The organism is Cellulomonas endophytica (assembly GCF_004123805.1).
In the GTDB taxonomy this organism is placed as follows: Bacteria; Actinomycetota; Actinomycetes; order Actinomycetales; family Cellulomonadaceae; genus Cellulomonas; species Cellulomonas endophytica.
In genome coordinates this window covers 1-55,173 of sequence record NZ_RWJX01000009.1, presented here as the reverse complement: position 1 = coordinate 55,173, position 55,173 = coordinate 1, and the positions used below count along the sequence as shown (strand labels likewise).

Below are 55,173 nucleotides of genomic sequence, written 5' to 3'. Positions count from 1 at the left end.
CTCCAGGTCCGGCCCGACCTCGTCCCACAGCCGCGGCGCCGCCACGCGCGGGACGTCGCGGCCGCGCAGGGAGTACGGGGTGATGGTCGTCTTCGACGGGTGGTTCTGCGACCAGTCGATGAGGACCTTGCCCGTGCGCACGTCCTTGCGCATGACCGCGGTGACGAGGTCGGGGTGCGCGGCCGACAGCTCCTGCGCCACGCGCCGCGCGTAGGCGTGGACCGCCATGACGGACCGGTGCCGCGGCAGGGGCGCGTAGAGCTGCAGCCCCTTGCTCCCGGAGGTGACGGGGACGCACGCGAGCCCGTCCTGGCGCAGGCGGTCCGCGACGAGGTGCGCCACCCGGGCGCACTCCGCCAGTCCCGCGGGCGCGCCGGGGTCAAGGTCGACGACGAGCCGGTCCGGCGGCCGGACGCCGCCGCGCGGGCCGACGCGCCACTGCGGCGTGTGGAGCTCGAGGGCGCCGCCGTTGGCGGCCCACACGAGGCCGGCCGCGTCGTCGAGGAAGGGCAGCTCGAGCACCGTCCCCTCGTCGCGGCCCGTCGGCCGGCCGCTCTCGTCCTCCGCCGAGCCGGGGGCGGCGGGCAGGCGCCGGCGGCGGACCCAGTCCGGCGCACCGCGCGGCACGTTCTTCTCGAAGAACCGCTCCCCGGCCACGCCGTCCGGCCAGCGCACGCGGGTCACGGGCCGCTCGTGCAGCTGGGGCAGGAGCGCGGCGGCGGCGTGCACGACGTACGCCAGGACGTCGGCCTTCGTCGTGCCCGTCGCGGGGAACAGGACCTTGTCCAGGTGCGTGACGCGCACGTCCCGCCCGGCGACCCGCAGGGCCCCCGCCTCCGCGCCCGGGCTCACGCCGTCTCCCAGGGGTCGGCGGCCGCGTCGTCGCGGCGGCCGCGGACGACGGGGTGGCGCAGGCGACCCGTCGGGGTGCGCGCGAGGTAGACGAGGTCGACGAGGACCGTCGCCTCGCACCAGTGCGCGTCGCGCCGGTCGAGGGCGGGGACGGCGTCCGTGAACGGCGGCCCCGTCCGCGCGAGGGGCTCCAGCGCGCGGCGCAGGTCCGCGGCGACGGCGCCGGTGAGCCCGCTGCCGGCGCGGCCGAGGTAGCGCAGGGCGCCGTCGGCGTCGGGCGCCCCCAGGAGCACCGCGCCGAGGCGTCCGGAGCCGGTGGTCTCCTCCCGCCAGCCGCCGACCACCGCGGTGCGGGTGCGCCGGTGGGCGGCCTTGACCCACTCCGTCGACCGGCGCCCGGGCAGGTAGCGCGACGACCGGCGCTTGGCGACGACCCCCTCGAGCCCGTGCTGCCGCGTGACGGCCCACAGCTCGTCGGCGTCGGGGTAGACGGGGGAGAGGGCCACGTGGGCGGGGAGGTCGAGGGTCTCCAGGAGCCGGCGCCGCTCGTCGAAGGGCTCCTCGAGCAGGCTCCTGCCCCCGAGCGCCAGGGCGTCGAAGAGGAGGTAGGTCACGGGCCGCGCCGCCGCGAGCTCCGCGGCCCGGCGCGGGTCGCGCACGTGCATGCGCTCCGCGAGGGCGGTGAAGGACGGGACGCCGGCGTCCATGAGCACCACCTCGCCGTCGAGGACCGCCCCGGGGAGCGCGGCCAGGCCGGCGAGCTCGGGGTAGGCCGCCGAGACCTCGCGGTCGTTGCGGCTGCGCAGGCTCAGGGGCCGGTCCGGGGCGCCCCGGGTGTCCGCCAGCACCCGCACGCCGTCCCACTTGACCTCGAAGGCCCACCCCGGGCCACGGGGGAAGCCGGGCACGAGGTCGCCCACGCCGCGCAGGGCCCCGTCCGGGCTGGTCGCCGGGGTGGCGAGCATGGGCTCCACGGGTCCATCCTGCCCACAGCGGGTCCGTGCGGCGCGCCGTCGGTGCGCGCGCGCACGCCCCCGGCACGATGACGCACGTCCGCGCCGCGGGCGGCGAGCGACGGAGGGGACCGATGCGACCGATCTGGAAGGGCGCGGTGGCCTTCGGGCTGGTCAACGTCCCCGTCAAGCTCTACGCCGCCACCGGCCAGCACGAGGTGTCCCTGCACCAGGTGCACCGCGCCGACGGCGGCCGCATCCGCTACAAGAAGGTCTGCAGCGTCGACGGCGAGCCCGTCGAGATGGCGCAGATCGCCAAGGGCTACGAGACGGCCGACGGCGAGCTCGTCGTCCTCACCGACGAGGACTTCGCGAACCTGCCGCTGACGACGAGCCGCGAGATCGAGGTCCTCGAGTTCGTGCCCGCGGAGCAGGTGGACCCGATCCTGCTCGACCGCACCTACTACCTCGAGCCCGACAAGACCGCCGCCAAGCCCTACGCCCTGCTGCGCGGGGCGCTGGAGGCCTCCGACCGGATGGCCGTCGTCAAGGTGGCGCTGCGCCAGCGCGAGTCCATGGCCGTGCTGCGCGTCCGCGGCAAGGTCATCGTGCTCCAGACGCTGCTCTGGCCCGACGAGGTGCGCGAGGCCGACTTCCCCGTGCTCGACGCGGACGTCAACGTCCGCCCCCAGGAGCTGACGATGGCGTCCTCCCTGGTGGAGTCCCTCGCGGGCGACTTCGACACCTCCGAGTTCCACGACCGCTACGAGGCCGCGCTCACCGCGCTCATCGAGCAGAAGGTCACCGAGGGCCGCACCCAGCCCGTGCCGGCGGCCGCGGGGGAGGCGGCCCCGTCCGACGGCGGCGGCGAGGTCGTCGACCTGCTGGCCGCGCTGCAGCGCAGCGTCGAGAAGGCGCGGGCCGGCGGCAAGGCGGGCGCCGCGTCCTCCGCGGGCACCGCGACGGCCACCGAGGCGCGGGCCGACGACGACGCCGAGAAGGCGACGACGCCCGCGCGGACCCGCCGCCGGGGCGCCGCGGGTGCGGAGGACGACGCCGACGGGGCCCCGGCGCCGAAGGCGCGGTCGTCGCGGTCGAAGGCCGCCGCGAAGCCCGCGGACGACGCGGCGAAGGACGCGAAGGACGACGACGAGGCGCCCAAGGCCGCGCCCCGCCGCACCCGGAAGAAGGCGTCCTGACGCCCCGTGGCACGCGCTGAGCCCACCGGCGACCCGGACGACGCCCGCGACGCCGCGGCCGCCGCGCTGCGTCGCATCGCCTTCCTCCTCGAGCAGGGGCGCGCCTCGTCGTACCGGCCCAAGGCGTACCGGGCCGCCGCGACGACGGTGGAGCGGCAGCCGGGGGAGGAGCTGCGGGCCCTCGCCGCGCGCGACGGGCTCGAGGAGCTGCCCGGTGTCGGCGCGCGCACCGCCGGGGTGGTCGCGCTCGTGCTGCGCGGCGAGCCGGTGCCGACCCTCGAGGAGCTCGAGGCGCAGGCGGAGGCGCTGCCGCCGTCCCAGGTGGACGGGGCGCCCGAGCCCGACGCGGCGACGGTCGCCCGCGCCCGGGAGCTGCGCGCGGCTCTGCGCGGCGACCTGCACAGCCACACGGAGGAGAGCGACGGCAGCGTCCCCGTCCAGGAGATGGTCCTGGCCGCGATGGGCCTCGGGCACGACTACCTCGCGGTCACGGACCACTCGCCGCGGCTGACCGTCGCCCGGGGCCTGTCCCCCGAGCGCCTGCGGGCGCAGATGGCACGGCTGGAGGCCCTGGACCGGGCGGTCGCGCCGTTCCGGGTGCTGCGCGGCATCGAGGTCGACGTCCTCGAGGACGGCGGGCTGGACCAGGAGCCGGAGCTGCTCGAGCGGCTCGACGTCGTGGTCGCCTCCGTCCACAGCAAGCTGCGCATGGACGCGCCGGCGATGACCCGGCGGATGGTCCGGGCGGTGAGCGACCCGCACACCGACGTCCTCGGCCACTGCACCGGGCGGCAGGTCAACGGCCGGTCCCGCCCCGAGAGCACCTTCGACGCCCGTGCCGTGTTCGAGGCGTGCGCCGAGCACGGGGTCGCGGTGGAGATCAGCTGCCGGCCCGACCGCCTCGACCCGCCGCACGCGCTGCTCGACGTGGCGCTGGAGGCGGGCTGCGTGTTCAGCATCGACACGGACGCGCACGCCCCGGGCCAGCTCGGCTGGCTCCTGGCCGGCTGCATCCGGGCGGTGCAGCACGGCATCGGGCCGGAGCGCGTGGTGACGGCGCTCGGCCCCGAGGAATTGCTCGCGCGCCGCGGGCGCTGAAGGATCTGGTCCCGCCCGCCCCGCCCGTCCCGCCCCCGGAGGTCCCCCGCATGGCCGTCGTCGCCCGGCAGACCCGGCAGCGCGCCGAGATCGTCGGGCTGCTCGACGAGCTCGACGAGTTCCGCTCCGCCCAGCAGCTGCACGAGCTGCTCCGCGTGCGCGGCTCGGGCGTGGGCCTGGCGACCGTGTACCGCGCGATGCAGCACCTGGCCGACGCCGGCGAGGTCGACGTCCTGCGCTCCGCCGACGGGGAGGCCGTCTACCGCCGGTGCGAGCGGCGCGGCAGCCACCACCACCACCTCGTCTGCCGGCGCTGCGGCCGCACGGTGGAGATCGACGGGCCGGCGGCGGAGTCCTGGGCGGCCCAGGTCGCCGCGGCGCACGGGTTCGCCGACGTGGACCACACCATGGAGCTCGTCGGGACGTGCGAGAGCTGCCGGGCCGAGGAGACGGCCGAGCACCCCGCCTGACCGGGCCTCGCCCGACGGGACCGCGCGCCGGGCCCGTCAGGGCGTCGGGTCGCCCCGCCGGAGGAGGCCGGTCGGCAGCGCCCACCAGACGGCGAGGAGCAGCACGGCGAGCGCGCCGGCGACCCACCGCCCCGCCTCCCGCGACACCACGATGTCGAACAGGAACATCGGCACGCCGACCAGCACGGTCCCGATGACGACGAGCCCGCACCGCGCGAAGACGTTCGCCCAGCGCACGAGCTCGGGCTTGCGCCCCTTGCGGAAGAGCGCCCGGTGCATCGCGACCGGCGCGATGATGAGCGAGGTGCCGGTGACGGCCAGCACCACGAGCACGAGGTAGAGCGTGCGCTGGTAGTCGTCGAGGTCCGCGAACGTCTGCTGGAACGGGATCGTCAGCAGGAACCCGACGAGGATCTGCGCGCCCGTCTGCGTGACGCGCAGCTCCTGCATGAGCTCGTCCCAGTTGCGGTCCATGCGCTCGACGTACGTCTCCGAGCGCCCCTTGGGGTCCCAGCCCTCGGGGGTGGGGTAGGTCTCGCGGGCGGCGTGCGTCATGGCTGGGATGGTGCCGCGCGACGGCGGCCGCCGCACGTCGTCGCCCGTCCCGAGCCCTCCGACGGGCCGGGTGCACCGGGCACGGCCCGCGCCCGGTGATGATGGGGGCGTGAACCCGCTCCACGACACGGACCACCGCGACTTCGCCTCCGACAACTACGCCGGTGCCCACGCCGAGGTCCTCGCCGCGGTGGCCGCGGCGGACGGCGGCCACCAGCCCGCCTACGGCGCCGACGTGTACACCGCCCGCCTGCAGGAGGTGCTGCGGCACCACTTCGGGCCCGCGGCGCTCGCCTTCCCCGTCTTCAACGGCACCGGCGCGAACGTCCTGTCGCTGCAGGCGATGCTGCCGCGGTGGGGCGCGGTCATCTGCGCCGAGACGGCGCACGTGAACACGGACGAGAACGCCGCGCCCGAGCGGGTCGGCGGCCTCAAGCTCCTCACCGTGCCGACCCCGGACGGCAAGCTCACGCCCGAGCTCGTCGACCGGCAGGCGTGGGGCTTCGGGGACCAGCACCGCGCGCAGCCGGGCGTCGTGACGATCACGCAGACGACGGAGCTCGGCACGGCCTACTCCGTCGACGAGGTGCGCGCCCTCGCCGACCACGCCCACGCCCTCGGCCTGGCCGTCCACCTCGACGGCGCGCGCATCTCCAACGCGGCCGCCTCCCTCGACGTGCCGCTGGCGGCCTTCACGACGGACGCCGGTGTCGACGTGCTGAGCCTCGGCGGCACGAAGAACGGGCTGCTGTTCGGGGAGGCGGTCGTGGTGCTGCGTCCCGACGCGGCCCCCGGCCTGGACTTCCTGCGCAAGATGAACATGCAGCTGCTGTCGAAGATGCGGTTCGTCTCGGCGCAGCTCGTCGCGCTCTACGAGGGCGACCTGTGGCTCGCCTCCGCCCGGCACGCGAACGCCATGGCGCAGCGCCTCCTCTCCGGCGTGGCGGGCCTGCCCGGCGTCCGGGTCACCCAGGCCGTGCAGTCCAACGCGGTCTTCGCGGTGCTCCCGGCGGGCGTCGCCGACCGCCTGCGCGAGCACGTCCGGTTCTACGACTGGAATCCCGCCACGGGGGAGGTGCGCTGGATGTGCTCCTTCGACACCCGCCCCGAGGACGTGGACCGCTTCGTCGCGCTCGTCGCGTCCGCCGTGGGGGAGTCCGCGGCGGCCTGAGGAGCGCCGGCAGCGGCCGGGCGCGTCACGGGGCTACCGTCGTGGCATGGACCGCGACGCCGCGCAGGCCTGGCTCGACCGGTACGTGGCCGCCTGGCTCTCCTACGACCGCGACGGCATCGGCGCACTCTTCGCGCCCGACGTCCTCTACCGCTACCACCCGCACGAGGACCCGGTGGTCGGGCGCGAGGCGGTCGTGCAGGACTGGCTCGGCGAGGCCCGCCCCGACGGCTCCACCGACCGGGACGCGCCGGGCACGTACGAGGCGTCGTACGCGCCGGTCGCCGTGGACGGGGACGTCGTCGTCGCGACCGGCACGTCGAGCTACCGCGACACCGCGGACGGCCCGGTCGTCCGCGTCTACGACAACTGCTTCGTGATGCGCTTCGACGACGGCGGACGCTGCCGGGAATTCACCGAGTACTACGTCCAGCGTCCCTGACGTCGTACGCGAGGTGCGTGGCCGTCGAGGTCGCCACCACGGAGCGGGGGACGAGCGTGCGCCGCACGCCCGGCGGGAAGAGCGGGGTGCCGCCGCCCAGCAGGACGGGCGCGAGGTGCAGCAGGAGCCCGTCCACGAGCCCGGCGCGCAGGGCCGACCCGATGGTCGCCCCGCCGCCCATGAGCACGACGTCGAGGTCAGTAGCCCGTTCGGCCGACGCCTGCTCGGACCGCGTGCGGGCGGCGGCCACGGCATCGGCCAGGCCCGTCGTGACGAAGGTCCAGTCCAGGTCCGTCGTGCGCACCGACGCCGGCCGCGAACGCGTCACCACGACGAAGGCGGGGCGGGCCGCCAGCCCGGCGCCGTAGCCCGTCCTGTCGTCCCACCCGCCGGGCGCGTCCACCTGGTCGAACAGCCGCCGCCCGAGGACCACCGCGCCGGAGCGCCCCGTGGCCTCGCGCAGCACCCGCCGGTCGTCGGGGTCGTCGGAGAAGGCCCAGATGTGCAGCGCCTCGCCGCCGGTTCCCAGGCCGGCGTCCGGCCCGGGGTCCGGCCCCGTGACGAAGCCGTCGAGCGAGACGGAGATGTCGGCGACGACGCGGGTCATGGCGGTGCAGACCCGCGGGCGGCGCCGCACTCATCGGCGCGGGTCCGCCGGCGCCCCACGGCCCGCCCCTCGCCGAGCGCGTCCTGCCGGTCGGTCAGCGCCGTCCGCTCGAGGTCGCCCGGCGCGAGCGCCGCGGCCCGTCCGTACTCCTCGCGGGCGTCGTCGGGCCGGCCCGCCGCCTCCAGCAGGTCGGCGCGGGCCGCGTGGAACAGGTACGTGCGCGCGCCCTCGGGGACGCCGTCGAGGGTCTCGAGGCCTCGTCGGGGGCCGTGCGCCCGGCCGTCCGCGACGGCCCGGGCGAGCCGTTGCGCCGGCCCGTCGTCGAGCCGGGCCAGCAGGGCGTGCAGCTGCGCGATGCGGGGCCAGTCGGTGGCGTCGGCGGTCGCGGGGCGGACGTGCTCGAGGGCGATGGCGGCCTGCAGCGTGTACCGCCCCACGGGCTGCCGGCGGTGGGCCGCGAGCTGCAGGACCTCGTCGACGAGCCGCTCCGCCTCCGCGATCGCGCCGTGGTCCCAGCGGCTGCGGTCCTGCCGGTCGAGGAGCACGACCGCGCCGTGCTCGTCGAGGCGTGCGTCCTGCCGGGCCCTCTGCGCCAGCAGGAGGGCGAGCAGGCCCGAGGCCTCCAGGCGCTCGGGCAGGGCCGGGTCGAGCAGGTCCCGCACGAGCCGGGCCAGCCGGACCGCCTCCGTCATGAGGCCGGCGTCCCCCGTGCCGGCGTAGCCCGCCGTGAACACCACGTAGACCACGCCGAGCACGCCGTCCACCCGGTCGGGCAGCTCCTCCGGCGGCGGGACGCGGTACGGGATCCCGGCGTGCGCGATCTTCGCCCGGGCCCGCACGAGCCGCTTCTGCACGGCGGCCTCGGTGGCGAGGAACGCGGCCGCGATCTCGGCGGGGGTCCACCCGAGCACCGTCCGCAGGGTGAGCGCGACCCGGGCCTCGAGGGGGAGGGCCGGGTGGGCGCACGTGAGCACGAGCCGCAGCCGGTCGTCGCCGACCTCCGGCTCCGGGTCGGTGTCGAGCATCCCGCGCTCGACCGACGTGCCGTACCGCTGCAGGGTCGCCGCCCGTCCCTGCCCGCGCCGCAGCAGGTCGATGCCCCGCCGGCGGGCCGCGGTGACGAGCCACCCCGCCGGGCTGGTGGGGACACCGCCCCGCGACCAGGCCTCCAGGGCGCGTTCGCACGCGTCCTGGAGCGCGTCCTCGGCGAGCTGCCAGTCCGGGACGGTCGCCAGGACGGCGGCCATGATCCGGGCGTGGTCGGTGGCGACCGCCCTGCCGAGGGCGGCCGCCACCGGGTCCGTCGCCCCGGTCGGGGTGCGGGGTGCGGGCTCCACGGGGTCAGAGCGGCCAGACCGGACGGACCTCGATGCGCCCGAACCGCGCCATCGGGTGGGCCGCCGCGACCTCGAGCGCCTCGTCGAGGTCGGCGACCTCGATGACGTCGAACCCGGCGATCCACTCCCGCGTCTCGGCGAAGGGCCCGTCGGTCACCAGGCGCTCCCCGCCCCGCACGCGGACGGTCGTGGCGTCCTCGACGGGGCGCAGCCGGTCCCCGGCCAGGTGCGTGCCGCGCTCCTGCAGGGCCGTGAACCACGCCCCGACGTCGTCCGCGGTCTCGTCGTAGGGCTCCCCGGTCGGGTCGGTGCAGATGAACAGCACGAACTGCATGGTCGTTCCTCCTCGGCGTGGCCCGAGCGGCCACTCCCACCATGACGCACCGCGGCACCCCGGGGAGGACACCCCGCTCCGAGGAGTCCCGACGGCGGTCGGCTGCGGCGGCCGCCCGAGGACGGCGACCGCCCGCCGGAGGTGGCCGCGGGGCGGGAGACGGGGTCGCGGTCCGCCCGACCGGTGACCCGACAGGGCCGCCGCGCGCTCAGGGCGTGCGGACGACGCGCAGCCCCCACCCGACGGCCGCCGCGACGAGGGCGACCACCAGGCACGCGAGACCCCGGGCGAGGGCGTCGTGGGCCCCGGCGTAGAACGGCGCCGCCATCGACCCGCCGTCGGCGCCCTCGGAGAGCTGGACCGCCAGGTACCAGCGGTTGCCCCACCGGAACCCGTCCGCGACCGCGAGCACGGCGGCGACCACGGCGACCCTGCGGGCCACGGACCGCGCGGCGGACGTCCGCCGCCGCGGGGGCACGACGTGCTCCAGGGCCATCTCCGCAGCATGGCAGACCCGCTGGGGCACGATGCCGTCATGACGCCTCCTGAGCAGGGTGCACCCAACGTCGGGCGACGGCCGTACGGCCCGGACGTGGGCGAGCCCCCGCCGTTCGTGGACCCGCGCCGCGGGGGGAGCCTCGTCGGGCTGCTCGGCGGGATGGTGTTCGTCGGGAGCTACGCGCCGGCGCTGGGGCCGGTCGCGACGGCCGTCGCCTGGACCGCCGGGCTGGCGGGGGTGCTCCTGGCCCTCGTCGCCCACTACGTCCGTCCCGTCCGGCTGGGCCCCCTCGTCCGGCCGAGCCGGGTGGCGCTGGCGACCTACCTCGCGTGCGTCGTCGCCGAGGTCGTGCTCATCGCCGTCGGCTCGGCGGCGCTCGCCGACGCGGGCCGGACCGCCCTGCGCCCCGCGCTCGTCGCGACCGTCGTCGGCCTGCACTTCCTCCCCTTCGCCTGGGCGTTCCGGGAGCGGATGTTCCACCTCCTCGGCGGTGCCGTGGCGGGCCTCGGCCTGGCCGGCCTGCTGCTCGGGGCGGCCGGGGTCCGCCGTGCGGCCGAGGTCGCGGCCGTGCTCTCCGGGCTCGTGATGATCGCGCTGGTCCTGCGGTACGCGCGGGGCGGCTTCGCGCCGGCGTCCCCGTCGACGCCCTGACGAGCTGCCGGGGGGAGCGCCGCGCGCGCGGTGCGCGGTCCGTCGGACCCGGGCGAGCCCGGGGACCTCACGCCGGCGCCACCCGCGCGTCGCAGCGCCGGCGGTACTCGGAGGGCGACGTGCCGGACGTGGACGCGAAGCGCTGCCGGAGGGTGACCGCGCTGCCGAACCCGCACCGGGCGGCGACCCCGTCCACGGGGAGATCGGTGGGGGCGGCCGTGGCCGGCACCGCGGCCTGGGTCGAGGCGGTGCGGACCGGGACCGCCCTCCCGAAGAGCGACCTCGCCTCCTCCGCCCTCGGCGGCGCGCAGGGGGCGTCGCCGGCAGCCCCAGGAGGGGAGCCGGGGACGACGAGGGGCGGGGCACCCGTGGTGGGTGCCCCGCCCCTCGTCGCGCGGTCGTGCGCGGCCGTGCCGGGTCGTGCCGGGTCGTCCGGTGTCAGACGCGCGGGCGGCGGTGGTGGCCCGGGCCGGCCGGGCGGGAGGCGCCCTGCGCGGAGCGGGGACCCGCGTCCGGGCGCAGCTGCAGCGGGCGGCCGGCGACGCGGGTGCGCGCCAGGCGCTCGATGCCCTCGGGCGTCAGGTTGTCGATGTCGACGAGCGCGAAGGCGCCGAAGATGTCAATCTTGCCGACGTCCTTGCCCGTGAGGCCGCCCTCTCCGGTCAGGGCGCCGACGAGCGCCCCGGGCTGCAGGCCGTCCCGGTGGCCCACCGCGACGCGGTACCGCGTGGCCGTCGCGGACGGGTGGCGGCGCTCGGGGCGCCCCGCGACCGTGCCGTGCTCGCGGCGCGGGCGGTCGCCCTCGTGGCGCGGGCGGCCCTCGGTGCGCGTGCGCTCGGGCGTCATGTGGACGCGGGCGAGCGCGTCGTCGAGGTCGTCGCCCTCGGCCGGGCGGGCCTCGGGGCCCTCGTCGCCGACCGCCAGCGCGGCGACCACGGCGAGCAGCTCGACGGGGTCGGCCTCGGGGTGCTCGGCCAGGAACGCCTCGACGGCCCCGCGGGCGGCGTCGAGACGGCCGCGCTCCCGGCGCTCGTCGACCCGGGCCAGGAGGGCGCCGGCGCGGTACGCCGAGACCTCGGCGGGCGTCGGGATCGTCATCGGGGTCAGCGGGACGCGCGTGGTGCGCTCGATGTTCCGCAGGCGGGACTGCTCGGCCGGCGTGACGAAGGTCAGCGCCTTGCCCGAGCGTCCGGCGCGACCCGTGCGGCCGATGCGGTGGACGTAGGTCTCCGCCTCCCGGGGCACGTCGAGGTTCACGACGAGGCCGATGCGCTCCACGTCGAGCCCGCGGGCGGCCACGTCCGTGGCGACGAGGACGTCGAGGGCGCCCGAGCGCAGGCGCTCGACGAGCTTCTCGCGGTCGGCCTGGGCGACGTCGCCCGAGATGTGGGCGGCCTTGATGCCGCGCGAGACCAGCGCCGTGCCGATCTCCTCGGCGGCGTCGCGGGTGCGGACGAAGACGATCGCCGCGTCGGCGTCGCTCACGGCGAGGACGCGGGCCAGGGCCCCGGCCTTGTGGCGGTGGGGGACCACGGCGAAGGCCTGCTCGACCGACGTCACCGTGGAGGACTGCCGGGCGACCGTGATCTCCAGCGGGTCGCGCAGGTGCTCGTTGGCGACGCGGCGGATGGCCGGCGGCATCGTGGCGGAGAAGAGCGCCACCTGGCGCTCGCGCGGGGTGGAGCCGAGCACGCGCTCGACGTCCTCCGCGAAGCCCATCCGCAGCATCTCGTCGGCCTCGTCGAGGACGAGGTACCGGACGCCGGAGAGGTCGAGCGAGCGGCGGTCGAGGTGGTCCAGCACGCGGCCGGGCGTGCCGACGACGACCTGCGCGCCGCGCTCGAGGGCGCGCTTCTGGGGCAGGAACGGCGCCCCGCCGTAGACGGCGACGACGTCGAGGCCGCTGACCTTGGCGGCGAAGGTCGTGATGGCGTCGGCGACCTGGAGCGCGAGCTCGCGGGTCGGCGTCAGCACGATGGCCTGGACGGCCTTGACCTCGGGGTCGACCGCGGCGAGCAGCGGCAGGCCGAACGCGGCGGTCTTGCCCGTGCCGGTCTGGGCGACGCCGACGACGTCGCGGCCGGCGAGCAGCGCGGGCAGCGCCTGCGCCTGGATGAGGGAGGGGGTGACGAAGCCGAGGTCGAGCACGGCGTCGAGCAGCTCGGGCGGCAGGCCGAGGGCGTCGAAGCCGCCGGCGACGGGCTCGACGGGTGCGGGCAGGACGGCCGGGGCGGCGGCGCGGGGCGCGTCGGCCGTGCGGGGCTCGTCGGCCGGGGCCGCCGGGGCGTCGGCGACCCCGGGGGCGTCGAGGGGCAGGGGGGCGTCGGGCAGCAGGGTGCTCAAATCACGGACCTGTTCATCGGTGCGGAGCCCCGACCGTGCACCACGGCGGTGGACGGTGGTCGCGGCCCCGACTCCCAGAGGTCCTCCTGCACGGCGGCAGGGCCTCGAACGATGACGCTGGCGCCGTCCGGGCGGGTGTCCCCGACCGGTCACGGCGCACCCGGGGGGATGGCGACGAGCTCCAGATCGTGAAGGAGTCTAGCGGACAGGACGGCGGCGGGCAGGGCGGCGTGCGTCACGGCGCCCGGCGGAATACGGGCAGGACCCGGCGCAGGACGGGCGGCGGGTCCGTCCTCGCGACCCCCGTGCCCGCATAGGATCGGGCGCGGTGCGGCCGTCGGCCCGCGGGGGAGGGTGCGTGGAGACGCAGGAGGTGGCGACCGGCCGCGTGCTCACGGTGCCGAACCTCATCTCGGCGCTCCGGCTCGCGCTCGTCCCCGTCTTCGCGGTGCTGATCGCGCGCGGGGAGGACGGCTGGGCCGTCCTCGTCCTGGCCGTCTCCGGCGCGAGCGACTGGCTCGACGGGGTGCTCGCCCGCTCCATGGGACAGGTCACGCGGCTCGGGCAGATGCTCGACCCCGCGGCCGACCGCCTCTTCATCCTCGTGACGCTCGTCGGGCTGACCTGGCGCGGCGTCGTGCCCACCTGGCTCCTCGTCGTCCTCGTGGCCCGGGACGTGGCGCTGTTCGTCGTGCTGCTGCTCCTGGCCCGACGCGGCCACGCGCCGCTGCCGGTGCACGTGGCGGGCAAGGCCGGTACGTTCGCGCTGCTCTACGCGTTCCCGCTGCTGCTGCTGTCGGAGTGGTCCTCCGGCATCGGGCACGCCGCCACGGTCGTCGGCTGGGCCTTCGCGCTCTGGGGCGTCGCGCTCTACTGGTTCGCCGGCGCCGCCTACGTCCACCAGGCGGTGCACGTGCTGCGCGCCTCCCGCACGGCGCCGTGACGGCGTCGTGACGGCCTCGGCCGACGCCCTCCGCACCGCCCGGCGGCGCGACGCCTCCATGACGCTGCTCGTCGAGGCGCAGGAACGCCCGCTCGACCCCGGCTACGCCGAGGCGGCGGCCCGGCGGCGGGCGCTCGAGGAGCGCGGCGTCCGGCCGGAGCGGGGCGGGCGGGCGGCCGTCCTGCTCACCGTGACCGCGCTCGTCCTCGGCCTCGTCACCACCGCGGGCGTCGCCGTCCTGCGCCGGCCCGCGGGCGCCGCCACCCAGGCGCGCGCGCTCCTGGAGCGGCAGATCGAGACGCGCTCGGCGGAGGTCACGGCGCGCAGCGCGCGCGTCGCCGAGCTCGGCGGCGAGATCCAGGGCCTGCAGGGCGAGCTACTCGCGTCCCAGGACCCCGCCCTCGCCCAGGTCGTCACGGCCGACGCCGTCGCCGCGGCGGCCGTGCCGGTCGCCGGGCCGGGGCTGCGCGTCGTGCTCACGGACGGCGCGGGGGCCGCGGACGGCTCCGACCCGGAGGCCGCCGTCCAGGACGACGACCTGCAGCTCGTCGTCAACGGGCTGTGGGCGGCGGGGGCGGAGGCGGTGGCCGTCAACGGGCAGCGCCTCACCGGCACCGCGGCCGTCCGCAGCGCCGGGAGCGCGATCCTCGTCGACCTCGTGCCCCTCGTCGGGCCCTACCGCGTCGAGGCCGTCGGCGCGGCCGGGTCGCTCGAGGTCGAGCTCGCCCGGTCCGGGGCGGGGGACCACCTCGCCGCGCTGCGCAGCCTCTGGGGCATCGGGGTCGACGTGGCGCAGGTCGACCGCCTGGAGCTGCCCGCCGGCGGCGGCACCCGCCTCCGGGTCGCCGACCTGCCGGAGGGGATCGACCCGGTGACGGGGCAGGCTGTGGCAGCCTCCTCGACGGGAGCGCCCCGGGAGCCGGGGGCACCGGGGGACGGGGACGGCACGCCGGACGGCGGGGCCGACGAGGGGGGCGGGGACGGATGATCGCGGCCATCGGACTGGTCATCGGCGTGGTGCTCGGGCTCGTGCTGCGCCCCGAGGTCCCGGTGGAGCTGCAGCCCTACCTGCCCATCTCGGTCGTCGCGGCGCTCGACGCGCTGTTCGGCGGCCTGCGCGCGCTCCTCGACGGCATCTTCGACGACAAGGTCTTCCTCGTCTCGTTCCTGTCGAACGTCGTCGTCGCCGCGCTCATCGTCTTCCTCGGCGACCAGCTCGGCGTCGGCTCGCAGCTGTCCACGGCGGTCGTCGTCGTGCTCGGGATCCGGATCTTCTCCAACGCCGCCTCGATCCGCCGGCACCTCTTCCACGCATGACGGGCGGCCACCGGGCGGGCCCGGGCGGCGGGCCCGGCGGCGGGAGCGGCGTCAGGGGCGGCGTCGGGAGCGGCCCTGCCGCCCCCGACGCCCGTCCGGCGGGACCCGCCGACGGCGCGGGCGCCGGTCGTCCGCCGGCCCCCCCGACGGGCTGGGCGGTCCTGCGCGAGGCGCTGCGCCCGCGCGTCTCGCGCACCCAGGTCGTCATCGGCGTGCTGTGCGCGCTGCTGGGGTTCGCGGCGGTCGCGCAGGTGCGCCAGGCCGGGACGGCCTCGCTGGGGTCCCTGCGCCAGGACGACCTCGTCCGGCTCCTCGACGAGACGACCACCCGCAGCGACGAGCTCGCCTCCGAGGTCGCGCGGCTGGCGGCGGAGCGGGACGAGCTGCTGTCCGACGAGGGCTCGCGCCAGGCCGCCGAGGAGGCGGCACGCCGCTCCGCCGAGACGCAGGGCATCCTCACGGGGCGGCTGCCGGCCGTCGGCCCGGGCGTCGTCGTGACGGTCACGGACCCCGACGGCACCGTCGAGCCCGAGACGCTCCTCAACCTCCTCGAGGAGCTGCGCAACGCCGGGGCCGAGGTCCTCCAGCTCGGCGACGTCCGCGTCGTGGCCTCGAGCGCGTTCACGGGGTCGCCGGGCGCGGTCGTGCTCGACGGCGTCACGCTCCGGCCGCCCTACCGGTGGCTGGTCATCGGCGACCCCGACACGATCTCCACCGCGCTGGAGATCCCCGGCGGCGCGCTGGCGGCCGTCCGCCGCGACGGGGGCGACGGCACCGTCTCCCGCCGCGACGAGGTGGAGGTGACGGCGCTGGCGACGCCGGTCCCCCCCGTCTTCGCGACGCCCGTCCCGGCGGGCGGGGGCTGACCCCGACGACGGCGCGCGGGCGTCCCGGCGCAGGTCGTCGCGGTGGCGGCCGCAGGTGCGTAGGGTGTGCCAGGTCCGTCGGTGGGCTTCGGTGGGAGGCGTGCAGTGAGCGAGCAGGGGGACCGTCCGGAGGACGCACCGGGGGCGGAGCAGCGTCCGTCGCTGCCCGAGACGACGATGCAGTTCGGCGCCGTCGACCTGGGCGCGGACGCCGAGGCGCTCGCGCCGGTCGGCCTCGGGCCCGCGGACGTCGCCGCGGTCGGCGCGCTGCCGGCCACCTCCGCGCTGCTCGTCGTCCAGCGCGGCCCCTCCGCCGGCGCGCGCTTCCTCCTGGACGCCGACCGCACCCTCGCGGGCCGCTCGACGCACGCCGACATCTTCCTCGACGACGTGACGGTCTCCCGCAAGCACGCGGAGTTCGTGCGCGAGGGCACCCGGTTCAGCGTCCGGGACGTCGGCTCGCTCAACGGCACCTACGTCAACCGCACGCGCATCGACGACACGGTGCTGCGCGCGGGCGACGAGGTGCAAATCGGCAAGTACCGCCTGACCTTCCACCCGAGCCCGGCCCGCGGCCAGGGCCAGGGGTGACGGCGGCGCACGGGGCCGCACGCGCCACCCGCCCGGCCGACGGCGGACCGGCCGGTGCCGCGGACGACGCGTCCGCCGACGCCCGGGGGGCCGCCGCCCTCGCCGAGGACGAGCAGGGGGCGGCCGAGCCCTGGCCGCGCGGGATCTCCCGCCAGGCCTCCATGCGGATCTCCGACGTGCTCGCCGCGCTCGGCGTGGAGTTCCCGGCCGTGACGACCTCCAAGCTCCGCTTCTGGGAGGAGCAGGGCCTCGTCACGCCGGTGCGCACGCCGGCCGGCTACCGGCAGTACTCCCCGGCCGACGTCGAGCGCCTGCGGTACGTCCTGCGGCAGCAGCGGGACCGCTACCTGCCGCTCAAGGTCATCGCCGAGCGGCTCGCGGCCCTGGACGCGGGCGCCGAGGACGGGCCGGCGCCCCGGGCCCGGCTCGCGACCCGCGACGGCTCGCCCGTCGCCGCCCCGGACCGCTGGGACGCGGCCGGCCTCGCGCAGGAGTGCGCGGTGGCGGCCGACGCGGTGGTCGAGCTCGTCGACCAGGGCGTGCTGCGGCCGCGCGTCGACGGCACCTTCGGCCCGGCGGAGCGCGACCTCGTCCGCGCCGCGGCGGCCCTGGCCGAGCACGGCATCGGCGCCCGCCACCTGCGGGCCTTCCGCGCGGCCGCGGACCGGCAGGTCGAGCTCGTGGAGACCGCGGTGGCCCCCGTGCGGGGCCAGCGCAGCGCGTCCGCCCGTGCCCGCGCCGCCGGTCTCGCCGCCGAGCTCGGGGAGCTGTGCGGGCAGGCCCACACCGCCCTCCTGCGGTCCGCGCTGGGGGACACCGGCCGCTGACGGGCCGACGTCGGACCGCGCCGATCGCGCCGATTGCTCCGACCGTGCCGACCGGGCGCACCCTCGCCGATCCGGACCGCCCGCTCCGGCGTACCGTGGGGGCATGGCCGAGGACCTCGTCACCGTCGAGGTGGTCGGCGTGCGGCAGCAGGAGGACGAGCCCGGCGTCCTGGTGCTCCTGCTGGAGCCCGGCACCGACCTCGTCGTCCCCATCGTGGTGGGGGAGACCGAGGGGGCCGCGATCGTCGCCGCCCTCACCGACCGCGTGCCCCCGCGGCCCCTCACGCACGACCTCCTGCACGCCGCGCTCGTCGCCGCCGGGTCGCGGGTGGAGCGCGTCGCCGTCACGTCGCTCGAGCGCGGCGTCTTCCACGCCGAGCTCGTCCTGTCCGGCGGGGCCCACGTGGACTCGCGCGCCTCGGACGCGATCGCGGTCGCGCTCCGGTTCGGCTGCCCCGTCCTGTGCGCCCGCAGCGTCGTGGACCGCGCGGGTGTGGAGGTGCGCCGGACGGCCCCCGAGGACGAGCTGGAGGAGTTCCGGGCGTTCCTCGACGAGGTCTCCGCCGACGACTTCAAGGCCGAGGACCCGCCCGCCTGACCACGGGCCGCGGTGCGACGTGCCGGCCGACGCGCCGGGCGACACGCAGGGCGACGCTCGTTGCGCCAGGTGGCACCCGCCCCTAGCGTGGCCGATGACGGCGGGACGACCCGTCCGCACCCCAGGAGGATCCCGTGGTCAGCACCGAGAACGCCGAGCAGCAGCCCGGCGTGCCGCAGCGCGCGCAAGGGCTCCTCTTCGACGACGACCTGCCGGACCTCGACACCGCCACCGGCTACCGCGGACCGACCGCCTGCCGCGCCGCCGGCATCACCTACCGCCAGCTGGACTACTGGGCGCGCACCGGGCTCGTCGAGCCGTCGATCCGCCCCGCGACCGGCTCCGGCACGCAGCGCCTCTACTCCTTCCGCGACATCCTCGTGCTCAAGGTCGTCAAGCGGCTCCTCGACACCGGCGTCTCGCTCCAGCAGATCCGGGCGGCCGTGGGCCACCTGCGCGAGCGGGGCGTGGACGACCTCGCGCAGATCACGCTCATGTCGGACGGCGCCTCCGTGTACGAGTGCACGTCGGCCGACGAGGTCATCGACCTCGTCCAGGGCGGGCAGGGCGTGTTCGGCATCGCCGTCGGCCGTGTGTGGCGCGAGGTCGAGGGCACCCTGGCCGAGCTGCCGACGGAGCGCGCCGAGGACGACGCGCCCGGCGACTCCCCGATGGACGAGCTCGCGGCGCGGCGCCGCGCCCGCACGGCGGGCTGACCCCGCCCCACCCGGGAGGCAGCGCCTCCCCGCGACGGATCCGCAGGTGGGGGGCATGCTGGGCGCATGAGCACACTGACCCACTGGGGCCACTCCTGCGTCCGCCTCGACCTGCCCGGCGGCGCCCTCGTCCTGGACCCGGGCGGCTTCTCCGACGTCGACGCCGCCCTCGACGGCGCTACCGCGGTGCTCGTCACGCACGACCACTTCGACCACGTGCAGGCCGAGCCCCTCGCGGCCTGGCTGGCCGGCGACGCGGGGGCGGCGGTGCACGTGTGGGGCCCGGCCGCGGTCGTCGACGCGCTGGTGGCGGCCGGGGTCCCGTCCGACCGTGCCCACGCCGTCCGCCCGGGGGACACCGTCGAGGCGGCGGGGGCCACGGTCCAGGTGCTCGGCGGCCGGCACGCCGTCATCCACCCCGACTTGCCCGGCCTGGACAACGTCGGCTACCTCGTCGAGGGCGTGCTCCACCCGGGCGACGCGTACACGCTGCCCCCGGAGGGCACGGCGGTCGCCACGCTGCTCGTCCCGGTCGGCGGCCCCTGGCTCAAGCTCGAGCACGCGATCGACTACGTGCGCGCCGTGGGGCCGGACCGGGTCGTGCCCATCCACGAGGCCGTGCTGAGCGAGCCCGGCCAGGGCCTGGCACGCACCCTCCTGACGAACCTCGGCGGCGCGGGGGAGCCCGTCCGCCTGGAGCGCGGCACCCCCCTCGAGCTCTGACCCGGACCCGGCACGGCACACCCCTGGAGGACGCATGACCAGCACCCCGACCGGCTCGGACGGCCCCACCTTCCGGACCGACGAGATCCCCCTGCTCGAGGACGACGAGACGATCGCGCCGCGCCCCGAGGAGGAGGTGGCGGACGTCGCCCGCGCCGAGCCCGACCGGGCGGGGCACGGCACCCCGGGCTGAGCCCGCCCGGCCGCCACGGACGGCTCCCCGGGCCACGACCCGGCAGCGACCAGCCACGACCAGCCACGACCGACGACGACGACGGAGGGACCATGGCCGACCTCGCCGACCTGGCACGCCGACACCTGGAGGCCGCGCACCGCGACGAGCACGGACGCTCGGCGGAGCTCGTCCTCCACGACGGCGTGCTCCGCCAGACGGTGATCGCGCTGCGCGCCGGCGCCGAGCTGGGCGAGCACAACAGCCCGCACGCCGCCAGCGTCCAGGTGCTGCACGGCAGCGTCACCGTGACCGGGACGCGGACCTCGCCGCTGCGCGCCGGGCAGCTCGCGGTGCTCGAGCACGCCCGTCACTCCGTGCGCGCGGAGGAGGACGCCGTCTTCCTCCTCACGACCGTGACCGGGCTCGACCCGCGCGACGTGCCGGCGGAGGGCCCGTCCCGCGACCGCTGACGGGGGCCCCGCCCGTCGAGGCCGACGGGCGGGGCCGGAGCGGGCCGGAGCGGGGTGGAGCGGGGTGCTGGAGCGGGTGCCGGTCAGGCCTCGCCGGCGTCGTGCACCCAGCGGGCGATCTGGACGCGGTTCGTCGCGTCGAGCTTCTCGAACAGGTGCCCCACGTGCGTCTTCACCGTGGCCGTGCCGAGGTGGAGCGCGGCGGCGATCTCGGCGTTGGTCAGCCCGCGCGCGACCGCCAGCGCGACCTCCCGCTCCCGCACCGTGAGGACCTCGAGACGGCGCAGGGCCTGACGGCGGCGCACCTCGTCGCCCCGCGCCTCGGTCGCGGCCGCGATGACCCGCGCCGTGACGGCGGGGGAGAGCATCGGGTCGCCCGCCGCCACCCGGCGGACGGCGTCCACCAGCGCGGCCGGCGGCGTGTCCTTGAGGAGGAACCCGGCGGCCCCGTGCCGCAGCGCGGTGAGGACCATCTCGTCGGTGTCGAAGGTGGTGAGCACCAGGACCCGCGTCGGCAGACCCTCCTCGACGACGCGCCGGGTCGCCGCCAGCCCGTCGAGACGGGGCATGCGGATGTCCATGAGGACCACGTGGGGCGTGTGCCGGCGCACGAGCGCGAGGCCCTCCTGCCCGTCGCCGGCCTCGCCGACCACCTCGATCCCCGGGTCGCCGCCCAGGACGAGGCGCAGCCCGGTCCGCACCAGGGGGTCGTCGTCGACCACGACGACCCGCACGGCGCCGCCGCCGGGGGCGGCGGTCACGCCGCACCGCCGGGGAGGTCGAGCTCGAGGACGAAGCGCCCCGACGCGTCGGGCCCGGCGCGGAGCCGCCCGCCCGCGAGGTCCGCCCGCTCCTCCAGCCCGGTGAGGCCCACCCCCGCACCCGGCGGCCGCCACGGCGGCACGCCCCCGGCGGGACCCGCCCCCGCGCCGACGGGTGCGACGGCGCCGTTGACGACCCGGACGTGCACCGCGTGCGCCGCGCCCACCGTGACGACGACGTCCACGGGGGAGCCCGGTGCATGCTTGCGGGCGTTCGTCAGCCCCTCCTGCACCACGCGGAAGGCGGTGCGCGAGGCGGTCGCGGGCACGCGGGCGAGGTCGTGGCCGTCCGCCACGTCCAGCCGGAGCGTCACGGTCTGGCCGGCGTCGCGCGCGTCGGCGACGAGGGCGGGCAGCTCCGCCAGGGTCGGCTGGGGCGGCTCGGCGACCGCCTCCGCGTCGGCGGCCCCGTCGGCCCCCTGGCGCAGCACGCCGAGCACCTCCCGCAGCTCCTCGAGCGCGAGGTGCGCGTTCTCCTGGACCACGGTCGCGACCTGCGCCGTCTCCTCGCGGCCGAGGTCCGTCCGGTAGGCGAGGGCGCCCGCGTGCAGCCCGACGAGCGAGATGCGGTGGGCGAGCACGTCGTGCATCTCCCGGGCGATCCGCAGCCGCTCGCCCTCGCGCGCGGCCTCCTCCGCGAGGGCGCGTTGCTGCTCGGCCGTCTCCGCGCGCTCCCGGAGCTGCACGAGGAGCTCGCGCCGGGCCCCGACGAACGACCCCGTCGCCACGAGGGCCGCCGCCGCGACGAGCGCCAGGGCGACGGACCCCAGCGCACCCGGCAGCGACAGGTCGACCTGGGCCCACGCGGGTCGGAACGCGACCTCGTAGACGAGGGTTGCGGCGAGCAGGACGCCGACGACGGGGACGACCTCCCGCCACCGGCGACGGGTGGAGAGCGAGACGACGGCCAGCGCTGCCGCGCCGAGGGCGGACCCCGAGAGGGCGGTCGCGCCGGTCGTGAGGACCCCCACGAGCACGGGGTGCCGGCGCCGCAGGGGCAGCAGCGCGACGGCCGCGAGCCCGAGGAGGGCGTCGAGCGCGAGGGCCGCGCCGACGGGGCCGACGTCGCCCGGCGGCGGCTCCTCCCGGGTGCCGCTCGCCGTGATCGAGTCCCACGCGACCAGCACCCACACCAGGAGCGCGACGAGGGCGACGACCCCGTAGCGCCACACGCGGGACCAGGCGCCGAGCGGAGGGGGCGCGACGGGCGCGGGGGCGAGGGGGTGGCTCATGCGGCCCAGGCTAGGGCGGCCCCGACCGGCAGGGGTCCGCCCCGGGGCCGGACCGTCTCCCCCCGCGGGGGGAGGCCGCCCACCCCCTCAGCGCCCGCCGAGCACGCCCTCGCGGACGACGCGCCGGAGCACCTTGCCGAGCAGGGAGCGCGGCAGCTCGTCGAGCACGACGAGACGGCGCGGGAGCGCGTAGCCGGCCAGCCGCTGGGCGCACCAGGACCGCACGGCGGCGAGGTCGACGCCGCGCGCGCCCTCGTCGAGGACCACCGCCGCCACGACGGTCTCCCCGAGGTCGCCGGCCGGCACGCCGACCACCGCGCAGTCCCGCACGCCCGGCATGCCCCGCAGGTGGTCCTCCACCTGCGAGGGGTACACCTTGAAGCCGCCGGTGACGATCATCTCCTTGATGCGGTCGACGAGGACCACGAAGCCGTCGGGCTCGACCCGCACCACGTCCCCGGTGCGGAGCCACCCCCCGGGCAGGAGCTGCTGCGCGGTCTCGTCCGGGCGCCCCCAGTAGCCGGAGAAGACCTGCGGGCCCTGGAGCAGGAGCTCGCCCTGGGCGCCGGGCGGCACGTCGCGCGACGGGTCCTCGGGGTCGACGACGCGCGCCCGCGTCCCGGGGAACGGCAGGCCGAGCGCCCCCGGCCGGCGCTGCGCCGTCATGGGGTTGCCCAGCGCGACGGGGGAGGTCTCCGTCATGCCGTACCCCTCGATGACGAGCCCGCCCGTCAGCCGCTCCCACCGCTCCGCCGTGGCGGCGGGCAGCGCCATCGCCCCGCTGAAGGCGTACCGGAAGGACGTCAGGTCCGCGCCCGCGGCCTCCGCCGCCGTCGCGACGCGGTCGAGGACCGGCGGCACCGCGGGCAGGAACGTGCCCGGCCGGCGCCGCTGCGCGGCGAGGAAGGCCGCCGCGTCGAACCGCAGGTGCAGCACGAGCGTCGCCCCCGTCCGCAGCCCGTAGAGCAGGCACAGGGTGAGCCCGAAGGCGTGGAAGAACGGCAGCGCGGCCACCACCGTCTCCGTGCCCCAGGGCCGGCCCGTCCACACCTCCGCCTGGAGCGTGTTCGCGACGAGGTTGCGGTGGGTGAGGACCGCCGCCTTCGGGGTGCCCGTCGTGCCGCCGGTGTACTGCAGGAGGGCCACGTCGTCGGGCGCCGGGCCCGGGTGGTCGGCCGGCAGGGGCGTGGCCGCCGCCACGAGGCGGTGCCACACGGGCGTGCCCGCCGGCACGGGGCCGCGCAGGGCCGCCCGCTGCCGGCGGGCCGCCGGCACGGGCAGGCGCAGCGCGAGCCGGGCGCGCCGCGGCAGGTCGGCCGAGACGTCGACCGCCACCACCGTCGTCAGGGCGGTCGTGGCCCGGGCGGCCAGCGCGGCGGGCACCACGCGCTCCCAGACCAGCGCCGCCGTCGCGCCGGAGTCGCGCAGCTGGTGCTCGAGCTCCGCCGGCCCGTAGGTGGGGTTGTGCTCGACGACGACGGCGCCGAGGCGCAGGACGGCGCCGACCGCGACCACGTGCGCGGGGCAGTTCGGCAGGGCCACCGCCACGCGGTCGCCGCGCCGGACCCCGAGGGCGAGCAGGGCGCCGGCCGCCCGGGCGACGGCGTCGGCGAGCTCGGCGTAGGTCGTCGTGGCGCCGAGCAGGTCGAGCGCCACGCGGTCGGGGAACGCGGCGGCCGCCCGGGCGAGCGCCGCGGGTAGCGCCTCGTCGGGCACCTCGAGCGGACCTCCGTCCAGCACGGCGGCCGGCGCGGCGGGGTCGGGAGCGGGCTCGGCTGCGGGCGGCGGCCCGGCGTCGGGGGCGGGCGCGGCGGGGTCCCTGTCGATCACGGGGGCACCGTAACCTACGCCACCGTAGGTTTCCTGGGACCGTCGGGCGCCACACCCGCCGCGACCCCGCCTCGGGCCCCCTGGACCACCGGACGACGGTCGGCGCCGGGGCCTGGTGGCGCCGCGGTCGTAGGCTGGTCGCGTCGAGACGGGGAGGTGCGCGGTGGCGCGACGGGGTGGTGGCTGGGGTCGGCGGGTCACGGAGCGCGTGCTGCTGCCGTTCACCGGCCCGGCCGAGGTGACGGGGCCGGTCGTGGGCCGGCCTGCGTCGGAGACGGAGCAGCGCCGCGAGACCGAGCTGCGCAGCACGCTCGAGCGGGTCGTCGGGCCCGACGGGCGGACCTACGTCGTCGAGCGGCCCGCCGAGGACTGAAGGCGGGTCCGGGACCCGGACCGGGGCGTCAGGACTCGACGGCCCCGACGCGGTCGCCGAGCGTGTCCGTCCGCAGCGCGTCGACGAGCACCCCGAAGGGGACGGCGTCGGGGACGAGCACCGGGTCGCCGTCGTCGTCCGGGCCCGTGGTGGTCGGGACCGTGAGGACCGCGACGTCCGCGGGGCGCAGGCTGCGCATGCTCGTGAGCAGCCCGACGATCTCGCTCCGGTCGAACCCCTCGTCGACCGTGACCGAGTCGGAGGTCACGCCGAGCAGCTCCAGCAGGAGGCCGGGGTCCTGGCGGACGCCCGGGTCGCCGAGCCGGTCGAGGATGGCGCGGAACCAGGCGCGCTCCCGGTCGACCCGGCCGGCCTCGCCGCCGCCGACGCGCACCCACAGGAGGGCCTGCTCACCCGTGAGGCGACGCTGCCCGGCGGGGGCGACGACGCGGCCGTCGACGACGAGGTCCCGCGCCAGCTCCAGGTCGACCCCGCCCAGCGTCTCGGTCAGGCGGGCGAAGGTGGCGGCGTCCGTGAGCGCGACGTGGTCGATGCGCACGTCGGTGAGCCCCTCGACCGCCTGCACGACGCGCGTCGGCCCCCCGGCGGCGAGCGCGGAGCGCAGGGTGCCCGGGCCGACGCCGGGCACCTGCGCCCACAGGTCCGGCGGGACCGCCACGACCTGCGCGCTGCGCCGGTCCGCCGACACGCGCGCGATCATGAGGGTGTCCGTGAGGGACGCGGCGTCGGCCCAGGCGCCCGGCCCGTCCTCGGCCACGTCCTCCGTCGCGCCGAGGACGAGGATCGTCACCGGCGTCCCGTCCGACGCGCCGGGCGTCGCGGGGGCGGCGGGTGCGGGGCGCGAGGGCAGGGCCGCGAACGGGTCGGGGAACCGCGCGATGCGGTCGTCGAGCCGGTCGAGCACGACGAGGGCGCCGATCGTCACCGCGGTCACGAGGACGAGGACGGCGACGAGGACCGCCAGGACCACCGTGCGCGTGCGGCTGCGGCGCCGGGCCGGCGCGGGCGGCGCGGGTGCGTCGGCCTCCGACGGGTCCGGGTCCTCGGCCACGTGGCCGGGATCCAGCGCGCGCACGATCGTCGCGACCGCGTCCCGCACCTGGTCGAGCGACGTCGCGTACGCCGCGTCGTCGCCCGCGGCGGGGTCGAGCACGTCGTCCTCGTCGGCCGAGCGCGGGGACGCGGGGGCCCGGCGGGTGCGGGCGGCGGCCACGAGCGAGGCCAGGCGCGCCGCGACGTCGTCCCCGGTGAGCGCCGTGCCCGGCACGGAGCGGGCGACGCGCGCGAACTCGCGGAGCGTGAAGGTGCGGTGCAGCGCGGTGGGGGCCAGCCGCACGACGGCGGCCCGCTCCTCGCGGGTGGCCGTGAGCACGAGGTCGGCGCCGGAGACCGTGGCGGCGTCGAGCGTGCGGGCGACCAGCCCCTCGACGGCCGCCCCCTCGGCGGCCAGCAGCTCGGCGAGCGGCGGCGGCACCGGCTCCTCGTGGGTCGCGCGCGTGCCGACGCTGCGCACCCGGACGCCGTCGCCGGCGAGCCGCGACCGCAGGAGCAGCTCCGCCGCCTGCGACCGGTAGAGGTTCTCCGTGCCCACGACGAGCACGGTGAACGGCCGGACCGGGGTCGCCGTCGTCGTGGTCGCGGGGGAGGTCATCCGCCCATTGTGCGGGTGAAATGTCCGACAGGCCACGACATCCCGTGCGGTGGACGCCACTCCCGGCCACCCGCGGGGCGCGGTCAGGCGTCCAGCAGCCCCCGGCGGTGGGCGAGCGCCACGGCCTCCGTCCGGCCGGACGCGCCGAGCTTGGCCAGCACGTTCGAGACGTGGACGGACACGGTCTTGCCCGAGATGTAGAGCCGCTCGCCGATCTGCCGGTTGGACAGCCCCTGCGCGGCCAGGGCGAGGACCTCGGCCTCGCGGGCCGTGAGGACGTCGGCGACGGGGGCACGGGTGCCGGGGACGTCCAGCCGGGCGCGGCGGCACAGGTCCCGCACCGCCGCCGCCAGGGGCACGGCACCGGTCGCCTCCGCCTCGGCGAGGGCCGCGGCCGCGGCGCCGCGGGCCCCGTCCCGGTCGCCGACGGCCAGCAGGGCCTCGGCCAGGCGGTGGCGGGACCGGGCCGCCTCGACCCGGTAGCCGTAGTCGAACGCCTCGGCGGCCGCCCGCCAGGCGGCGACGTCCGGCACGCCGGTCGCGCGGGCGTGCTCGGCGCGGGCCCGCAGCAGCCACGCCCGCCCCTCGGGGCCGAGCGGTCCCCGGGCGGCCGTCCGCTCCGCCCGCTCCCGCAGGGCCTCCACGGCGACGACGCCGTCGGCGACGGGTGCGTCGTGGCCGGCGGCCCGCAGGTCGGCCCACGCCGCCAGCCCCAGCGCGGCGTGCCAGATGCCGGCGAGGTAGGCCGGGGACCAGAGGCGCTCGAGGTGCTCCACCGCGGCGGCGAGCACCCCGAGGGCCTCGGCCGGCCGGCCGGTGCGCGTGAGGGCGTCGGCGGTGCAGCCCCCGGCGACGAGCACGACGAGACCGTCGCGGGCCCAGGCCGGCCGCAGCGCCAGGCCGCGCGCCACGGCGTCCTCGTCGCCGCGCGCCACGGCCGCGTACAGGTCGACCGCCTGCGTGACCGCGGCGAGGTCGTCGTCCACGTCGGCCGGGGCGCCGACCGGCGCGAGGTCGCCGCGGTGGTACCGCACGAGGCGGTCGAGGTAGTCGAGCTGGACGCCGTAGACGGCGCGCGTGGCGCCGGCGGCCCGGGCCCGGGCGAGGCCCTCGGCGACGTCGGCGGCCGCCTCGTCGAGCGCACCCGCCTCGAAGCGGCGCATGCCGAGGTTGTACCGGACGCGCAGCTCCGTCTCCACGTCGTCCGAGCGCCGTGCCGCCGCGAGGGCGGCCGTGAGCATCTCCAGCGCGCGGGTGGGCTCGCCGACGAGGGCCGCCGCCAGCGTCGTCGCGGCGTCCGACTCCGCGTCGGGGGCGCCGACGGCCCGCGCCAGCGCCACGGCCTCCGTCGCCGCCAGCTCCGCCTCGTCCTCGTGGTCGAGGTTGAGGGCGACCCGGGCGTGCGTGGCCAGCGCCCACGCCGCGGCACGCCCGGAGGTGCCGGCCAGGTCGGCGACGGCCCGGGTCGACTCGCGCAGGGCGTCGGGCACCCGGTCGGCGGCCAGCAGGTGACGGGCGAGCTGCGTCCGGTGCTCGGCCGCCCGCAGCACGCCGGGGGTCGCCGCCACCGCCGCGCGCGCGAGCTGCACCGCACGGTCGACGCGCCCGCTCTGGCCGGCGGCCCGCGACGCCGCGGCGAGGACCTCGTCCTGCGGCTCCCCGAGCAGCTCGGCGGCGTCCGGCAGCCCGTCCCACAGCCGCAGGACCGTCTCGAGGTGGCGCAGCACGACCGCGGGAGCCAGGAGCTCGCGCGCCTCGTCCGCGGCGCGCCGGGAGGCGACGAGGGCCGCCGGCAGGTCGGGCGCCAGCAGGGCGTGCGCGGCGACCTCGGAGGCGGAGCCCAGCGCCGGCTCGTCGGCGAGCGCGCGCAGGTACGCCCGGTGCAGCGCCGAGACCTCGCCGGGCAGCAGGTCGGCCGCCACGGCCTCGCCGAGCAGGGCGTGCCGGAACGCGACGTGGCCCTCGTCCACGACGAGGACGTGCGAGGCGACGGCCTCCCGCAGCGAGGCGTCGAAGGGCAGGCCCGGGTCCCAGCGGACGGCCGCCCCCCGGAGGAGGGGCTCGGTCACCCGGCGCCCCGCGGCGGCCGCGACGCGCGCGAGGGACTGCGCGGCGGGGTCGAGGCGCTCGACGCGGCCGCGCAGGACGTCGGCGAGGGTCCCCGGCAGCTCGGGGCCGGCGCCGGCGAGCAGGAGCTGCTCGGCGTAGAACGCGTTGCCCTCGGCCCGCTCGACGACCCGCTCGACCACGGCCGCCGGCAGCGGTCCGGCCTGCCGCGCGAGCGCGCGCACCTCCGCCGGGTCCAGCGGCGGCAGCTCGACGCGCTCCACGCGGGGGTGGCGCAGGAGCTCGGCCAAGACGGGCCGCCACGGGTGCCGCCGGTGCAGGTCGTCCGTGCGGTACGTCCCGACGAGGAGCACGTGCTGGCCGCCCAGCCGCGCGGTGACGAAGCGGAGCAGGTCGCGGCTGGCGTCGTCGGCCCAGTGCAGGTCCTCGAGCGCGAGCAGCACCGGCCGCCCCGGCGCGCCGACGGCCGTGAGCAGGGCGAGCACGCCGTCGAACAGCTGCAGGCGCTGCGCGCTGCCGTCCTCGGGGACCTCGCCGGCACCCCCGGGGAGCAGGCGGGCCAGGGCCGGGTGGGAGGCGACCGCCGCCGCGACGGCCTCGGGCTCGGCGTCCCGCAGGTGCGCGAGGGCCTCGGCGAAGGGCAGGTAGGGCAGCCCGACGTCCCCGAGGTCGACGCAGTGCGCGACGAGCGCGACCGCGCCCCGGGCCTCGGCCGTCACCGCCGCCTCCCGCAGGAGCCGCGTCTTGCCGACCCCGGCGTCCCCGGCCAGCAGCAGCACGGAGGGCTCCCCGGCGGCGGCGCGCGCCAGGCCCTCGCGCAGGCGCCCGAGCTCCGCGGCCCGTCCGACCAGCGGGGTGCTCATCGGGCGCGCTGCCATGCCCCCGATCCTGGCAGGTGGCCCGCGCCGGCGGGCACGGGTCCGGCCGGCCGGCGCAGCCGGGGCAGCCGGGGGATCCGTCCGGCGGGACGGCGCGGGGCGGAGGCCGCGGCGCGCGCCTCCCGCATCACCCGGCCCGCCTCCTGGCGGCGGTACGCGGCCTCGGCGTCGACGAGGGTCCCCAGCACGAGCGTGTCCATGACGTCCTCCTGGTGTGCGGTGTCCGACGCACCTCACGGTCGTCCTGAGGCGGCGGCCCCCGGATCGGGAGGTCGCGCCGTCCGCGGCGCCGGCACTCCGCGCGTGCGGTCTGAGGTACCTCAGACCGGCCGCGACGACCGACCGCGACGACCGGCCCCGGTCGGGGCGGGCCGGTAGCGTGGGCGCCCGCCGGGACGGTCCCGGGGCCCCGGCGCACGACCGGCGGCGACGACGTCCCGGGGGTCGGCATGCACGCGGCGGGCGGAGCGTGATGCGGCCCCTGCCGTCGTCGGGGCTCGCGGTCGGGGCGTCCCTCGTCGTGCCGCGGTCGGAGCTGTCCCTGCGGTTCTCGCGCTCGTCCGGGCCGGGCGGGCAGGGCGTCAACACGGCGGACTCGCGCGTGGAGCTCCTCTGGGACGTCGCGGGCTCGGCCGTGCTCACGCCGACGCAGCGCGACCGGCTCCTCGCGGCGCTGGGCGGGCGCCTCGTCGGCGGGGTGCTCACCGTGACGGCCTCCGAGCACCGCGAGCAGCTGCGCAACCGGGCGGCGGCCGAGCGCCGTCTCGTCGCGCTGGTCCTCGAGGGTCTGGCCCCGCCGGCCCGTGCCCGGCGCGCGACCCGGCCGACCCGGGGCTCGCAGGAGCGGCGGCTGACCGCGAAGAGGCAGCGCTCCGCCACGAAGCGGCTGCGGGGCGGCCGCCCCGTCGACTGACGGGCCGGCCCGGCGCCGGACCGTACCGGCTGGCCGGACCGGACCGGCTGGCCGGACCGGACCGGCGGACGCCGGGTCTACCGTGCAGGGATGGTGGTCGACGCCGCGGTGCTCGGATGGCTCCTGGACCAGGACCCGGCGCTGCGCTGGCAGGTGGAGCGCGACCTGGCCGGGGCGCCGGAGGACGTGTGGCGCGCGACGCGGGCGCGGGTCGCGCACGAGGGCTTCGGCGCACGGCTGCTCGCGCTGCAGGACCCGGACGGGCAGTGGGCGGGCGGCGCCTTCTTCCCCCGGGACTTCCCGTTCGAGCGCATGGAGGACGAGGGCCAGCCCTGGACGGCCACGAGCTGGTCGCTGTCCGCGCTGCGCGAGTGGGGTGTCGAGGCGTCCGTGCTCGCGGGCACGGCGGAGCGCCTGGCGGAGGGGAGCCGGTGGGAGTACGACGACCTGCCGTACTGGGGCGGCGAGGTCGACGTGTGCATCAACGCCGCGACCCTCGCGAACGGCGCGTGGCTGGGCGCGGACGTGTCCGCGCTGGCGGGGTGGTTCGTCGAGCACGCGCAGCCCGAGGGCGGGTGGAACTGCGCCTGGGTGGAGGGGTCGCGGCGCTCGTCGTTCCACTCGACGCTCAACGCCGTGAAGGGGCTGCTGGCGTACGAGGCGGCGACGGGCGGGACGGGCGGGACGGGCGGGACGGACCAGCTCCGGGCGGCCCGGCACGCGGGGGAGGAGTACCTGCTCCAGCGGCGCCTCCTGCAGCGCCGCTCCACCGGCGAGCTCGTCGGACCCTGGGCCACGCGCTTCGCGTACCCCTTCCGGTGGGCCTACAGCGCGCTGCACGCCCTCGACCACCTCCGTGCGGCGGCGCTCCACGACGGCGTGCCGCCGGACCCGCGGCTGGCCGAGGCCGTCGCGGTCGTGCGGGCCGGCCGCCGGCCCGACGGCACGTGGACCCAGGAGGGGCGCCACCCCGGCAGGGTGTGGTTCGAGGTCGACGTCCCGGCGGGGGAGCGCTCGCCGTGGCTCACGTTCCTCGCGCTGCGGACGCTGTCCTGGTGGGAGGGGACGGGGCCGGGCGCGTCCTGAACCACCCCTCGCGCCGTGCGAGGCTGGCGTGCGGTCCGGCCGCCGCGGCGCTCCGTCGTGGCCCGCCCACGGGCGGGGCGGGCGGCGCCGGCGGCCGGGACGACGGACGACGAGGGGGGACGGGTGCCGCGGACGCGGGGCGGGTCGGGGCGCGACGAGGGGTCGGCATGAGCGCCGGCGCCCCCGCCGTCCGCTGCTCCGTCGTGGTCCCGGTCCGCGACGGCGCCGCGACCCTCGGGCGGCAGCTGCGGGCATTGGTGGCCCAGAGCGCGCCCGTGCCGTTCGAGGTCGTGGTCGCGGACAACGGGTCGACCGACGGCACGGCCGCGGTCGCGGCGGCCTTCGCGCCGCTCGTCCGCGTCGTCGACGCCTCCGCGGGGGTCGGCGTCAACGTCGCCCGGACCGCGGGCGTGGCGGCCTCGACGGGCGAGCTCGTGCTCCTCTGCGACGCCGACGACCTCGTCCACCCGGGCTGGGTCGCGGCGCACTGGGCCGCGTACGCAGCGGGCGCGGTGCTCCTCGGGGGGAGCCTGCGGCACGTCACGCCGGACGGGCGCGAGCTCGGCCGCCAGCACCGGCTCAACGACGACCTGCGCTTCCTCCCGTGGCCGACCGGCGCCAACTGCGGCTTCGCGCCGGGTGCCCGGAGGCGGACGCCGAGCCCCTGGCCACGACGCTCGTCGCGCGGCTGCGCGGGCTGCTCGTCGACCTGCTCGTGACGGGTGACGACGAGCGCGTCGACGCGGCCGCCGCGCTCCTGCACCGCGAGGCGCAGGCGCGGCTGGCCTCCTGGCAGCGGGTGCCCGCCACGGAGGACCCCGGCCCCGGTCCCTGATGACGCGGGGCGTCCCGTCCGTCGCCGTCCCCTCGTCCCTCGTGCCCCGCGTCACCCGTCCCGCCCGTCCCCGCCCGCGCGACCGGACCCGGACCCGTCGCGCCGACCCCCGGAGGTCCTCGTGCAGCGGATCGACCTGCCCCGCACCGACGACGCGGCGCTCGACGACCTGGCCGAGCGGCTGGCCCGCACGCGGTCGGTCCCGCACCCGGTGCTGGACCGGTCCCTCGGCGTGGACCCGGCGCTGCTGGCGGGCCTGCTGGAGCGCTGGCGGGACGGCTTCGACTGGCGCGCGCAGGAGGAGCGCATCGCGGCCCTGCCCTGGCACGCGACGGAGCGCACGGAGGTCCCCGTCCGGGCGGTCGTCCACCGTGCCGCGGGCGACGCGCCCGCCGTGCTGCTGCTGCACGGGTGGCCCGACTCCGTGCTCCGGTTCGAGCGGGTGCTGCCGCACCTGGACGACCTGACGTGGGTCGCCCCCGCGCTGCCCGGGTTCCCGTTCGCCGCGCCGGTGCCGGGCGGCGGCCTCTCGTCGCGCGACATGGCGGACGCCGTCGCGGCGGCGATGGCCGAGCTGGGGGTCGACCGGTACGTCGTCTCGGCGGGGGACGTCGGGTGCGACGTGGCCGAGGCGCTCGCCGCGCGGCACCCCGGGGTGGTCGAGGCCCTGCACCTCACCGACGTCTCGCAGTACCACTTCCTCGTCGACCCGCCCGCGGACCTCGACGACGAGGAGCGCGAGTACGTCGCACGCGGGCACCGGTGGCAGGCCGCCGAGGGTGGCTACATGCACGAGCAGTCGACCCGGCCGGGCACGCTCGCGGTCGGGCTGGGGGACTCGCCGGCCGGGCTGGCGGCATGGCTCGTCGAGAAGCTCGTGCGCTGGACCGACCCGGGCGACGACCTGGGGAGTGCCTTCACCCACGACGAGGCGCTCACGTGGGTGACGGCCTACTGGCTGACCGGGAGCATCGGCACGTCCTTCACGCCCTACGCCGCGGGCGGCGCGAAGGACTGGCCGCCGGTCGAGGTGCCGACCGTGGTGACGATGTTCGCCCACGACCTCGTCAACGCGCCGCGGCGGTTCGCGGAGCGGTTCTTCGACGTCGTGGACTGGCGCGACCTCGACCACGGCGGTCACTTCGCCGCCTGGGAGCGGCCCGAGGACTACGTCTGGGGGATCCGACGGGCGATCGAGGTGCGCCGGCCGGCGGGGGAGACGTCGTGACGTGACGGGTCGGGAGCGGGTGAACCTCGGGACCTGCCCCTGCGGTCGGGCGCGTCGTCCTCGCCCCGCAGTACCGTCGAGGGGCCGCCGTCGCGCCGCGACCCGGCCAGCCAGGGGAGAGCGACGATGCTCGGGATCCGCGCCACAGCTACTGCCACAGCCGCCGCCGCACTGCTCGTGCTCGCCGCGGTCCTCACGCCGGCGGCCGCCGCTCCGCCGGGCCCCGGCTTCCACAGCGGGCAGCCCATCAAGGCCTTCGAGTACCAGCACATCGGCAACGGCGACGTGGGCGGCCTGCTCACCGTGCAGGTCGTCTGCCCGACGGACGGGACGTACGCGCTCCTGACCAGCTTCGGCCGCCTCAACAACTGGAGCTACGTCCGCAACCAGACCGAGGGCCAGGTCGTGCCGTGCACCGGCCACCCGCAGAAGGTGCAGGTGGATCTGTACGGCGAGTACTACGGGAGCCTCTGCCGCCTCGTCGCCGGCCCGCACCTGGCCACGGCGCGCCTCGTCGAGGTCCTGCCGGGCGAGCCGTGGGAGATCAACCTGCGCACCGTCGCGACGACGTCGCGGACGATGGAGCTCGCCGAGCCGACACCGGGCGCGCCCTGCGACATCTGGGAGTGAGCCCACCCCGGCGCCGCGGATCCCTACGCTGCCGTCCGTGACGCACCTGGTCTGGGACATGGACGGGACGCTGCTGGACTCGACGGCGGTCGTGCCGGACGCGTTCGTCGCGACCGTCCGCGAGCTCGGCGTCGAGGACGTCGACCGCGAGCGGGTCGTCGCGGCCTACGCGCTGGGCGTCCCGGAGGTGATGCTCGAGCACCTCGTCGGGCGGCCGCTGCAGGCCCGGGAGGTCGACCGGTACTACGACCGGCTGCTGGGTGCGGCCGTCACCGCCTACGACGGCGTCCTGGAGACGCTGGGGGCGCTGCGTGAGCGCGGGCTGCCGGTCGCCGTGTTCACCGGCGCGAGCACCCGGGCGGCCCGGACGTTGCTGGCGTCCGCCGGCGTCGAGCACGACGTCCTCGTCGGCGGGGACGACGTGGCGCACCCCAAGCCGGCGCCGGACGGCGTCCTGGAGGCGGCCCGACGCCTGGGGGTCGACCCGGCGGACGTCGTCTACGTCGGCGATGCGCCCACGGATCTGCGTGCCGCCAGGTCGGCCGGAGCCCAGGGCGCGGCCGCGACCTGGGGCCACCTGTACCGGCCCGACGAGCCGGCGGACGTGCGTCTGGTCCGGCCGCAGGACGCGCTGACGCTGCTGATCGGCGAGGGCGCCGCCCTGGGCGGCTGACGGTCCTCGCGAGCGGTGGCAGGGGACGAGGTCGAACCCGCTCCGGTCCCGTTCCTCCGGCGTCCTGACATAATGCACATTATCGGCGTAGTACCGCGGTGAGTTGCATCGGTTGCGTGGACTCGTTGCTGGTCGCTTGAGCCGGTCTTCTACCTGGTCAGGCGGGGCCATCGCCTGGGGTCGAGTCAGCGGCCTTCGAGCACCACATGGCTCCGCGTTCATGTGGCTGACCTGCACCGTTGACCGCCGTCGTTCGTCTGATGCACGATTCCGGCGTCCGTTGGTCGTTGTTGGAGGTGTCGTGGGCGGTGGCTGGGCTGGTCCGGGGTCGGCGCCTCGCGCGCTCATCGGCGCCGGCGCGCCGTTGCTGCGACCTGACGAGCAGGTGTTCGCCGCGATGCTCGACGGGTGGCGCGACCAGCAGCTGGCACGAGGCCTGTCACGGGGTACGTTGGAGCCGCGGCTGGCAATGGTGCGCCGGTTCCAGGCATACACCAACGACTGGCCCTGGGCGTGGCGCCCGGTGGACGTCGAGGAGTTCCTGAGCGAGTTGCGCAGCGGACCGCGGCCGGCGGCGTCGAGCACGATCCGCGCCTACGGCGGGACGCTGCGGCTATTCTGCGACTACGTCGCCGACCCGCGATATGAGTGGACGTCGACGTGCGAGCAGCTGTTCGGCTCGCACCCCGCTCAGGTGTGCTTCGAGTGGAACACCGCGGTGCACTCCAGCGACTACGAGGGCCGCCCGCAGCGGCGATCGCTGACCAGGCCCGAGCTGCAGCGGCTCTTCGACCACGTCGACGACGAGGTCGAAGCGCTGCGCCGGCGCGCCAACAAGGGTTGGCTGACGGCCCTGCGCGACAGCGCCGCGCTGAAGGTCGCCTACGGCTTCGGGCTGCGTCGCCGCGAGCTGACGATGCTTGACCTGGAGGACTTCGGCCCCAACCCGCACGCGCCGGAGTTCGGCAGCTACGGCGTGGTGTACGTCCGCTGGGGCAAGGCGACCAAGGGCGGCCCACCGCGCAGACGCAGCGTGCTCACGGTGTTCCCCTGGACGGTCGACGTCGTGGCTGAGTGGGTCGGAACGTACCGGCGGCTGCTGCCGACCGCCGCGCGCAGCTCGGCGCTGTGGCCCAGCGAGAGAGCCGCCCGCGTGGAGCTGTCCACGCTGGGAGCACGCTTCGCCCGCTACCGCGACGACGTCGAGCTGCCACCCGAGATCGGACTGCACTGCCTGCGGCACTCCTACGTGACACATTTGATCGAGGCGGGGTACGACCCGCTGTTCGTGCAGCAGCAGGTCGGCCACTCCTACGCGTCCACGACCGCGCTGTACACCTCGGTGTCCTCGGACTTTCGCACCCGCACCCTGCGCCGGGCACTGGACCAGGACGTGTCCCGAGCACTGAGCGCGACCGCCCCCGGCAACCTGGACGCGACCGTCACCGAGGGGAGCTCGGCATGACCCGGCGCCTGGGATACCACTGGCACCTGCGCCGGATCATGGCCGCGCACGACATGTGGAAGACGACAGACCTCGCTCCGCTGCTCCGGGAACGCGGGGTGAACCTGTCCGCCGCGCAGGTCTACCGCCTGGTGGCGGACAAGCCCGAGCGGCTGTCCCTGCACACGTTGACCGCTCTTTGCGACATCTTCGGCTGCACTCCGGCCGACCTGGTGGAGCCGTACGTGGAGTCCGCCGGCCGTAAAGGCACCGCCGAGCAGACCGGGCACGGCGCTCCGGTCACCGAGCTGCACACCTCGCTACGCCCGACCCGCGCCCGCATCGTCGACCCCGAGCGTGACTAGCGGTGGCCCGGCCGCGTCCCGCGCCCGACCCCGAGCGCTACGCCGCATGCGCCCGCTGCGTTCAGGCCTACAAGCCCGCCGCGCGCTGGCCCGAGGGCATGGTCTGTCAGTACTGCTACCTGGCCGCCAAGCGCACCGAAGGATCCTGCGCCGCCTGTGATCACCGGGGCGTGCTGCCCGGCCGTGACGCGGCCGGACGCGCGACCTGCCGCGCCTGCAGCGGCATCACCCTCAACGTCGACTGCGTCGGCTGCGGCCGGGAAGCCGAACTGCACAGCCGTGAGCGCTGCTGGGCCTGCGTCCTCAACGATCAGGTCCGCGACCTACTGACCGGGCCAGCCGGCCGCGTCCCGGAAGCCCTCGAGCAGCTGGCGCGGGCGCTGGGCGGCATGCCCCGCGCAAACAGCGGCGTCACATGGCTGCGGTCGGTGCGCGTGCAGCAGCTCCTGCGCGGCATGGCCGCCGGCACGATCCCGCTGACGCATGAGGCACTCGACGCGCTGCCCACCTCGCGCACCGTGGAGTACATCCGCGGCCTTCTTGTCGAGCAAGCGGTGCTGCCCCGTCGCGACCGCAGGGTCGCCGACTTTGAGCGCTGGCTCGAACGTCGACTGGCCACCATCGAGCGCCCCGAGCAGCACCGAACGCTCGAGCGCTACGCACGCTGGCACCACCTACGACGCCTGCGGGCACAGTCCGCGACCGCACCGGTCAGTGAGGCCGCGTTCACCCGAGCCAAGCAGTGCGTCACAGTCGCCGGACAGTTCCTGCTCTGGCTCACCGACGGCGGACTCACCCTCGATCAGGTCCGTCAGCAGCACATCGACCAGTGGTACTCCCACAGCACGGGCACCGCGGTCCACGTCGAGACGTTCCTGTACTGGGCCCGGCAGCAACGTCTACTCCCCCGCGAGATCACCATCCCGCGGCGAGCCAAGGACGCCCCCGTGACCCTCGGCGAGCAGCAACGACTGACCGCCCTACGCGCGATCCTCGTCGAAGACCGCTCCCCCCTGCAGGTGCGGGTCCTGGCCGGGCTCGTGCTCCTCTTCGCCCAGCCCGTCAACCGGCTCACCCGCCTGACCGTCGACGACGTCGACCTCACCAGCGAGGCCGTACGCATCCGGTTCACACGTCACTGGGCCGAGGTCCCCGAGCCGTTCGCCAGCCTCCTCGCCGCGCACGTCGCCGCCCGACCCAACCGTTCAACCGCAGCCAACGCCACCAGCCACTGGCTCTTCCCCGGCACCATGCCCGGCCAGCCCCTCAAGCCCGGCTACGTCACGACACTGCTCAGCGAAGCCGGTGTCCCAGCCTTACCGACCCGGGCCGCGACCTGGCGTCAACTGGCGCGGCAAGCGCCACCTGCGATCCTCGCCGAGATGCTCGGCGCCTCCCCCAGCACCGCCATGCGTTACGCCGAACTCGCGGGCGCCGACTACCTCCACTACGCCGCACCGGTGGAGAGGCGAGAAGCAGGCCATCGGTTCGCCACCTGAGCGACCACTCCGCCATCCGGATCTAGCCGACGAGCGCCAGGCCGCCGGCTACCGCTCGTAGCCGATGAGCGAGCGGCGTGGGCGGCTCAACCCATGGCGCGGCTAACGTCACGGTCTGGCTTGGCGCGAACCCAATTGCCACGGCCATAGGAATCGGCGGCCGCGATGTGCGAGTTCGTCGTATGGCAAGCCGGCGATACGATCGAGAGCACCGGCGAAAGCCGCCTCGTACCGGCCCCGCTCGAACTCAACGGCCCAGTGAGATCTGAGCGGGTACGTGTTCTGCCGCGCTGAGAGCCATCGCGCTGACGACATCGGGCCCGGAGTTTAGGGCGACGGCGGGCGCCGCCACCGCGAACGCCAGCGGGAGCGCCGCGACCCAGCCGGCTGCAGACGGGCCGAGACGCCGCTCCATCTGCGTGGCAGCAAGCATCACGGTGGGCGCGAGCAAGAGCGAGGCGATCAGCACGGGCGCCAGCCTCGCGAATGTGAGGTCGCGGGGCCAGCTCACGACGCGAATGATCCGCAGGGAATGGCGCACCCGCCGCCGCCGCAGGTCGATGGAGACCTCGACCTGCGGCGCGTGCGTGTGCCGCGCAGTCGTCCTCGGCTACCGTCGTGGATCGCTGCCGGACGGCCGGCGCTTCGGTCTTGGAACGGGTGGCATCGGTGGCGACGAGTAAGGATGTGGCCGAGCTGGCCGGGGTGTCGCAGAGCACCGTCTCCTACGTGATGACGGGCAAGCGCCCGATCTCCGCCGCGACCAGGGCCAAGGTCGAAGCAGCCATGGCGCAGCTGAGGTTCCATCCGAACGCGGGAGCGCGCGCCCTGGCCGGCCGACGGACGAACGTCATCGGCCTGGTCGTCCGGCTCGGCGTCACCACCGACATGGCCGGTGTTCTGCCGTTCATCGACACGGTGACCAGCGAGGCGGCCGCACGAGACTTCGACGTGGTCCTGGTGACGGCCGAGGACGGCACCGCGAGCATGCTGCGGCTGGCGGGGCGGTCCCTGGTCGACGCGATCGTGCTGATGGACATCCAGGCCCACGACGAGCGGTTGGCTACTGCCGCCACGCTCGGGATCCCAGTCGTACTCATCGGGCTGTCGACGGACAACCACGGCTTGGACGCCGTCGACTTCGACTTCCGCCGCGCCGGGGCCCTCGCCGTGGAAGAGCTTGTCGCGAGCGGCCAGCGCCGGATCGTCGTCCTGGGCGAGCCGCCGGAAGTGGCCGCCAAGGACTTCGGCTTCGTGGCCGGATTCGAGGACGGCGCGGTCGAGGCCGCCCGACTCGCGGAGGTGCCAATCGTCGTCCTGCGTCCGGAGGTCGCCGGTTGGCGCGGCATGCTCGAGCTGGCACCACGACTCCTCGAGGGCCGCGAGGACGGGCTCGGCATCGTCGCGCGCACCCCCCAAGCCATCACCTGGGTCCAGCAGCTGATGTTCATCGAACGGCTGGAGCCCGGCCACGACATCGCCCTGGTCGGCCTCTGCACCGATGCCCTCGCACAATCCTTCAGCGTCCCGGTCACCAACGTCTCACCCGAGCCCGACCAGGTCTCACGTGTCGCGATGGCTCGGGTCTTCGACCTGCTCGACACCGACAGACCCGCCGGGCGGATCCACCTGGTCCCGCCCCGCCTGACGCACCGCGAGACCACGCCGCCCCGCGGCGATCGCTGAATCGTTACAAGCTCCCTCTTCCCACCTCGGTGGTCGACCGCTAGATTCGTCGATGCGCATCGACGTCGATGCGCATCGACAGTCGCCGCTGGCGACGCTGATCACGAGGAGTCCCCATGTTCGACGGACGGTCTGTGTCCCGCGGCGGCGCGGTGACGGCCATTGCTCTCACCATGGCGCTCACGGCCTGCAGCGCGGGAGGCTCGGGAGGCAACGGCGACTCGGGTGCGGCCCCGGGGTCCACCGTGGTCCTGCAGCGACCGGCGGGCTCCACGAACGACACCGAGGTCTACGACGCGGTGTTCGCCGACTGCGAGAACACCACGGGCGTGACGATCCAGACGGAGGAGATTCCCTCCGACGGGTACCTCGCCAAGATCTTGCAGCAGGTGTCGTCCAAGACGATGCCCGACATCCTCATGCTGGACAACGGCGACCTGCCTCAGATCGCTCAGTCCGGTGCGCTTGCCGCTCTGAGCGACTTCGGGGTGAGCGCTGACGGCTTCGCCGAGGGGGTGGTCGCCGCGTCGAGCTACGAGGGTGAGCTCTACGGCATCCAGCCGGTCGCGAACACCATCGCGCTCTTCGTCAACCCCGAGCTCCTGGCGGCCGCGGGGGTGGAGGTCCCCACCACCTGGGACGAGCTGAAGACCGCCTCTGCTGCCCTGACGCAGGGCGAGACCTATGGCATGGCGTTCTCGGCGGCGGCGACCGAGGAGGGCACGTTCCAGTTCCTGCCGTTCTTCTGGTCCAACGGCGCGGACGAGGCCGACGTCGCCTCCCCGGAGGCCGCCGAGGCGCTGCAGCTGTGGGTCGACCTCGTCGACGCCGGCGCCGCCTCCGAGTCCGTACTCACCTGGACGCAGGCCGACGTCAACGACCAGTTCATCGCAGGAAAGGCCGCGATGATGGTCAACGGTCCGTGGCAGTTCCCGTCATTGGACGAGGCCGCAGTGCCCTACGAGGTCGTCGCCATCCCGGCCCCGCGGGCCGGCGAGGAGATCGTCTCCCCGCTCGGCGGCGAGACCTGGACGGTCCCCAACACCGGCGACGAGGCGTCGATGGCCTCTGCCGCCGAGGTCGTCGCGTGCCTGGCCTCGGACGAGAGCCAGCTCGCCCTGGCTGAAGGCCGTGACCTGGTGCCCACCAAGGTCTCGCTGACCGACCAGTACGTCGCGAGCAACCCCAAGATGGCCGGCTTCGCCGTTCAGGTCCCGGGCCTGCGGGCGCGCACCGCGAAGCTCGGCGCGGACTACACCGTGGCGTCCCAGCAGATCCACACCGCCATCCAGACCGCACTGACCGGGGGCGCCGAGCCGCTGGCCGCCTTCGAGCAGGCCGCCCAGAGCTGACCTCGACGGTGGGGCGAGTCACGGACTCGCCCCACCCGACGGAAGGGAACTCACCATGAGCACCACGACCACAGCCGTCACACCTGCCCCGCGCGGGGTGAGCCGCTCGACCGGCGGACGGCGCCAGCGCGCATTACAACTGGCCTTCATCGTGCCCGCCGGCACCTACCTGGCACTCTTCTTCGGGTACCCCGTGATACAGAACCTGCTGATGGGATTCCAGGAGTACACCACCGCTACGTTCTTCACCGGTGAGGCGCCCTGGGTCGGCCTGGACAACTACCGGGCAGTGCTGACCTCCGAAATCTTCCGGCGCGCCGCGGTGAACACCGTCGTCTTCACGTTCTTGTCGATCGCAGGGCAGTTCGTCCTGGGCATGGCCCTGGCGGTGTTCTTCCGCCGCCGGTTTCCCCTAAACAACGTGCTGCGCTCCCTGCTCCTGCTGCCGTGGCTGATCCCGCTGATCGTTTCCAGCGCGATCTGGCGCTGGATGCTCGACAAGGACTCGGGGGTCGTCAACCAGATGATCGGTGCGATCAGCGCGTCGAACGCTGACGTCGGGTGGCTGACCGACACCAGCATCGCCATGGCCGCGCTGGTCGGCGTCAACATCTGGCTCGGGATCCCGTTCGCCCTCACGATCCTCTACAGCGGCCTGCAGGACATCCCCCAGGAGCTGTACGAGGCGGGCGCCCTGGACGGCGCCACCGGCCGGCGCGCGTTCCGCCACATCACCTGGCCACTGCTGCGCCCGGTCGTGACCGTCGTGCTGGTCCTCGGCGTCGTCTACACGCTCAAGGCGCTGGACATCATCCTGGGGCTGACCGGAGGTGGTCCGGCCAACGCCACCCAGACCTTGGCCACTGAGGCCTACCGGCTCTCCTTCGTGCAGTTCGATTTCGGTCAGGGCGCCGCCGTGGGAAACCTCCTGATCGTGGTGTCCCTGCTGTTCGCCGTCATCTACCTGCGTGCCAACCGGCGCGCGATCGACGAGTGAGGCACGACATGCTCCTGGAAACCGCACCCCCCACCACCCGCGCCACCACTGGCGCCGTCCCGAAACGCCCTAGGCGCACCGGGACACTCGACACCGTCATGGGCATCGGCGTCGTGGCGATCCTGCTCTTTCCCATCTACTGGATGGTCAACGTCTCGCTCCAGCCCGGGGGCCGAGCCGTCGGGACCTCCTGGTTCCCGTTCTCCCCGGACCTGGCCGGCTACGCGACCGCGTTCGCCGACCAGAGCACCAACCTCGTGACGAGCCTGCTGGTGGCGTCCGGCAGCGTCGTCTTCAGCCTCCTGATCGCCGCACCGGCCGCCTACGCCCTGGCGCAGTTTCGCCTCCGCGGGCTGAACGTCCTGCTGTTCGCGATCCTCATCAGCCAGATGATCCCCGGCATTGTCGTCGCCAACGCCCTCTACTCCGTCTACAGCGACCTCGGGCTGCTCAACTCGCTGCTCGGACTCATCGTCGCCGACTCCTCCGCCGGCATCCCGTTCGGCATCCTCATCATGCGCGCGTTCATGACCCAGCTTCCCGTCTCGGTCATCGAGGCTGCCCGGGTCGACGGCGCCGGACAGATCCGCGCCTTCGTCTCGATCGTCCTGCCCATGAGCCGCAACGCGCTCATCACCGCCGCGCTGTTCACGTTCCTGTTCACCTGGGGCGACTTCCTATTCGCCCTCACCCTGACCACCACCAACACCGTGCAGCCCATCACCCTGGGCCTTTACTCCTACCTGGGCACCTACGTCAGCGACTGGAGCGCCGTGATGGCCACCGCCGTCATCGCCTCCATCCCCGCAATCGTGCTGCTCGGGATCGCGCAGCGATACATCGCCGCAGGTACAACCGGCGGTGCGGTCAAGTGAGCGCGCTGCCCACAACCCCGTCCGCGCCCCGCCGGACCGCCACCCCCCACTCCCATGAGGAACGCGTGAACCCGATCGACGTCATGCCCCAGACCCGACCGATCCGGCTGGAGGACGCCTCCCTGCGCGTCGACATCGACCCGGTCTCCGGTGCCGTGGCCTCCCTGGTGCTGCCCGACGACCCGCACGCCATGAACTGGGTGACCGGCACCGGTGACTCCTGGCACCCCGCCGGCAACAGTTGGGGCCTGGGTCACCTCGGCGCCCCCCTGCGCGAGCAGGTTCACCTGCGCCGGTGGCAGCGCGCCACCCACGTCGCCAGCACCGGGCCGGCGCAGGTCGTCTCGCACTACCTCGTCGACGACGTCTCCATCCGCGTCACCCGCCGCCTGCAGGACGGCGCGCTCCTCGAGCACTACGAGCTGCGCAACCTCGGCGACGCGACCCTCGACGTCGGGCGGCTGTCCGTCTTCGTCCCGTTCCGCACCGACCTCACCGACGGGTCAGCAGGACTGGACCGGCACGCCCACGCACACGTCCACGCCACCGGGGCCCGGACCTGGGTGTGCGCCCTGCGGATGTCCGGCCGCGGCGATCACCTCGGCCTGGCCCTGACAGAAGGATCGGCCGCTGGCTACACCCTCGACGGAGCCAGCGATCTGACCGGCTCCGCGGTCCGCGGCGACCTCGCCCTCACCTTTCACGACACCATGCAGACGGCCGGCACCCCCGGGTCGCGCCCCCTCACCTTGGCACCCGGCAGCACGATCGCGATCGCATGGACCGTGTTCCGGCACACCGGCCGCGCTGACTTCGAACGCCGCCGCCATCTGCACGCCCCCGGCCCCGAGCTCGATCTTCCCCACGGGACCACAACGACCGTCGGCACACCCCTCCCCCTCACCGTCCCGCCCGGCACCCACGCCCTCGTGCGCGATACCGGCACGAACGACTGGACCCCGATCCCGGTCGACAGCCATGGCCGCATCACCCTTGTGCGCGCCGAGCCAGGCCTCGTCGACGTCGCCGTCGGCAACCCTCTCGAACCGGCCGCCTTCGCCACCGTCGGCTTCCTCCTCGACCTGGACGAGCTGACCGGCCGACGATCGGCCTTCATCGCCGCGCGGCAGCAGGTCGACGACCCATCGTCTCCGCTGCACGGCGCCCTCCTGCCCTACGACAACCGCGCCGGCGGCATCGTGCGCAGCACCCGCCCCGACCTCAACGAGGGCCGCGAACGACTCGGGATGGGCGTTCTCCTGGCCCAGGCCAGCGCCCACCACAGCGACCTCCGCGCGGCAGTCGAGCGCTACGAACACTTCGTCGCGAACCACCTGCAGGACCTTGACGGCACCGTCCACGACTCGGCCACCGACCGGACCCGCCTCCGTCTCTACAACTACCCCTGGGTGGCACGGTTCTGGCTGCAGTGCTTCGAGCTGAGCGGGTCGACCGCCCACCTGGACCGATTCGTCCGGACGGTCCGCAACTTCTACGCCGCCGGTGGCTACCACTTCTACCCGATCGCCCTGCCCGTGCTGCGCGGCATCGACGCCGTCCGGCGCGCCGACCGCCCGGACGTCGAGCGCCAGCTCCTCAACCTGTTCCGCCGTCACGGCCATGCCCTGCTCGAGCACGGAACCGCCTACCCCACCTCGGAGGTCCCGTACGAGCAGTCCATCGTGGCCCCCGCGGCCGCCATCCTCCTGGAGCTCGCACTCGTCACCGGCGACGACACCTACGCCGACGGCGCCCGCGCCCACCTGCACCTCCTCGAACAGTTCGACGGTCACCAGCCGGACGCACGCACCCACGGCGTCCCCATCCGACACTGGGACGGCTACTGGTTCGGCATCGATCCCATCTGGGGCGACACCATGCCCCACCACTGGGCCGCCCAGAGCGCATGGGTCTACGGCCTCGCCTCCCGCGTCTGGGACGACCCGGACTACGCCCGCCGCGCCCGAACGACCTCTCGCGCCACACTCCTCACGTTCTTCGCCGACGGCTCCGCCAGCTGCGCCTACTCCAACCCCCTCAGCGTCAACGGCGCACGCGGCGCCCGATGGGACCCGCTCGCCAACGACCAGGACTGGGCGCTCGTCACCGCCCTCGACCTCCGCGACCTCCTCGACAACGAGCACTGACCGCAGGTCCTCACCGGTCAGACCCGGCTATCGAGGAACCCAAGCGGACCAAGCCGAGCCGTCAGCGGTTGTCGTGCACCATCGCGCGTTCTCCGAGCCGTTGGGGTGATCGATTGTGTCCGCGCGCCGTGGGGCGAGTCGGGTTTGAACGTCACAGGTGCGCGCTCATGGATCGTGCGCGTCTGAGCCTCCGGGTGGGGGCCGGCGCCGGGGCGGGGGGCGATGACTCACGGCTGTGTGACACACCGCGTTGCCGGCATGAGACGAGCCGTGCCGCACGGTCGTCGTGCGGCCTCCTGGTTCGAGCGCCAGCTTGAGCGCCGGCCAAACACATGAGACCTCTCCGCGGCAGGCGAGGCGATCGCTGCTCCTAAGCACGGCAGCGAAGCGTCGGCCTGGCGCGCCGGCGCTGCCGCATCCGCCGCCACCTCCGCGTGAGCGGTGGTCGACAGGCACATGGCCCTACTGCTGACCCGGTGACTTCCGGACCCCTTCGGGGCGGGCATGACCGCACGGTCATGCCGATGAGCGAGCGCAAGCACCAAGGGCTCGGTCGTCTCTTGCCCCGGTCTCGTTCAGTCGTTCGGGACCGGGCGGCTGGGCCGCGCGGAGGCGGTCTGCAGCGGTTCGCGCGTCCCGCCGAGGTGCAGCGCGCTACGTTCCAGCAGTGTCGGAGCGCCAGGTCTATGCCATCGACAAGCACGTCACCGATCGCATTGAGGCGGCGGCCATCTGCTCCGCGGTGCTCGACGTGCTCCGTCCTCACGTCGGCTCGGCGGAGTTCGACGTCTACAGCGACTACGGCAACGAGATGCCCGCACCGGTGCGGGATGCAGAGCAACGCCTGGAGGAGGCGGCAAGGCAGCGCCCGCGAACGCCGCCTGACCCACGGATGGGTCTCGTCCTCGCGCCTGATCAAGCGCCGTGGTCGGACTTCGAGACCTACGCGTCGTGGTCGATTGACGTTGGACTTTACGACAAGACCGGCGAGTGGCTAGCTGACTTCCACGATTCCGGATACTCCATATCGGTGGCGCTTACGGACGGTGAGGCGCATGAACTTCGGCGGCGTGTTGAACGGCACGCGACGCTCGAGCTGCTCTCGGTGATTCACCTACGGCGACGCGAGGAGAGCCGAGCGAGGCGCCGGCGCACTATTCGACGATGGCTGCGGCTGTCCTAAGCGGCGGCCTGTGCTGGTACCGCGAGAACTGCCTCGCATGCCTCCGCTGACGGGTGACCGGCATCCGGATCTGCCGCTGGGCGGATGGCGGCTCTGCACGGTGAGCAGCCAACGAGGCGGCATCATGCCGACCATGACTGACACAGGACCCACCGGCCTTCCGATCGGCCAGGTGCTCGATGGTCTGCTGATCCCAGCGCTGCCCGCACGCACGAGGCCCTCGGGCGTGCTTGCCTTCGTCAAGCTCGACGAGCCCGACGGAAGCGTCGGCTGGTCGGTCAGGGTGACCTCGGATCTCGAGGACGAAGAGGTGCTGGGTCTCCTCGTCGGGTACGTGGAGCACCTCAAGCAGAACGCGGCGGCAGCGTGGGACGACGGCGATCCCACCGATGCCGGTAACTAGGAACGCGCAGGACGCGTGACCGCGCCGGAAACGCAAGGACCCCTGCCGCCGCTCGCGAACGCCCGGTCACGCCGCGAGCCGGCCGCAGTTCCGGCCTCGCCGGACGACGCCTCAAGTAGCGCACCCGAGTGAGGACGTTGACCGATGGCGACGCTGGAGCGAGGCTGGCCGTGCCGGCGGAGGTAGTGGACCCTCCGGCCTCGGCCGCGGCCTCGACGCATGGGTTGCCACGCCTGGCCTATGCGTCCGTTGTGGAGGGGAGCTGCCCGTTCGAGCCGGGCCCGTGCAGGCACCCGGGGTGAGCGCTTGCGCGCTCACCCCGGCCACTTCCGACGGCCAGCCGCCGACGCAGGCGACCGGACATGCCGCTGATCGGACGTCGTCGGGAACGGCCGTGCGAGCCGGGCGACATCCGTCGTTGGCCGCTCGCGAACCGGGCAGTGGCCGGACTGCTCGCGAGCACCGCGGCCTGACCGCGGTTGCTGCCCCTGCTGTAGGAGATAGTGGTGCGCGTGACGCTTCTGCTGACCGTCACTCTCCTCGCGCTCGGGCTCGCCGGTCTGCTGATCCTCCACGCCGCCCTGGTCGCGCTGGTGCCACGCCCTCGGGCGACTGTGGCGGTCGCCCTGGCCGTCTATGGCCTCCTTCTCGCCGGCCTCTGGCTCGTGCTGACGTACCAGTCGGCCGTTGCAGCAGATGCAAGCAATGGCCGGGGTGACGTCTTCGACGAGGTCCCCTGGCTAGCCGCGGCCGCTGCCCTGGCGGCTCTGTCGCTCCGGGCATCCCGAGCGCGCCGAGACGCGGCCTGAAAGCCGTCGGCAGTCGGTGTCGAGGCGCCCCTCGCAGACGGAACCGCCCGCACGACGAGCTCCCCCCACGCCTCTCCCGAGAGTGGAACGAGCCCGAGTTGATCTTGGCTCTGGAAGCGCTCGATGAGTCGCGCACCACGCACCTGTCGTGCGCCGCAGCTTTCGCAGAGCGACGTCGCCACGAGAAGCAGCTCCCCGACGTCAGCCCACGGGCGGCGACCTGGAAGCGCTGCGGCGGGCCGAGTGGCTCAAGGACCCGGCGGAGGCCGCCCGTCGACAGCCCGGGTAGGAGGACGCGCGGCGACGTCCGGGTCCGTCGCAGGGCCTCTACCAGGAGCCGCTCCCGTGAGACCGGCGGGTCCGGTCCTGGTCGTCCGGGTGTCGTGCTGACGCGTCCGGGCCCGGCGCGACAGGATGGCGGCCATGAGCCAGGACACCAGACCCTCGGTGCTGTTCGTGTGCGTGAAGAACGGCGGGAAGTCGCAGATGGCCGCCGGGCTGATGCGCAAGGTGGCGGGAGCCGCCGTCCACGTCGCGTCCGCGGGCACCGCGCCGGGTGCCGAGGTCAACGCGCTGTCCGCCGAGAGCCTGCTCGAGGTCGGCGTGGACATCCGCCAGGAGAAGCCCCAGCCCGTCACCGACGAGCTCGTGGCGGCGGCGGACCTGGTCGTGACGCTGGGCCGCGAGGCGGTCGTGGTGCCGCACGACGGCACGCCGGTGGTGAACTGGGACACCGACGAGCCGTCGGAGCGCGGCATCGGCGGCATCGAGCGGATGCGGCTGGTGCGGGACGACATCGCCGCCCGCGTCGAAGCCCTGGCCGCCCAGCTGTGATCCTCACCGCGCTGACGGCTCCCCCGCACGCCGGGCCCGCCGCTCGCGCTCACCCGGTGAGGCCGAGGCCCGCCAGGGCCACCTCGGTCGCCCGCGCGAGCAGGTCGTCGTCTGGGAGGGCGTCGGGGTCGTCGTGGCGGGTCAGGACGGCGAGCACCACGGGTGCGCCCCCGGGCGGGTGGACCACGGCGACGTCGTTGCGCGCGCCATGGCTGCCGGTCCCGGACCGGTCCGCGACGACCCAGCCGTCCGGCACCCCGGCCCGGACCAGTCCCGTGCCGGTCGTCGAGGCCCGCATCCAGCCGAGCAGCAGGCCCCGGTCCTCGTCCGTCAGCCCGTCGGGCGGCGCGTCCCCGAGCAGCAGGGCGTGCACGTCGGTGGCGAGGGCGCGCGGGGTCGTCGTATCGCGCTCGTCGCCGGGCGCGACCTCGTTGAGCGCCGGCTCCGTCCGGTCCGACCGCGTCACCGTGTCGCCCCACGCCCGCAGGGAACCCGTCAGCCCGGCAGGCCCGCCGACCCGCTCGAGGACGAGGTTCGCCGCGGTGTTGTCGCTCTCCACCAGGGCCGCGGCCGCCACCTCGCGCCAGGTCAGTCCGGACGCGCCCCGGCCGGCCGTCACGGGCGAGTGCGCGACGACATCCCCCTCCGGCCAGTGCACCACCGCGTCGAGGTCCCCCGGCCTCAGCGCCGCCAGCAGCGCCGCCACCGACAGCACCTTGTGGGTGGAGGCGAGGCCGAAGCGCTCGTCCGCGCGGTGCTCGACCGTGCGACCCGTGGCCGTGTCGAGCGCCCAGACGCCGAGCCGCGCACCGGTGGCGCTCTCGAGGCCCGCGAACGCGGCGGCCGCCACCGCCGCCCGGTCCCCCTCCGGCGTGGTCGCCGGCGGCGTGGCGGCGGCGGACGGCGCGGCGGACGGCCTCCCGGGCGCGCTCGTCGGCGCCGTCGCCGACGAGGCCGAGGTCGAACGCCCGGGCCCGGCGGCGCAGGCCCCGGATGCCGCCACGAGCAGCGCGACGAGGAGCCCGGCGGCCGCGGCCCGGCACCTCCGCCGGGTCACGGCGACGTCGTCGACGCGGTCGCCCCGGGGACCGCGGTCGGCACGCCGGGCGCCCGCACCCGCCGCTCCCTCCACGCCGCTCCCCTCGTCGCCCGGTCCCGGCGCTCCCGGGCCGGGAGCCACCAGGCTAGGCGGGCCCGCCGACGGCTCCGTACGGTGCAGGGGTGGAGTCGGTGGCCGCGGAGGGGGACGGCGGCGTCCCCACGGCGGCCACGCCCCGCGCCGCGGTCGCCGATGACCTCGTCGTCGACGAGGCCCTCGTCCGCACGCTGCTGGCCGAGCAGCTCCCGCACCTGCAGGACCTGCCGCTGCGCCCCGTGGAGCACGCCGGGAACGACCACCACATGCTCCGCCTCGGCGACGACCTCTGCGTCCGGCTGCCGGCCGCTCCGCACGCCGTGCCGCAGACCGCGAAGGAGCAGGTGTGGCTCCCCCTCCTCGGGCCGCGCCTGCCCCTGCCGGTCCCGGCGGTTCGCGGCGTCGGCCGCCCCTCCCCCCGCTTCCCGGCGCCCTGGACCGTCCTGGGGTGGCTGGCGGGGCAGCCGGCCGCCGTCGTCGGCGTCGAGGACCCCGTCGCGCTGGCCGAGGACCTGGCGGCGTTCCTCGTCGCGCTGCGCGGGGTCGACCCCACGGGCGGCCCGCGGCCGGGCCCGCACAGCGCCTTCCGGGGCGCTCCCCTGGACCAGGGGGACGACGAGGTGCGCGCCCTGCTGTACCGGCTGCACGGCCGGGAGCGCGACCGGGCGACCGGGCTCTGGGGGGACGCCCTGGAGGCCCGGGCCACCGACGAGCCCTGCTGGTTCCACGGCGACGTGTCGACGCACAACCTGCTCGTGCGCGACGGGCGGCTGGTCGCGGTCGTCGACCTCGGGCTCGCGGGCGTGGGCGACCCCGCCTGCGACACCGTCCTGCTGTGGACGCGGCTGCACGGGGCGGCGCGGGACGCCTACCGCGAAGGCCTCGCTCTCGACGAGGCGACATGGGCGCGGGGCCGCGGCTGGGCGCTGTGGAAGGCGCTCGTCATGCTCACGAACCGGCCGCCGGGGCAGGCGGAGCTGGCCCGGCACGTGCTCGACGAGCTGTTCGCCGGCGTCTGAGGGGCTGGCCGCGTGTCGGTGCCCGGTGGTGCCATGGGGCATGGGCGAGGGCGTGAGCATGGACGAGGGCACAGGCGAGGGCACGGGGTGGTCGACGCACCCGGTGACCCCGGACCGGTTCGACGACTTCGCGGACGTCGTCAACCCGAACCGGCGGACGACGCACTGCTGGTGCCTGTCCCACCGGCTGCCCGCGCCGGAGATCGAGCGGCTCGGCGGCGGCAGCCGCGAGGCCGCCGCCCGGGCCCTGTGCGCCCGGGAGCACCCGCCGGGCGTGGTGACCTACCGGGACGGCGTGCCCGTCGGCTGGTGCTCCATCAGCCCCCGCGCGGAGATCCCCCGGCTCGTCGCCTCGGCGCTCATCCGCCCGGTCGACGAGGTGCCGGTCTGGAGCATCATCTGCGTCGTCGTCCGCGGCGGGCACCGGCGCCAGGGCGTCACGGGGCACCTGCTCGAGGGGGCGGTGGCGTGGGCGGCGTCGCAGGGCGCACCGGCCGTCGAGGCGTACCCCGTGGACCCTGGCGGCCGCCGCATGGACACGACCATGGCCTTCGTGGGCACGCGCGCGATGTTCGAGGCGGCGGGCTTCCGCGTCGTGGGGACCACGGACGCCGTGGCGAGCAAGATGCCCCGGCTCGTCGTCCGGCGCGACCTGGCCGGGGCGGGGGCGGCCCGGCACGGCGGGGGCCGGCGGTGATAGAAGGTCCAAGTATCCTCCCCCGGACCGTCCGACCCAGGAGGACCCCATGAGCAGCCGTCGCGTCACCGAGGCCGAGCGGCAGGCCAAGCTCGCCGCCGTCCGCGCCGAGCAGAGCCGGAAGCAGCGCCGGCGCACCGTGCTGATCGCGTCGGTCGCCGGCGTGCTCGTGCTGGCGCTCGTCGGGGTGGCGGCCGCCGTCATCATCGGCGAGGGCCGGCAGCAGGCTGCGCTCGAGGCCGCGGCCGACGCCGACATCGAGGGCGTCGAGACCTTCGAGGACCTCACCTTCAACCACGTGACGACCACCGTGGACTACCCGCAGGCCCCGCCCGTCGGCGGGGACCACAACGCCGCCTGGCTCAACTGCGGCGTCTACGCCGAGACGGTGCCCGACGAGAACGCCGTGCACTCCCTCGAGCACGGCGCGGTGTGGCTCGCCTACGACCCGTCCCTGCCCGCCGACGAGGTCGACCGCCTCGAGGCGCTCGCCGAGGGCAACGCCTACGTGCTCGTCAGCCCCTACGAGGGCATGGACGCCCCCGTCGTCGCCACCTCGTGGGGCTACCGGCTGGCCCTGGAGTCCGCCGACGACGAGCGCCTGCCCGTCTTCGTCGAGAAGTACCTGCTGAACCCCGAGCTGTCCGAGGTCGGCGCGCCCTGCTCCAACGGCGTGGGCACCCCGGCGTGACGTCCGACGCCGACGGGCCGCGCCCCGGCCCCAGCCGGGTCGCGCTCGTCGGCGTGCTCGTCGCCGTCCTGGCGCTCGGCGCGCTGCTCGGGTCGGTGCTCACCCGGCAGCCCGCCGCGACGGCCGCCCCCGAGGGCTCCGTCGACGCGGGCTTCGCGCGCGACATGCAGGTCCACCACGCCCAGGCCGTGGAGCTGTCCGTCCTCGTGCGCGACCGCAGCACCGACCCCGAGCTGCGGGTCGTCGCCCTGGACATCCTGCTGACGCAGCAGAACCAGATCGGCCAGATGGCGGGCTGGCTCAGCACGTGGGGGCTGCCGGCCGCCTCGTCGACGGCCCCCATGGCGTGGATGACGGAGCACGACCACGCCGCGGCCGCCGACGCGGGCCTGACGGGCTACGCCGCGATGCCGGGGTGGGTGTCCCGGGAGGACCTCGCCCGGCTCACCGCCGCGACCGGCACGGACGCGGAGCGGCTGTACCTCGAGCTCATGATCGCGCACCACCGCGGGGGCGTGACGATGGCGCAGGAGGCCGCGGACCGGGCGGGTCGGCCCGTCGTGCGCTCCCTGGCCGAGAACATCGTGCGGAACCAGCAGCGGGAGCTGTCCGCCCTGCAGGACCTGCTCGACGCGCGCGGCGGCCCGCTGCCCTGAGCCGCCCCCTCGCGCCCTGTGCTCAGGGACCCGCGAGGATGCGCTCCCGCATCGCCTCGGCGGGCAGCGGACGGCCGGCCGACCAGCCGTAGCGCCACGGCGTGACGTTCTCCTGCCACCACGTCCCGCCGACGGCGGCGTGCCGGGCCGCGGCCGCGGGCGCCCCGCCCGGCGGGCTCTCCCCCGGCACGACGAGCGCGAAGGCCCCGGCCGCCGGGTCCCGGTGCCGGGAGACCGCCGCGTGGACCCCAGCGGTGTCCTCCACCGTCCACGGGCCGTCGGCCCGCATGGGGACGACCCCGTCCCAGCGGGCCGCGCGCCGGAACGGCGCCCCGCCGGGCCACGTGCCGGCGACCCACACCGGCACGCGCGGCCGCTGCACGGGCGGCGGCCAGGTCACCCCGGCCCACGGCAGCGCGCCCGCGTCGGCCGCGACCCGGTAGTGCTCGCCGCGGTGGACCACCGGCTCCCCCGACCACAGCCGGTCCAGCAGCTCCAGGTGCTCGTCGAGCAGTCGGCCCCGGGTCGGCAGGTCCGGGACCTCGCCGAGATAGGCCCACTCGAACGGGAAGTCGCCGATCCCGACGCCCAGCACGGCACGGCCGCCGCTGAGCCGGTCGAGCGTCACGGTCTCGCGGGCGACCTTCACCGGGCGGCGCCGCGGGAGCGGGGTCACGAGCGTCCCGAGCCGGATGGAGCGCGTGCGGTCCGCCGCCACCGCCAGCGTCATCCACGGGTCGACCACGTCCACCGGTCCGGGGTCGAACGCGAACAGGTGGTCCCAGAGGAAGAACCCGTCCCAGCCCGCGGCCTCGGCGTCGACCGCCCAGCCGGCCAGGGTGGACGCGTCGAGGCCGGGGCCGAAGTTCGGCACCGAGAGGCAGTAGCGCACCCCGCGACGCTCCCACGGGCTGCACCCGCCGCGCGCGGGCTCCACACTGGTCGTCGAGATCCGCACGGGTGGCCCGGCCACCCCGTCGGCGCCGCACCGCTGCGCACGCCGCGCCCCGCTCCGTTCCGGGGACCCCCCGCACCGCACCCGCCGAGGTGGACCATGTCCCTCCGCACCCGTCCCCTGGTCCTCGTCGCCGCGCTCGGCCTGCTCCTCGCCGGGGTCTCCCCCGCGGCCGGCGCCGGCCCGGACCCCGTCCTGGCGTGGAGCGCCCGCGCCGACATGGCGGGGCCGCGCCCGCTGGACGGCGCCACGCTCGACGAGCACGTCGCCGTGTGGCTCGACGGCGACCGGGACGTGGCCACGGTGACGTTCGCCCTCGACGGGCGCACCACCCGCACGGAGCGGATGGCGCCCTTCACCCTGCTCGGCGACGACAAGGCGGGGCGGGCGTACCGGCTCGACACCGCCGACCTCGGTGCGGGCCCGCACGACGTCCGCGCGACCGTGACGACGCGGACCGGCGAGCGCCGCACGGTCACCGCGACGTTCCGGGTGGGCGACGCCGCGCCCGTCCCGCCGACGCGCCCCGTCCCCCCCCCCCGCCCCGACCCGGAGGTGCCCGGACCCGCCGGTGACGACGTGCTCGCGGTGCGGGGCGAGGGGTTCACGCTCGACGGCCGCCCCTTCGACATGTGGGGTGTGCGCACCGCGTCGGCGACGGTGAGCGACGCCCAGACGGAGCACCTCGTCGCGCAGCTCGACGACTACCGCGCCCACGGCGTCAACACCGTCGCCGTGTACTGGATGGGCTCGCGCTCGGCGAACCACAACCCGTTCTCGAGCGACGGCCGCCGGCTCGACCCCGACCACGTGCGCCGGATGGTGCGGATCGTCGAGGAGGCCGCGGACCGCGACATGGTCGTCCTCGTGGGCATCTTCTACCAGGCGGCGCCCTTCACCTTCCGCGACGCCGACGCGGTGCGGGCGGCCGTGCGGACCGCGACGACCGCTCTGCTCCCCCACCGCAACGTGGTGCTCAACATCGCGAACGAGCAGAACTCCGAGGGGTACCGCGACTCGGAGGACGTCTACGACCTGCGCGACCCCGCGCGCGTCGTCGAGCTGCTGCGGATCGTGCACGAGGTCGACCCGGAGCGGGTGGCGGGTGCCGGCGGGTACGACCGGGCCAGGAACGTCGCGATCGGCCGCTCCCCGGAGGCGGACGTCCTGCTCTTCGACACCGGTGACGCCGCGGACCGGGTGCAGCTGTCCGCGTACCGGGCGTACCGGGCGGCCGGGATCGACACGCCCATGGTCAACGTCGAGCAGTACGGCGGGTACACGAACGGCCGCCCGCGCGGGGTCTTCGACGCGGACCTGCGTGCGGAGTACCGCGGCGAGGTCGCCAGCGCGGCCGCCGAGCCGGGGCTCTCGACGTTCTTCCACAACGGGCCCTGGTTCCAGGTGCTCCCGATGCGGTACGACCTCGGCGGCGCCGGCACGGCGGAGGACCCCGGCGTGCGGTGGTACTTCGAGCTCGTCCGGGCGGCGCGCGCCGGCGGCTGACGGCCGGGACCCTCGCGACGGTCCCGGGGGCTAGCCTCGGGCCGTGCGGCTGGGACGGGTGGGGTGGCAGGTGGTCTACGAGCTCCTGGCCGTCCGCTCCCGGAGGCCCGAGTGGGCCTTCATGAACTACGGGCTCGTCCTGCCCGACGGGGACCCGGCGCCCCGGCTCGCGCCCGGGGACGAGCCCGACCGGCTCGCCGTCCAGGTCTACGCGCGCACGGTCGGGCCCGAGCCCCTGGCGGGCCGCGAGGTCCTCGAGGTCGGGTCGGGGCGTGGCGGGGGCAGCCTGTGGGTGGCACGGGAGCACCGGCCGCGGCGGACCGTCGGGCTCGACCTGTCGGCGGCGGCCGTCGACCTCTCCCGACGGCACCGGCGCGCCCCCGGCCTGTCCTTCGTGCGCGGGTCCGCCGACGCCCTGCCCTTCCCCGACGCCGCGTTCGACGCCGTCCTCAACGTCGAGTCCTCGCACTGCTACCCGGACCTGCCCGCGTTCCTGGCCCAGGTCCGCCGCGTGCTCCGGCCCGGCGGGGCCCTGCTGCTCGCCGACTTCCGGCCCGCCGACGAGGTGCCCGCGCTGCTCGCCGCCGTGCGCGCCGCGGGGCTCGTCGTCGAGGACGAGGAGGACGTCACCGCGGGCGTGGTCGCGGCGCTCGACGCCGACGACGCCCGCAAGCGGGCGCTGCTGACGGCGTGGCTCGGGCGCGCCGCCCGGCCCCTCCTCGCCCGGTTCGCCGCGCTGCGGGGCAGCAGCAGCTACGAGGGGTTCCGCAGCGGTCGCACCCGGTACGTCGTCGTGCGCGCCCGCGTCCCCGGGGCGGGCGGGGCGCCTCACACCGGGCGCTGACCGCCCCGGGCGACCCGCCGGCGCGGGACAGTGGTGATGCGCTCCCGGGCGGCGGGCGGCGCCCCGCCCGCGGCGACCCGCGCCCCGGCCGCCCCCGGCGC

59 protein-coding genes (1 of these 59 only partly in view) are annotated in these 55,173 nt (G+C 76.0%); 42 read left to right on the top strand and 17 right to left on the bottom strand.

Annotated features, from left to right (window positions below; all coding sequences use genetic code 11):
* Together ligD and EJA20_RS04670 are read right to left on the bottom strand one after the other, a co-directional pair.
* Positions 1-852, bottom strand: partial view of a non-homologous end-joining DNA ligase gene (gene ligD / locus EJA20_RS04675; protein ID WP_205687360.1) — the 5' portion only. The gene continues 93 nt to the left of window position 1, outside the view; only the first 852 of its 945 coding nucleotides appear in the window; the start codon lies at positions 850-852; its stop codon lies beyond the left edge, outside the window.
* Positions 849-1,817 carry an ATP-dependent DNA ligase gene (locus EJA20_RS04670; RefSeq protein WP_129337033.1) on the bottom strand — a complete coding sequence of 323 codons (969 nt, stop codon included), beginning with the start codon at positions 1,815-1,817 and terminating at the stop codon, positions 849-851. Before EJA20_RS04670 ends, ligD begins: the two co-directional genes overlap by 4 nt.
* A 122-nt stretch (positions 1,818-1,939) precedes the next feature.
* Here EJA20_RS04670 and ku point away from each other — a divergent pair, with 122 nt between their 5' ends.
* From ku to EJA20_RS04655, 3 genes are read left to right on the top strand one after another with little or no spacing between them, the layout of a single operon-like run.
* A complete protein-coding gene (gene ku, locus EJA20_RS04665; RefSeq protein WP_129336996.1) occupies positions 1,940-3,004 on the top strand; it encodes a non-homologous end joining protein Ku in 1,065 nt (354 codons plus the stop codon).
* Between the two features lie 6 nt (positions 3,005-3,010).
* Positions 3,011-4,102 (top strand): PHP domain-containing protein, encoded by a 1,092-nt coding sequence (locus EJA20_RS04660; RefSeq protein ID WP_129336995.1) that lies wholly within the window; start codon positions 3,011-3,013, stop codon positions 4,100-4,102.
* Between the two features lie 50 nt (positions 4,103-4,152).
* A complete protein-coding gene (locus EJA20_RS04655; protein WP_129336994.1) occupies positions 4,153-4,572 on the top strand; it encodes a Fur family transcriptional regulator in 420 nt (139 codons plus the stop codon).
* A gap of 36 nt (positions 4,573-4,608) precedes the next feature.
* Here EJA20_RS04655 and EJA20_RS04650 read toward each other — a convergent pair whose 3' ends face one another.
* Complete coding sequence (locus tag EJA20_RS04650) at positions 4,609-5,127, bottom strand: DUF6328 family protein (protein WP_129336993.1); 519 nt, start codon at positions 5,125-5,127, stop codon at positions 4,609-4,611.
* A gap of 7 nt (positions 5,128-5,134) precedes the next feature.
* Here EJA20_RS04650 and EJA20_RS04645 point away from each other — a divergent pair, with 7 nt between their 5' ends.
* Both EJA20_RS04645 and EJA20_RS04640 read left to right on the top strand, forming a co-directional pair.
* Positions 5,135-6,298: a threonine aldolase family protein gene (locus tag EJA20_RS04645; protein WP_129337032.1), complete on the top strand. Its 1,164-nt coding sequence runs from the start codon at positions 5,135-5,137 to the stop codon at positions 6,296-6,298.
* A 46-nt stretch (positions 6,299-6,344) separates the two neighbouring features.
* Positions 6,345-6,740, top strand: a complete 396-nt coding sequence (locus tag EJA20_RS04640; protein ID WP_129336992.1) for a nuclear transport factor 2 family protein — start codon at positions 6,345-6,347, stop codon at positions 6,738-6,740.
* Here EJA20_RS04640 and EJA20_RS04635 read toward each other — a convergent pair.
* From EJA20_RS04635 to EJA20_RS04620, 4 genes are all read right to left on the bottom strand, one after another.
* A complete protein-coding gene (locus EJA20_RS04635) occupies positions 6,712-7,347 on the bottom strand; it encodes a dihydrofolate reductase family protein (protein WP_129336991.1) in 636 nt (211 codons plus the stop codon). The two genes, EJA20_RS04640 and EJA20_RS04635, sit on opposite strands and share 29 nt — an antisense overlap.
* The gene (locus EJA20_RS04630) at positions 7,344-8,684 is read right to left on the bottom strand and encodes an RNA polymerase sigma factor (protein ID WP_205687359.1); all 1,341 of its coding nucleotides are present in this window, start codon (positions 8,682-8,684) and stop codon (positions 7,344-7,346) included. Before EJA20_RS04630 ends, EJA20_RS04635 begins: the two co-directional genes overlap by 4 nt.
* A 4-nt stretch (positions 8,685-8,688) precedes the next feature.
* Positions 8,689-9,018, bottom strand: a complete 330-nt coding sequence (locus EJA20_RS04625; RefSeq protein ID WP_129336990.1) for a YciI family protein — start codon at positions 9,016-9,018, stop codon at positions 8,689-8,691.
* Positions 9,019-9,226: 208 nt separating this feature from the next.
* Positions 9,227-9,514: a hypothetical protein gene (locus EJA20_RS04620; RefSeq protein ID WP_129336989.1), complete on the bottom strand. Its 288-nt coding sequence runs from the start codon at positions 9,512-9,514 to the stop codon at positions 9,227-9,229.
* 39 nt (positions 9,515-9,553) lie between these two features.
* Between EJA20_RS04620 and EJA20_RS19365 the strand changes: the two genes are divergently transcribed.
* The gene (locus tag EJA20_RS19365; RefSeq protein WP_129336988.1) at positions 9,554-10,168 is read left to right on the top strand and encodes a hypothetical protein; all 615 of its coding nucleotides are present in this window, start codon (positions 9,554-9,556) and stop codon (positions 10,166-10,168) included.
* 438 nt (positions 10,169-10,606) lie between these two features.
* Here EJA20_RS19365 and EJA20_RS04610 read toward each other — a convergent pair whose 3' ends face one another.
* Positions 10,607-12,511, bottom strand: coding sequence for a DEAD/DEAH box helicase (locus EJA20_RS04610; protein WP_420836402.1), 1,905 nt, complete (start codon positions 12,509-12,511; stop codon positions 10,607-10,609).
* A 358-nt stretch (positions 12,512-12,869) separates the two neighbouring features.
* Between EJA20_RS04610 and clsA the strand changes: the two genes are divergently transcribed.
* From clsA to EJA20_RS04560, 11 genes are all read left to right on the top strand, one after another.
* Positions 12,870-13,454, top strand: coding sequence for a cardiolipin synthase ClsA (gene clsA, locus EJA20_RS04605; protein WP_129336987.1), 585 nt, complete (start codon positions 12,870-12,872; stop codon positions 13,452-13,454).
* Between the two features lie 7 nt (positions 13,455-13,461).
* Entirely contained in the window at positions 13,462-14,442 is a 981-nt protein-coding gene (locus EJA20_RS04600) for a DUF881 domain-containing protein (protein WP_240675038.1), read from the top strand.
* Positions 14,439-14,771, top strand: a complete 333-nt coding sequence (locus EJA20_RS04595) for a small basic family protein (protein ID WP_129336986.1) — start codon at positions 14,439-14,441, stop codon at positions 14,769-14,771. Before EJA20_RS04600 ends, EJA20_RS04595 begins: the two co-directional genes overlap by 4 nt.
* Entirely contained in the window at positions 14,768-15,637 is an 870-nt protein-coding gene (locus EJA20_RS04590; RefSeq protein ID WP_129336985.1) for a DUF881 domain-containing protein, read from the top strand. Before EJA20_RS04595 ends, EJA20_RS04590 begins: the two co-directional genes overlap by 4 nt.
* Positions 15,638-15,742: 105 nt before the next feature.
* Positions 15,743-16,228: an FHA domain-containing protein gene (locus EJA20_RS04585; RefSeq protein ID WP_476727334.1), complete on the top strand. Its 486-nt coding sequence runs from the start codon at positions 15,743-15,745 to the stop codon at positions 16,226-16,228.
* Entirely contained in the window at positions 16,225-17,055 is an 831-nt protein-coding gene (gene ftsR / locus EJA20_RS04580) for a transcriptional regulator FtsR (RefSeq protein WP_240675036.1), read from the top strand. Before EJA20_RS04585 ends, ftsR begins: the two co-directional genes overlap by 4 nt.
* Before the next feature lie 103 nt (positions 17,056-17,158).
* On the top strand, positions 17,159-17,653 hold the full coding sequence (locus EJA20_RS04575) for a bifunctional nuclease family protein (RefSeq protein WP_129336984.1): 495 nt from the start codon (positions 17,159-17,161) through the stop codon (positions 17,651-17,653).
* Between the two features lie 134 nt (positions 17,654-17,787).
* Entirely contained in the window at positions 17,788-18,369 is a 582-nt protein-coding gene (locus EJA20_RS04570; protein ID WP_129336983.1) for a MerR family transcriptional regulator, read from the top strand.
* Between the two features lie 66 nt (positions 18,370-18,435).
* On the top strand, positions 18,436-19,092 hold the full coding sequence (locus tag EJA20_RS04565; RefSeq protein WP_129336982.1) for an MBL fold metallo-hydrolase: 657 nt from the start codon (positions 18,436-18,438) through the stop codon (positions 19,090-19,092).
* A gap of 34 nt (positions 19,093-19,126) precedes the next feature.
* A complete protein-coding gene (locus tag EJA20_RS18590; protein WP_164983825.1) occupies positions 19,127-19,285 on the top strand; it encodes a hypothetical protein in 159 nt (52 codons plus the stop codon).
* Between the two features lie 92 nt (positions 19,286-19,377).
* Entirely contained in the window at positions 19,378-19,737 is a 360-nt protein-coding gene (locus tag EJA20_RS04560; protein WP_129336981.1) for a cupin domain-containing protein, read from the top strand.
* A gap of 83 nt (positions 19,738-19,820) precedes the next feature.
* Here EJA20_RS04560 and EJA20_RS04555 read toward each other — a convergent pair whose 3' ends face one another.
* From EJA20_RS04555 to EJA20_RS04545, 3 genes are all read right to left on the bottom strand, one after another.
* Entirely contained in the window at positions 19,821-20,498 is a 678-nt protein-coding gene (locus EJA20_RS04555) for a response regulator (protein WP_129336980.1), read from the bottom strand.
* Positions 20,495-21,790, bottom strand: coding sequence for a sensor histidine kinase (locus tag EJA20_RS04550; protein ID WP_129336979.1), 1,296 nt, complete (start codon positions 21,788-21,790; stop codon positions 20,495-20,497). The genes EJA20_RS04555 and EJA20_RS04550 overlap by 4 nt, the downstream gene beginning before the upstream one ends.
* A gap of 87 nt (positions 21,791-21,877) precedes the next feature.
* Positions 21,878-23,530 carry an AMP-binding protein gene (locus EJA20_RS04545; RefSeq protein ID WP_129337026.1) on the bottom strand — a complete coding sequence of 551 codons (1,653 nt, stop codon included), beginning with the start codon at positions 23,528-23,530 and terminating at the stop codon, positions 21,878-21,880.
* Positions 23,531-23,783: 253 nt separating this feature from the next.
* Between EJA20_RS04545 and EJA20_RS04540 the strand changes: the two genes are divergently transcribed.
* Complete coding sequence (locus EJA20_RS04540; protein ID WP_129336978.1) at positions 23,784-23,993, top strand: hypothetical protein; 210 nt, start codon at positions 23,784-23,786, stop codon at positions 23,991-23,993.
* A 28-nt stretch (positions 23,994-24,021) separates the two neighbouring features.
* Here EJA20_RS04540 and EJA20_RS04535 read toward each other — a convergent pair whose 3' ends face one another.
* The 3 genes from EJA20_RS04535 to EJA20_RS04525 all read right to left on the bottom strand — a co-directional run bounded on the left by EJA20_RS04535 (position 24,022) and on the right by EJA20_RS04525 (position 28,810).
* Complete coding sequence (locus EJA20_RS04535) at positions 24,022-25,665, bottom strand: LCP family glycopolymer transferase (protein ID WP_129336977.1); 1,644 nt, start codon at positions 25,663-25,665, stop codon at positions 24,022-24,024.
* Positions 25,666-25,748: 83 nt separating this feature from the next.
* Entirely contained in the window at positions 25,749-28,610 is a 2,862-nt protein-coding gene (locus tag EJA20_RS04530) for a helix-turn-helix transcriptional regulator (RefSeq protein WP_240675034.1), read from the bottom strand.
* Positions 28,592-28,810: a hypothetical protein gene (locus EJA20_RS04525; RefSeq protein ID WP_129336976.1), complete on the bottom strand. Its 219-nt coding sequence runs from the start codon at positions 28,808-28,810 to the stop codon at positions 28,592-28,594. The genes EJA20_RS04530 and EJA20_RS04525 overlap by 19 nt, the downstream gene beginning before the upstream one ends.
* Before the next feature lie 272 nt (positions 28,811-29,082).
* Between EJA20_RS04525 and arfB the strand changes: the two genes are divergently transcribed.
* From arfB to EJA20_RS04475, 9 genes are all read left to right on the top strand, one after another.
* A complete protein-coding gene (gene arfB, locus EJA20_RS04520) occupies positions 29,083-29,523 on the top strand; it encodes an alternative ribosome rescue aminoacyl-tRNA hydrolase ArfB (protein WP_129337024.1) in 441 nt (146 codons plus the stop codon).
* A 90-nt stretch (positions 29,524-29,613) separates the two neighbouring features.
* Positions 29,614-30,609: a squalene cyclase gene (locus EJA20_RS04515; protein WP_129336975.1), complete on the top strand. Its 996-nt coding sequence runs from the start codon at positions 29,614-29,616 to the stop codon at positions 30,607-30,609.
* Positions 30,610-30,776: 167 nt separating this feature from the next.
* Positions 30,777-31,328: a glycosyltransferase family 2 protein gene (locus EJA20_RS04510; protein WP_129336974.1), complete on the top strand. Its 552-nt coding sequence runs from the start codon at positions 30,777-30,779 to the stop codon at positions 31,326-31,328.
* Positions 31,329-31,565: 237 nt separating this feature from the next.
* The gene (locus EJA20_RS04500; RefSeq protein WP_129336972.1) at positions 31,566-32,672 is read left to right on the top strand and encodes an epoxide hydrolase family protein; all 1,107 of its coding nucleotides are present in this window, start codon (positions 31,566-31,568) and stop codon (positions 32,670-32,672) included.
* A gap of 126 nt (positions 32,673-32,798) precedes the next feature.
* Entirely contained in the window at positions 32,799-33,302 is a 504-nt protein-coding gene (locus tag EJA20_RS04495; protein ID WP_129336971.1) for a hypothetical protein, read from the top strand.
* 37 nt (positions 33,303-33,339) lie between these two features.
* Positions 33,340-33,975: an HAD family hydrolase gene (locus tag EJA20_RS04490; RefSeq protein WP_205687358.1), complete on the top strand. Its 636-nt coding sequence runs from the start codon at positions 33,340-33,342 to the stop codon at positions 33,973-33,975.
* A gap of 364 nt (positions 33,976-34,339) precedes the next feature.
* Positions 34,340-35,440, top strand: coding sequence for a tyrosine-type recombinase/integrase (locus EJA20_RS04485; protein WP_240675029.1), 1,101 nt, complete (start codon positions 34,340-34,342; stop codon positions 35,438-35,440).
* Positions 35,437-35,784, top strand: coding sequence for a helix-turn-helix domain-containing protein (locus EJA20_RS04480; protein ID WP_129336969.1), 348 nt, complete (start codon positions 35,437-35,439; stop codon positions 35,782-35,784). The genes EJA20_RS04485 and EJA20_RS04480 overlap by 4 nt, the downstream gene beginning before the upstream one ends.
* A gap of 2 nt (positions 35,785-35,786) precedes the next feature.
* Positions 35,787-37,283 carry a site-specific integrase gene (locus EJA20_RS04475; RefSeq protein ID WP_129336968.1) on the top strand — a complete coding sequence of 499 codons (1,497 nt, stop codon included), beginning with the start codon at positions 35,787-35,789 and terminating at the stop codon, positions 37,281-37,283.
* Between the two features lie 247 nt (positions 37,284-37,530).
* On the opposite strand, the gene EJA20_RS04470 is transcribed toward EJA20_RS04475, so the two are convergent.
* Positions 37,531-37,752 carry a hypothetical protein gene (locus EJA20_RS04470; RefSeq protein WP_129336967.1) on the bottom strand — a complete coding sequence of 74 codons (222 nt, stop codon included), beginning with the start codon at positions 37,750-37,752 and terminating at the stop codon, positions 37,531-37,533.
* 218 nt (positions 37,753-37,970) lie between these two features.
* On the opposite strand from EJA20_RS04470, the gene EJA20_RS04465 reads away from it, so the two are divergent.
* The 9 genes from EJA20_RS04465 to EJA20_RS04425 all read left to right on the top strand — a co-directional run bounded on the left by EJA20_RS04465 (position 37,971) and on the right by EJA20_RS04425 (position 47,569).
* Positions 37,971-38,969, top strand: coding sequence for a LacI family DNA-binding transcriptional regulator (locus EJA20_RS04465; protein ID WP_164983824.1), 999 nt, complete (start codon positions 37,971-37,973; stop codon positions 38,967-38,969).
* A 245-nt stretch (positions 38,970-39,214) separates the two neighbouring features.
* Positions 39,215-40,321: a sugar ABC transporter substrate-binding protein gene (locus EJA20_RS04460; protein WP_240675028.1), complete on the top strand. Its 1,107-nt coding sequence runs from the start codon at positions 39,215-39,217 to the stop codon at positions 40,319-40,321.
* Positions 40,322-40,376: 55 nt separating this feature from the next.
* Entirely contained in the window at positions 40,377-41,318 is a 942-nt protein-coding gene (locus EJA20_RS04455; protein WP_129336964.1) for a carbohydrate ABC transporter permease, read from the top strand.
* An 8-nt stretch (positions 41,319-41,326) separates the two neighbouring features.
* Positions 41,327-42,193: a carbohydrate ABC transporter permease gene (locus tag EJA20_RS04450; protein ID WP_129336963.1), complete on the top strand. Its 867-nt coding sequence runs from the start codon at positions 41,327-41,329 to the stop codon at positions 42,191-42,193.
* A gap of 65 nt (positions 42,194-42,258) precedes the next feature.
* A complete protein-coding gene (locus EJA20_RS04445; protein ID WP_129336962.1) occupies positions 42,259-44,340 on the top strand; it encodes a hypothetical protein in 2,082 nt (693 codons plus the stop codon).
* A gap of 667 nt (positions 44,341-45,007) precedes the next feature.
* Positions 45,008-45,523 (top strand): hypothetical protein, encoded by a 516-nt coding sequence (locus tag EJA20_RS04440; protein WP_129336961.1) that lies wholly within the window; start codon positions 45,008-45,010, stop codon positions 45,521-45,523.
* A gap of 37 nt (positions 45,524-45,560) precedes the next feature.
* Positions 45,561-45,926, top strand: coding sequence for a hypothetical protein (locus tag EJA20_RS04435; RefSeq protein WP_129336960.1), 366 nt, complete (start codon positions 45,561-45,563; stop codon positions 45,924-45,926).
* A 512-nt stretch (positions 45,927-46,438) separates the two neighbouring features.
* The gene (locus EJA20_RS04430; protein WP_129336959.1) at positions 46,439-46,735 is read left to right on the top strand and encodes a hypothetical protein; all 297 of its coding nucleotides are present in this window, start codon (positions 46,439-46,441) and stop codon (positions 46,733-46,735) included.
* Between the two features lie 423 nt (positions 46,736-47,158).
* The gene (locus EJA20_RS04425; RefSeq protein WP_205687357.1) at positions 47,159-47,569 is read left to right on the top strand and encodes an arsenate-mycothiol transferase ArsC; all 411 of its coding nucleotides are present in this window, start codon (positions 47,159-47,161) and stop codon (positions 47,567-47,569) included.
* Between the two features lie 49 nt (positions 47,570-47,618).
* Here EJA20_RS04425 and bla read toward each other — a convergent pair whose 3' ends face one another.
* A complete protein-coding gene (bla, locus tag EJA20_RS04420; RefSeq protein WP_240675027.1) occupies positions 47,619-48,626 on the bottom strand; it encodes a class A beta-lactamase in 1,008 nt (335 codons plus the stop codon).
* A gap of 164 nt (positions 48,627-48,790) precedes the next feature.
* Here bla and EJA20_RS04415 point away from each other — a divergent pair, with 164 nt between their 5' ends.
* Genes EJA20_RS04415 through EJA20_RS04400 form a run of 4 tightly spaced genes read left to right on the top strand, consistent with a single transcriptional unit; the run spans position 48,791 to position 51,767 of the window.
* Entirely contained in the window at positions 48,791-49,723 is a 933-nt protein-coding gene (locus tag EJA20_RS04415; protein WP_129336957.1) for an aminoglycoside phosphotransferase family protein, read from the top strand.
* Between the two features lie 58 nt (positions 49,724-49,781).
* Positions 49,782-50,420: a GNAT family N-acetyltransferase gene (locus tag EJA20_RS04410; protein WP_129336956.1), complete on the top strand. Its 639-nt coding sequence runs from the start codon at positions 49,782-49,784 to the stop codon at positions 50,418-50,420.
* Between the two features lie 49 nt (positions 50,421-50,469).
* Positions 50,470-51,111 (top strand): DUF3105 domain-containing protein, encoded by a 642-nt coding sequence (locus EJA20_RS04405; RefSeq protein ID WP_129336955.1) that lies wholly within the window; start codon positions 50,470-50,472, stop codon positions 51,109-51,111.
* The gene (locus tag EJA20_RS04400) at positions 51,108-51,767 is read left to right on the top strand and encodes a DUF305 domain-containing protein (protein WP_240675026.1); all 660 of its coding nucleotides are present in this window, start codon (positions 51,108-51,110) and stop codon (positions 51,765-51,767) included. The genes EJA20_RS04405 and EJA20_RS04400 overlap by 4 nt, the downstream gene beginning before the upstream one ends.
* A 22-nt stretch (positions 51,768-51,789) precedes the next feature.
* Here the strand turns inward: EJA20_RS04400 and EJA20_RS18585 are convergent, their stop codons facing one another.
* Positions 51,790-52,659, bottom strand: a complete 870-nt coding sequence (locus EJA20_RS18585) for an LLM class flavin-dependent oxidoreductase (RefSeq protein ID WP_164983823.1) — start codon at positions 52,657-52,659, stop codon at positions 51,790-51,792.
* Positions 52,660-52,821: 162 nt separating this feature from the next.
* Here EJA20_RS18585 and EJA20_RS04390 point away from each other — a divergent pair, with 162 nt between their 5' ends.
* Together EJA20_RS04390 and EJA20_RS04385 are read left to right on the top strand one after the other, a co-directional pair.
* Positions 52,822-54,228 carry a hypothetical protein gene (locus EJA20_RS04390; RefSeq protein WP_164983822.1) on the top strand — a complete coding sequence of 469 codons (1,407 nt, stop codon included), beginning with the start codon at positions 52,822-52,824 and terminating at the stop codon, positions 54,226-54,228.
* Between the two features lie 43 nt (positions 54,229-54,271).
* Positions 54,272-55,072: a class I SAM-dependent methyltransferase gene (locus tag EJA20_RS04385; protein WP_205687356.1), complete on the top strand. Its 801-nt coding sequence runs from the start codon at positions 54,272-54,274 to the stop codon at positions 55,070-55,072.
* The last annotated feature ends 101 nt before the right edge of the window (positions 55,073-55,173 follow it).

What these genes read in the sequence shown, in the direction of transcription:
- EJA20_RS04670 (WP_129337033.1), bottom strand. Translation starts at nt 1,817, where the DNA reads ATGCTCGCCACCCCGGCGACCAGCCCGGACGGGGCCCTGCGCGGCGTG.
- ku (WP_129336996.1), top strand. Translation starts at nt 1,940, where the DNA reads ATGCGACCGATCTGGAAGGGCGCGGTGGCCTTCGGGCTGGTCAACGTC.
- EJA20_RS04655 (WP_129336994.1), top strand. Translation starts at nt 4,153, where the DNA reads ATGGCCGTCGTCGCCCGGCAGACCCGGCAGCGCGCCGAGATCGTCGGG.
- EJA20_RS04650 (WP_129336993.1), bottom strand. Translation starts at nt 5,127, where the DNA reads ATGACGCACGCCGCCCGCGAGACCTACCCCACCCCCGAGGGCTGGGAC.
- EJA20_RS04645 (WP_129337032.1), top strand. Translation starts at nt 5,135, where the DNA reads ATGGTGCCGCGCGACGGCGGCCGCCGCACGTCGTCGCCCGTCCCGAGC.
- EJA20_RS04640 (WP_129336992.1), top strand. Translation starts at nt 6,345, where the DNA reads ATGGACCGCGACGCCGCGCAGGCCTGGCTCGACCGGTACGTGGCCGCC.
- EJA20_RS04635 (WP_129336991.1), bottom strand. Translation starts at nt 7,347, where the DNA reads ATGACCCGCGTCGTCGCCGACATCTCCGTCTCGCTCGACGGCTTCGTC.
- EJA20_RS04625 (WP_129336990.1), bottom strand. Translation starts at nt 9,018, where the DNA reads ATGCAGTTCGTGCTGTTCATCTGCACCGACCCGACCGGGGAGCCCTAC.
- EJA20_RS04620 (WP_129336989.1), bottom strand. Translation starts at nt 9,514, where the DNA reads ATGGCCCTGGAGCACGTCGTGCCCCCGCGGCGGCGGACGTCCGCCGCG.
- EJA20_RS19365 (WP_129336988.1), top strand. Translation starts at nt 9,554, where the DNA reads ATGACGCCTCCTGAGCAGGGTGCACCCAACGTCGGGCGACGGCCGTAC.
- EJA20_RS04595 (WP_129336986.1), top strand. Translation starts at nt 14,439, where the DNA reads ATGATCGCGGCCATCGGACTGGTCATCGGCGTGGTGCTCGGGCTCGTG.
- EJA20_RS04590 (WP_129336985.1), top strand. Translation starts at nt 14,768, where the DNA reads ATGACGGGCGGCCACCGGGCGGGCCCGGGCGGCGGGCCCGGCGGCGGG.
- EJA20_RS04575 (WP_129336984.1), top strand. Translation starts at nt 17,159, where the DNA reads ATGGCCGAGGACCTCGTCACCGTCGAGGTGGTCGGCGTGCGGCAGCAG.
- EJA20_RS04565 (WP_129336982.1), top strand. Translation starts at nt 18,436, where the DNA reads ATGAGCACACTGACCCACTGGGGCCACTCCTGCGTCCGCCTCGACCTG.
- EJA20_RS18590 (WP_164983825.1), top strand. Translation starts at nt 19,127, where the DNA reads ATGACCAGCACCCCGACCGGCTCGGACGGCCCCACCTTCCGGACCGAC.
- EJA20_RS04560 (WP_129336981.1), top strand. Translation starts at nt 19,378, where the DNA reads ATGGCCGACCTCGCCGACCTGGCACGCCGACACCTGGAGGCCGCGCAC.
- EJA20_RS04550 (WP_129336979.1), bottom strand. Translation starts at nt 21,790, where the DNA reads ATGAGCCACCCCCTCGCCCCCGCGCCCGTCGCGCCCCCTCCGCTCGGC.
- EJA20_RS04535 (WP_129336977.1), bottom strand. Translation starts at nt 25,665, where the DNA reads ATGACCTCCCCCGCGACCACGACGACGGCGACCCCGGTCCGGCCGTTC.
- EJA20_RS04530 (WP_240675034.1), bottom strand. Translation starts at nt 28,610, where the DNA reads ATGGCAGCGCGCCCGATGAGCACCCCGCTGGTCGGACGGGCCGCGGAG.
- EJA20_RS04525 (WP_129336976.1), bottom strand. Translation starts at nt 28,810, where the DNA reads ATGGACACGCTCGTGCTGGGGACCCTCGTCGACGCCGAGGCCGCGTAC.
- arfB (WP_129337024.1), top strand. Translation starts at nt 29,083, where the DNA reads ATGCGGCCCCTGCCGTCGTCGGGGCTCGCGGTCGGGGCGTCCCTCGTC.
- EJA20_RS04515 (WP_129336975.1), top strand. Translation starts at nt 29,614, where the DNA reads ATGGTGGTCGACGCCGCGGTGCTCGGATGGCTCCTGGACCAGGACCCG.
- EJA20_RS04510 (WP_129336974.1), top strand. Translation starts at nt 30,777, where the DNA reads ATGAGCGCCGGCGCCCCCGCCGTCCGCTGCTCCGTCGTGGTCCCGGTC.
- EJA20_RS04495 (WP_129336971.1), top strand. Translation starts at nt 32,799, where the DNA reads ATGCTCGGGATCCGCGCCACAGCTACTGCCACAGCCGCCGCCGCACTG.
- EJA20_RS04480 (WP_129336969.1), top strand. Translation starts at nt 35,437, where the DNA reads ATGACCCGGCGCCTGGGATACCACTGGCACCTGCGCCGGATCATGGCC.
- EJA20_RS04455 (WP_129336964.1), top strand. Translation starts at nt 40,377, where the DNA reads ATGAGCACCACGACCACAGCCGTCACACCTGCCCCGCGCGGGGTGAGC.
- EJA20_RS04450 (WP_129336963.1), top strand. Translation starts at nt 41,327, where the DNA reads ATGCTCCTGGAAACCGCACCCCCCACCACCCGCGCCACCACTGGCGCC.
- EJA20_RS04435 (WP_129336960.1), top strand. Translation starts at nt 45,561, where the DNA reads ATGCCTCCGCTGACGGGTGACCGGCATCCGGATCTGCCGCTGGGCGGA.
- EJA20_RS04425 (WP_205687357.1), top strand. Translation starts at nt 47,159, where the DNA reads ATGAGCCAGGACACCAGACCCTCGGTGCTGTTCGTGTGCGTGAAGAAC.
- EJA20_RS04410 (WP_129336956.1), top strand. Translation starts at nt 49,782, where the DNA reads ATGGACGAGGGCACAGGCGAGGGCACGGGGTGGTCGACGCACCCGGTG.
- EJA20_RS04405 (WP_129336955.1), top strand. Translation starts at nt 50,470, where the DNA reads ATGAGCAGCCGTCGCGTCACCGAGGCCGAGCGGCAGGCCAAGCTCGCC.
- EJA20_RS04390 (WP_164983822.1), top strand. Translation starts at nt 52,822, where the DNA reads ATGTCCCTCCGCACCCGTCCCCTGGTCCTCGTCGCCGCGCTCGGCCTG.